Genomic DNA, 56,069 nt, shown 5'->3' on the forward strand with positions numbered 1-56,069 from the left:
TCGATGGCGAATCCCCTTCCCCCGAATTCGGGCATCGTGCAGTCGAACTCCGCGGCGAAGCGGGCGATTGCCAGTTCGACATCCAGTTCGAGCGCTCGGTCGACGAGTTGGCGACAGTCGGCCTGCAAGCCAGCTAGTTCGTCGGCGACCTCGCGTTTCTGTCGGCTCGCGCGGCGGTCGCGCATCGCGGTCAGTTCTTCGCGGAGTCGGGACAGCGCCTGTTCGTCGTGTTCGACCGGAAACGTGGGTTCCTCCTCGAAGACGCGGTTGGCGAGGGAAACAGTGTCTTCGAGGTCCAGTGCATCGACGAACTGCTCGCGGGCCTGCCTGATTGCGGCGGCGTACTCGTCTGCCAGTTCGCGCTGGAGCAGGGAGTCGACGCCTGCGCCGCGTTCGACTAAGGAGAGCAGGTCGCCACCCTCGATGGTCACGTCCCGTTCCTCGATGGCGTTGCGGAGGTGGTCGTTCGCCAGTCGTTCGGCCTCCTCGACAGCGCCGTCGAGACTGCCGAGCGCGGCGTTCAGCCGGTCGAGTTCTTCGTCGCCCTGCACAGTCCCATCGGAGTCGAGGCGGTCGAGTGCGCCGTCGAGCGTGTCGAGGTCACAGGGCGGGTCGAGAGCCGCCTCGCGGTGGACCCGGGCGGCCGCCTGCAGCTGATTGCGGTTGTGCGCAAAGAAGGAGAGTGTCCGCTCGGGAACGACCGACTCCGGTTCGGCGAGCGCGTCGGGTTCGACGCGAACATCGCCCTCCAGATCCGTCCCGGCGAAGGCCTCGTCGAGTGCGATCACCGTCGAGTAGCCGCGGGCGAGTTCCGAAAGCTGGCGAGCGTCCTCGACGAGTTCGACGCTCATCTCCGGAACGGCCTCGCGGGCGGCGGAGTAGGTCTCGGCGTCCTGTGTGGCGAGACAGCGGTCCCGGACGCGCACGTCACTGGGGCTGTCCAGCGGTTCGACGGCGTCGAGCGCGTCGATGACGGCCTCGGTCGGGTCGTGGCGCATCGCTTCGCGGGCGAACTCGCGGACCTCCTCGATGCGGGACTCGACGCCGCTGGGATACAGCGTCTCCAGTCGTTTGGCGGCGTAATCGGTGACAGTCCGGTTTTTGAGCAACTCCAGCGCGTCGCGGTGCAGTTCTCGCGCTCGGGGCGTCGCGGTGAAGCCGCCGGGGTCGTCGTGGCGGTCGCGGATCGCACCGCGGGCGATACGGGCGGCCCGTCCTTCGCTGATCCCCGGCGCGCGGGCGAGTACGGTCACGTCCCCCTCCTGTAGCGCCCGCTCCGGGTCGTCGAGGTCGCGCAGCGACTCCGCCGTCTTCTCGCCGACACCGGGAATCGACGTGAGTTCCATCACCTGACCAATTCGGTCCGGGGGAGAAAAACCTAGCGAGGAGTCAACAATCCTTAATTCGGGACTGTCCATTGATCAGCTATGAAAGTCGGCATTCTGTCGGACATTCACGCCAACAAGGTCGCACTCGATGCGGTACTCGACGATATGCCGCCGGTCGAGCGATTGCTCTGTGCCGGCGATATCGTCGGCTACAACCCCTGGCCCGCCGAGTGTGTCGAGTTCGTCCGGGAGCGATCCGTGCCGACGGTGATGGGCAATCACGACCGCGCGACCGCGGGCGGTGGCTCCTTTCGGTTCAACAGCATGGCCGGCGCTGGCGTCGAACACGCCCGCGAGCAACTCACAGACGAACAGATGGCCTTTCTCGGTGCGCTTCTGGACTCCCGGCGGGAGTGCAACGAGCGCGTCCGGATCGTCCACGGCCACCCCGCAGACCCGGATCGGTACACCTACCCCGCGCAGTTCGGGCCGGAGCTACTCGGTGAGGAAGACGTGCTAGTGATGGGCCACACCCACGTCCAGGCCCACGAAGTCTACGACGACGGAATCGTCATGAATCCCGGAAGCGTCGGCCAGCCACGGGACGGCGACCCGCGGGCCGCGTACGCGGTGCTGGATCTCGACGCGATGGAAGTCACTGAGCACCGCGTGGAGTACGATATCGAACGAGTACAGGAGGCCGTCCGGGAGGCGGGGCTCCCGGATCAGATCGCGGATCGACTCGATAAGGGTCGCTGAGTCTCAGAACACGTCTCGGAGCAGATCGAGCGCCTGCTCGCGGTCGTCCCAGTCGACGAACACCGACACCGACGTGGCGCTGGTGACCACGTCGTGGAGGTAGATGTTGTGCTCGGCAAGCGGCGTCAGGACGCGGTTGACAGCGCCGCTTTTGCCTTCGAGTTCGCCGCCGGCGATGCGGATGACCGCAATTCCGTCTTCGATGGTCACACTGGAGAGGATCTCGTCTTCGACGACCTGGCTGTGCAGCACTGTCTCTGCCTCTTCGGCGTCTTCGGCGTCGACGTAGAAGGTGACCGAATCCAGTCCGCTGGAGTTGGTCTCGACGTTGACGCCCGCGTCCGAGAGGGCGTTCGAGAGCCGCGAGAGGACACCCGGCTGGTTCCGGATCGATCGGCCGGCGATCGTGAGACAGGCCAGTTCCCGCTCCTGCAGATCGATCAGGTTCTCGAATTCGCCCTCGATGTCGGTGCCGCCGGTGAGCAGATCACCGTGCTGGTGGTGGACGACTCGGACCTCGAGCGTGTCGGTCTTGTACGTGAGCGCAGAGGGCGCGACGACCTCGGCACCGCGGAAGGAGAGATTTCGGAGTTCGTCGACGGTAATCTCGCCGACGTTTCGTGCGCCTTCGACGACGTTCGGGTCGCCGGTCATGACGCCTTCGACGTCGGTGACGATGACGACTTCGTCGGCTTCCATGTAGTTGCCCAGCATGACGGCCGTCGTGTCGCTGCCACCGCGGCCGAGCGTCGTGATCGTCCCGTCGTGGTCCTCGGCGAGGAAACCGGTGATGACCGGGACGACGCCCTCGCTCATCGCGTCTGCACAGTCCATCGCTCGATTCTTGGTCACGTCCACGTCGACCTCACCGTATTCGTCGGTGATGATCGGCCAGTTCGGCCGACCGGGTTCGAGGAACTCGGCGTCGATGCCGCGGGCTTCGAGTGCTCCTTTGAGCATTCGCACCGAGGTTCGCTCGCCCATGCTGACGATTTCGGCCCGATCCGCTTCCGTCGCGTCGAATTTCATCTCTTCGAGAAGCGTATCGGTGGTTCCGCCCATCGCGCTGACGACGACCGCGACCTCGTGGCCCGCCTCGACCGCCGCAGCGATCGAATCCGCGGCCCGGTTGATCCGGTCGCCGTTGGCCACGCTGGTCCCGCCGAACTTGGCGACTATCCGCATACAACCACCCGCCGTGTGTGTCGCTGACTCATTTCCCGCTGCTTTGTCGTCGGGGTGGATAACTGTGTTCATCTGGGTTGCCGGGACGGTCCGAGCCAGGGTGACGCATGGTTTAATTGGGTGCGGTGTTAACGAGACACGCATGGAACTGCGGGACGCCCTCGAAGCGGACGCCGGCCGACTCGCTTCCCTGACGGACACCCCACGAGACGTGATGCGCAACCTCGTCCACGACCGAACCGTTCGGATCGCCGAACGCGACGGCGATATCGTCGGGTTCGTAAGCTACGATGCTCGCGACCAGACGATCCACGTCACACAACTCGAGGGGAAGGAATCGATCTACGAACGACTGCTCGAAGAGCCACTGCGATTCGCTCGAACCGAGGAGATGGCGGTCGAACTACTCGTTCTCGAAACGGAATCGGAGGTCCAGACGGTCGCCTCGGAGATGGGGTTCGACCGCGTCGGCCCTGGACCGCGCTTCGAGGGCGAACCGACCGTGCGGTACCGCGCCGACGATCTCTGATCGGCTGTCGCCGCGTGATTCTCGACAACGAAATAACGGGTTAGTTTATAAGTGATGACGGCCGTTCGACAGCCGTCTGACGGCCGGCATATGCCATTACCGTCTGTCGATTCGGGGGTTTATATTGTCACACGCAGCTTTAAGTATACCCAGCGGCACCCACGGAATGCAGTCGCGACTGCACAGTCACACGCTATCCGCCCCCTGTCGGTCACACAGTATTTCACCGACGGGATCGAAGAGGTGTCGTATGCTCGAGTTGGACGACGTACTGGCGGCTCGCGACCGCGTTGCGGAAACCTCGCGGCACACGCCGCTGGTGTACTCACACACCTTTTCTACGATGACCGGTGCCGATGTCCACGTCAAACAGGAGATGCTTCAGCGGACCGGCGCGTTCAAGATCCGCGGGGCTACCAACCGCATTGCAACGCTGTCGGAGGAAGACAAAGCCGCCGGTGTGGTGACGGCGAGTGCGGGCAACCACGCACAGGGGGTCGCGCTGGCGGCCACGCGCATGGGCGTCGATTCGATCGTCGTGATGCCGGAGGACGCCCCAATCTCGAAGATCAAGGCCACCCGCAGTTACGGCGCCGAGGTGATCCTCCACGGTGTCGATTACGATGCCGCCGCCGAACACGCTCGCGAGATCGAACGCGAACAGGACCTCTACTACCTGCCCGCGTTCGACGACTGGGAAGTGATGGCCGGACAGGGCACGCTCGGTATCGAGATTCTCGAAGACCTCCCCAGCGTCGACACCGTTGTCGTCCCCATCGGCGGCGGCGGACTCATCTCCGGCATCGCGACTGCCCTCAAAGGAAAGAAGCCGGACGTGCGGGTGATTGGTGTGCAGGCCGAAGGTGCGTCGAGTGTCGCGCCCTCGCTGGAGAAAGGCGAGCGGATCGTCAGAGACAGCGTCGACACGATTGCGGACGGCATCGCGACCCGAACCGTCGGTGAGAAGACCTTCGATGTGATCAAAGAGCGCGTCGACGAGGTCGTGACCGTCTCCGATGCTGATATCGCGGTGGCGATGACCACGCTGCTGGAACGGTCGAAGACGCTCGTCGAGGGGGCAGGGGCGGTGCCGCTGGCGGCGCTGCTCGCCGGTGAGTTCGAGTTCGACGAGGGCGAGACGATCGTCCCGGTGCTCTGTGGCGGCAACGTCGACATGAACACGCTGACGACGGTCATCATGCGGGGACTGATCGAGACCGGGCGGTACGTGCGGATCAGGACCGTGCTGCCGGACCGGCCGGGTGCGCTGGACTCGCTCGTGCAGGTCCTCTCGGAGTACGAGGCGAACATCTACGCCCTCCGGCACGACCGAACCTCACGGGACGTGTCGATGGACGACGCCGAGATCGATATCGACCTCGAGACGCGTGGCCACGACCATATCGACGACCTGCTCGACGGACTGGCGGAGGCCGGCTACGATATCGACGTGCTGACCCGCCGGGAGGACATGGAACGGAACTAATCGAGTCTCGCTTCGAGTTCGCCGCGTTCGGCGAGGGTATCGAGCACGTCGCTGCCGCCGATGAACTCCCCGTCGACGTAGGCCTGTGGAATCGTCTCCCAGCCGCTTTGCTCGGCGAGTGCCGCACGGTATTCCTCCAGCGCGTCGAGCACGTTGACCGTCTGGACCTCCTCACGACGCTCGGTGAGCAACTGCAACGCACGGCGGGAGTACTCACACTGCGGCGACGCTTTCGACCCTTTCATGAACAGGACGACATCGTGCTCGGTGAGTACGGTTTCGACCCGTTCGGCGGCCTCGGGGGCGGTAAGATCCGATTGGGGGCGATACTGCATAACCGTCGATTAGATTGGATGATAAAATCAGTTCCGAACTATTCCAGAAATAATACCTACGTGTGTTCTATCTTCTCCGGCGGGAGACGCGTTCTTCCGCGGTTTCTTCGGTGACGAGTTCGTAGAGAGTCGCCGAACGGTCGTCGTCGGTGGGGCGGAGGATCCGACCCAGTCGCTGTGTGAATTCCCGTTCGCTGCCCGACCCCGACAGCAGGACGGCGACGTTTGCGGCGGGAACGTCGACCCCCTCGTCAAGGACGTTCGCGGTGACGATCCGTGAGTACTCGCCCTCCCGGAACTTCCCGAGGATCTCTTTGCGCTCGCTTGCGCCCGTCTCGTGAGTGATCGCGGGGAGCAAGAATCGCTCGGAGAGTCGGTAGACTAGGTCGGTGTGAGCAGTGAAGACGATGATCCGGTCTTCGCGGTGGCGGTCGAGAATCTCGGCGAGTCGGTCGACTTTCTTTTCGGCGTTCATCATCACCTCGCGGGCGCGCTGTTTGGCCAGTAGCGCCTCCCGAGCCTGCGGATCTGTGCCCGAGCGCTTGACCAACTCTTGGTAATCGCTGCCGCTTCGCAGTTCGATGTTCGACTGGGCGAGATAGTCGGTGAACGTCCCCTGATTGTCCTCGTATCGCTCACGCTCCTCCGGCGTCAGCGACACTTCGATCTGCTTGATGTCGTACGCTGCCAGATACTCGCCGGCCAACTCCTCGGGATCCAGCCGAAAGACGACATCGCCCACGAGGTCCCGGATCTGTTCGTGTGCGCCGTCGGGGCGCTCGAAGGTCGCGGTGAGGCCGAGGCGGGCGGGCGCGGCCAGCAGGCGAGCGATATCGCGGTAGCCCTCGCCACCGAGGTGATGCACCTCGTCGAAGACGACCAGCCCGAACCGGTCACCGAGTTCGTCCGCGCGGAGATACGCCGAATCGTACGTCGAAACGGTGATATCCTCGACCTGCTGGGTGCCACCGCCGAGGCGGCCGATCGGACAGTCGAACTCTGCGTCGAGTTCGTCGACCCACTGGTCGAGGAGGTCGATAGTCGGGACGACGACGAGCGCCGGCGTTGCGAGTTCCTCGATGGCGGCGATACCGATAACGGTCTTGCCGCTGCCGGTCGGCAGTTCGAGCACGCCACGGTTGTCTGCCGCTCGCCACGCCGCGAGCGCGTCGGACTGGTACTCTCGCAGTTGGTACGAGGAGGCCACCGATAGCTTCGGGAGGTCGAAGACGGTATCTTCGACGGCGTGTGGACTTGTTTCGAGCGTATCTCGGAGCGCGCTGTACTGATAGGCCGGGAGTCGGTGGCCCTTCGAGCGAGGGTCGAACGCGGTATCGTCGGGGAGGGCATCGGTAGCATCGGGGTCCAGTCCCTCGATCCGAATCGTGCCGTCCTCGAAACTGAGCCGAAGTTCGGACACACTGGGAGTCAACGGACGGCGAGAAGAAAGGTGTTCATACTGGTGGCTATACGAAACTGAAGAATCTCGCACCCTCGTGGGTGCGAATATCTTACGAATGTATCGCCACCAGTATCAGGTCACTCCGTCGTCGCGCCGGATTCATACTCCAGATCACGGAAAGCAGCGGCGAAGTCGTCGTCGTCGAACTCGGAGATTGTCTCATCGAGCGTATCTCGCATTTCGTTCATCTCGGCCTCCAGTTGCTGGAACTGCTCGTTTTCCTGCAGTTCTGACTCCGGTTTGTTGGCGATGAGTGTGGCGTGTTTCGCCGTCAGGGCGTAGTATCGTCGGAGTTTCTGTTCGTACTCCGAGCAGGCTAGCAGTCGGTTGATCGTCTCGAAGAGGTCGTCTCGCGAAACGGGTTTGATCACGTAGTCGTCGAACGGCATCTCGATGATGTCGAAATCGGGATCGACTGCGGTTACCATCGCCACGCGGATGTTGAGGTCTCGTTCGCGGATCTTTGCGAGCACTTCGTCGCCAGAGATACCGGGCATCCGCCTGTCGAGCAGCACGATATCGACGGCGTCGTCGATCTTATCGAGTGCTTGTTCCCCCCCGTAGGCTGTCGAGACGACAAACTCGCTCTCTAACTGGGCCGCATACGCGTCAGCGACGTCGGGCTCGTCGTCCACGACGAGTACCGTCGCGGGCTCGGTCCCACTCATTCTGTCCTATCTAGTGGCGACTGGATGCAAAAGGTTTCCGGGTGTTCGGGGACGGAACCGGCCTATCCGGGAGCGAATGCATTTAGACGCCGCTGGCCCTATTGCAGGTATGAGCGAACGTTCGGAAGGCGAGTGGCCGTTGCGTCGACTCATGACCGAAGTCGTCGGGTCTGGACACAAATCTGCAGACGATATGAACCGCGAGCAGGCCAGCGAGGCGATGGCTCGCATCTTCGCTCGCGATCCCGAGGCGACGACGCTCGGGGCCTTCTGGCTGGCCAACCGTTGGAAGCGAAACACTCCGACAGAACTCGCCGCATTCAGCGACGTGATGCGCGAACAGAGCGTCGAAACGGCGACCCCGGAGTGTGATCCGGTCGACTGCGGGGCGAACTACGACGGCAAACACACCACGGCCATCCTCGGCGTCGCTGCCGGCCTCGTCTCGGCCGCCGCCGGCACGCCGGTCGTGACTCACAGCGGCGACCGCGTCCCGACACAGGAGGCCGACGCCTACAAACACGTACTCGACGAACTCGGCGTCCGGACCGACCTCTCCCCGGCCGACAGCGCAGACATGACCGACGAGGTCGGCTTCGGCTTCTACTACCAGCCCAACTTCAACCCCGAACTCGACGATCTGTACGACCGGCGGGCAGAAATGGGCGTCCGGACCTATCTCAACACGATCGAAACCCTCGCGAATCCTGCCAACGCCGACGTGCATCTCGGCAGTTTCTATCACCTCTCCTTCGCCAAACGAATCGTCGATACTTTCACCGAGATGGAGGCACAGGAGCTTTCTCGGGTCATCATGTTTCAGGGACTGGAGGGCTACGACGACATCCGGCCGGGATCGACCGTCGTCGCCGAGTACGACGGCGAGTTCGAGGACTTCGAGATCGAAACCGCCGAGTACGGCATGGATTTCGAGCGCGAACAGCTCGAAGTCGAGGATGTGGCCGCCGATTCCGCGACGATCACCCGCGAGGTGCTCGACGGCGACCGCGAAGACGCCTTCGCGGATGCCATCGCGCTGAACGCGGCAGTCAGGATCTACGCCGGCGGCGATGTCGACACCCTCGACGCCGGCCTCGACCGCGCGCGAGCGGTCATCGCTGACGGAACGGCCGCCGACCGACTCGCCGCGCTGCAGGCGTTCTGATGAGCCACCCCGGAAGTGGGGATCCGCCCGGCCACCCTGACGATCCGGAATCGTGGCGTCACGAGTTCGCCCGGGTCAACGGGATCACCATCCACTACGTGACCGTCGATCCCAGCCCCGAGGCCGTCGATCACCCGACCGGAGATGCGCCGCTAGTCGTGCTGCTGCACGGCTTTCCAGAGCACTGGTACACCTGGTACCACCAGATAGCGCCGCTTTCGGCGGCCGGCTACCGCGTCGTCGTGCCGGATCTGCGCGGCTACAACCGCACCGACCAGCCCGAGGGCGTCGACAGCTATCGGCCGGCCGAACTCGTCGCGGATGTCCGTGAACTGATCGCCAGACAGGGCGCGCCGACGGCGGCAGTGGTCGGTCACGACTGGGGCGGGCTGATCGGCTGGGAACTCGCGATTCGCGAGCCAGAGATTGTCCGGCAACTGGTCGTGCTCAACGCGCCCCATCCGGATCGGTACCGCCAGCAACTCCGCCAGTCGCCCGAGCAACTGCTGCGGTCGTGGTACGTCGTCGCCGCACAACTTCCGTGGGTACCCGAACGACTGCTGTGGGCTGGCCGTGACCGACTCGTCGATTCGCTCGGCGGGGCAGTCGATCCGGGCGTGTTCTCCGAGGAGACGAGAGAGCGCTACCGCGCAGCGATCGAACGCGCCGGCTCGCTCGCCGGTCCGATCAACTACTACCGGGCGATGGCTCGCGAGACGCTCAGAACGGAAGCCCGATCGCTGTTGCCCGGCCGGTCCGGTCGGGACGGCACCGTCCGCGCGCCGACGCTGGTCTGCTGGGGACTGGACGACCCGGCACTGGACGCGGCGCTTCTGGACGGACTCGACCGCTGGGTGCCGGACTGTCGGATCCGTCGGCTGTCGGAGACGGGCCACTGGCCGCAACTGGAACGACCACAAAAAATTACGACCGAACTGCTCGACTTTCTGGACTAGGCGCTCGAACCGCTGCTGCCGTTTTCGAGAACTTCCCGCCCGTAGGTCGCTTCCGCGACGAGGCGACCGTCGCCCTGGAAGTCGATGGACACGTCGGTTCGCTCGCTCTGGAAGTCGGATTCGATCTGGCTCTGCTGGTCCTCGCTGATCTGGTCGGAACTGGCTGCGAGGACGGAGGTCGCTTCCTCGCTGTCGAGGCTGATCGACCCGACGAAACCGCCGCTGTTCTCGACGATGTCGAGTTCGCTCTCGGTCGAGTCGCCCCCTGAACTGCCACTGCCGTCGCCGAAGCCGTCGAATCCTTCGGGACCGTAGCCACCGAGTGCCATGAGTCCGTCGCCGCCGTTGTCGAGCAGCCACTGGAACTCGTCGAACTCGTCGGCCGCTCGCCCGTCGCCGCTTTTCGCGCTGATGACCGAATCGATCGCCTCGCGGCTGCTCGCCGAGAGGAGTTCGCTCCCGTTGACGGCGACGACGCTGCCCTCACTCCCGCTGGCGCTGCTTTCGACTGGCTCGTAGAAGGTGTAGCCGTCTGCCTCCTCGGTCTGTTCGTACTCGGTCGCGAAGAGATTCTCGTCCGACGAGGAGGTGAGTCGCTCGTCGATTTCGTCGGTATCCATGTCACCGATGACGACGAGGGTTTCGTTCGCGAGCAGAATCTGATTGCCCTGTGAGTCGAGATCAGACTCCTCGTCGGTCTGGATGAGTCCGCCGAGACCGAGCGAGGCGAGCTGGAAGCCGGCCGAAAAGGCGATCAGGAAGAGGCCGCCGGCCGGCGCGAGCATCGGCTCGTTGAAGCCGAAATCGTCCCCGCTGCCGCCACTGCCGCCTTCTCCGCCGCTGTTCTGTTCTCCGGTGTCGAGCTCTTCGAGCGCCTCGAAATCAGCGTAGGCGAAAAACACCTGGTTGTCCCGCACCCCGAGATACTGGGAGTACTGCTCCGACCCCGACGAGGAGTTGTCGCCGCCCCCGAGAAGATCACTACAGCCTGCCACCGCAGCCACCGTCGCCGCCCCGCCGAACTGCAACGCCGTTCGCCGATCCATAGTTTGCTCCATACCTACCGAAATATATTGATTATCGTATAAAAATATTCCGGAATTTTACATGTTTGGTTTCGGTAACTAACAATCGAGACGATCCGCGGCTTCGCGTGCCAGTACGTCGAAATCCGCCTCACTCGCGACGAAGTCGACATCGATTCCCATCTCTTTGGCCGTCTCTGCGGTTGGTGGTCCGATGACGCCGACGAGTGCGTCGTTCAAGCCGGCGAGTGCGACTGGTTCACAGTCGCGGTCGGCCGCGGCCGACAGGAAGTTCTCGACGGTGAGCGAGGAGCTAAACAGCGCAGCGTCGAGGTCGCGGTCGGCCGCTGTAACTGCTGATTCGCCGGCCTCGGGTGGCCGACGGAGTTCGTACAGCACCGTCTCGTGGATGTACGCACCCGCGGATTCGAGTCCGTCTAGCAGCACCGCCGAGCCGTGATCGCTCCGCGCAACTTCGATGCGTGCCCCGTCGACACGCTCGGCGAGCGCGTCGACAAGCCCGCCGGAGGTGTACTCTTCGGGAACGATATCGACGGTGTAGCCGGCCTCCCGCAGGACGGCCGCAGTCGACTCGCCGATGGCACAGAGCGCCCCGCCGGGGGTCCAGCCGTCGGGAAGCAGTTCGACACCGGTCTTGCTCGTCAGGATCGTATAGTCGGCGTCCTCGCGGGGCCGGGCTCCCGTCGGTTCGACCGCGAGCATCGGATCGGGTAGTGGATCCATCCCCAGCGAGTCGAGGAGGTCGGTTGCCCTGTCGAGGCGTTCGTCGTCGGGTCGGAAGACGGCGACAGTCGGGTTACTCATAGTTGGTCGCGAGGAAATCGAGGGCTGTTTCGCGGGTGCCGGCAACTTCGCCGATCACCGTGATGGCGGGCGGTTCGATCCCCGTCTCGTCGGCGGCGTCGACGATCGTTTCGAGTGTGCCGGTGACGACCTGCTGGTCGGGCCAGGTGGCCCGCTCGACCATCGCGACCGGCGTCTCCGGGTCCATGCCGGCCTCGGTCAGCGAGGTAGTGTACTCGGGCAGGCGAGTGACGCCCATGAGCACGACGATGGTGCCGCCAGTCGCGGCCAGCGCTTTCCAGTCGACAGCCGACTCCTCCTTGTTCGGGTCCTCGTGGCCGGTGACGACCGAAAAGGTCGAGGCGTGGTTGCGGTCGGTGACGGGGATGCCGGCGACCTCTGGCCCGGCGATGGCGGAGGTGATCGCCGGCACGACCTCGAAGGGGACACCGTGCTCGGCGAGATAGCGCATCTCCTCGCCGCCGCGGCCGAAGACGGTCGGATCGCCGCCCTTGAGTCGGACGACCGTCTTGCCCTCGCGGGCGAGTTCGACCATCCGCTCGTTGACGTACGATTGGGGTGTGGTGTCGCCGTGACCCCGCGTTCCCACATCTTCGAGGCGGTCGGTCTCGATCTGGTCGAGGATATTCGGTCCCGAAAGCTTGTCGTGGAGGACGATATCACCCTCTTCGAGTAGGCGTTTGGCCTTCACCGTCAGCAGTTCCGGGTCGCCGGGGCCGGCGCCGACGAGATGGACGATTCCCTCCGCGGTAGGTGGCGTCTCGGTCATGATCGTTTCGGCTCGTCGGGTTCGTCTCGGCGTGCCTGTTCGATCAGTTCTGTCGCGCCCTGGTCAGCAAGCTCACGGGCGAACTCCCGTGCGGCCTCGGCGTGTCGCTGGACCGGGATGTCACGACTCGCCCGGACCTCCTCGCTGCCGTCCTGTGCGAGCACCCGGGCCGCGGTGTTGACGTACTCCCCTTGCAGGCGGGCGTGAATCCCGACGGGGGCGACACAGCCACCGCCGAGTTCGGCCAGAATCGACCGCTCGACGGTCGTCTCGATACGCGTGTGGGGATGGTCCAGAATGCCGTGGAGCTGTTCGGCGAGGTCGCCGTCCAGCGCCGTGACGGCGATGGTCCCCTGAGCGGGAGCGGGGACGACCGTCGCCGGGTCGAGGCGTTCGTACTCGACGAACTCGAGGAGATTGCTGCGGTCGAGTCCAGCCTCGGCCAGACAGATGGCGTCGTACTCCGTCTCGATGTCGTGGCCCAGCGCCTGCCGTTCGAGTTCGGTCAGGTCGTCGAACCACTCCTCTGGCGTGCGGTCGTACTCCGCTTCGTGCTCCTCGGCCTCCTCGTCTTCGGCGTCGGCGGCGTCGATCCGGGCCTCGTGTTCGCGCTGCAGGGAAGGCGCGAGCAGTTTCTGGACGCGGGTGTCGACGTTGCCCCGCAGCGGCTGGATGTCGAGATCAGGTCGTTCGGCGAGCAGTTGGGCCTTCCGGCGGAGACTCGACGTGCCGATGGTCGCTCCGTCGGGCAGTTCGTCGAGCGTTCGGCCATCGGGCGTGACGAGCACGTCGCCGGCGGGGCCGCGTTCGGGCGTGCCCGCGACGACCAGTTCGTCGGGCTGTTCGGTCGGCATGTCTTTCATCGAGTGGACCGCGGCGTCGAGTTCGCCCGAGAGCACTTTCTCGTCGAGGCTGCGGACGAACGCACCGGTCGTTCCGAGTCGGTGGATGAGTTCGTCCTGAATCTGGTCACCGGTGGTCTCGACTTCGACGAGTTCGACCGACAACCGGCGCTGTGTGAGTTGCTCCTCGATCATCGCCGCCTGCCGACGGGCCAGTGCTGACCCGCGCGTGGCGATCCGTACGGTATCCCCGCGATTGCTCATTGCCTGTTTCTCTGCGGTCCGTGGTGAAAAACGCATCCTCTCGCGGGCCCCGCGACGAAGAAAAGACTATCCGGGACTGGTCGGACAGATACGTATGGAGAAAGTGGCCCTCGCCGAGGCGTTCGACTCCTTCGACGAGCAGTGGTCCCCGCGACTCGCGGGCGAACTCAACGGCCAGGCGGTAAAGCTCGCAAAGGCCGAGGGGGAGTTCGTCTGGCATCACCACGAGGACGCCGACGAACTCTTCCTGGTCGTTTCGGGAGAACTCACGATCGAACTGCGCGAGGACTCGGATATTGTACTACAAGAAGGTGAGTTCGTCATCGTCCCTCGCGGTGTCGAGCACCGGCCGGTCACCGACAGCGAAGCCGAGATTCTCCTCTTCGAGCCTAGCGAAACCCGAAACACCGGGAACGTAGAGAGCGAACGGACGAAGACGGACCTCGAACAGCTCGACTGATAATCTCCTAGCCCGACTGTCGACCGCTCGATGGCCGGGCGCACTCACCCACGGTCGTGGGGAATTTGTAACTGCTCGCCCCAGTGGGAGTATGGCAGATCGACGCTGGGAAACCGTCGACGAGCAGATCGCATACAGTTGTGAGGGCTTCGACATCGTCAACGAGACGGTCGCCCTCCCGGACGGCACCGAAGCCGAGTTCGACTACCTGACCGAAAGCGAGAGTGCGGTCATTCTCCCCTTCACGAGCGACGGGGAAGTCGTCGTCATCGACGAGTGGCGTCACGCCGTCAAACGAGAGAACCGCGGCCTCCCCGCGGGGAGTCTCGAACCTGGCGAGGACCGCGAGCAGGGCGCGCGCCGTGAACTCCGAGAGGAAACCGGCTACGAGGCCGGCGAGATGTCGTATCTCGGTGGCTTCGAGCCAGCAAACGGCTTCTCCGATGCGTATTTCCACTACTTCGTCGCCCACGACTGCGAGCGGGCGGGCAAGCAGTCGCTGGATACTGACGAAACGATCGAGGTATCGACGGCGGCGTTCGAGGACCTCCTCGATGCGGTCAGGACCAGCGAACTGGAGGACGGACGGACTGTGACTGCGATTCTTCACTACGCGCTGTTCGAGCGCGACGAAAACTGAGAATACAGGGGTGCAGGCCGATCAGTCGTCGGCGGTGACCGCTCGGTCCTGCGCGATCAGTTCGGCGGCCTTCTCCGCGACGGCAATCGTCGGCGCGTTGGTGTTGCCGCTGGAAATCGTCGGCATCACCGAAGCGTCGACGACGCGGAGATTTGAGACGCCGTGGACCCGCAGTTCGTCGTCGACGACGGCCATCTCGTCGTCGCCCATCTTGCAGGTCCCGACCGGATGGTAGACAGTGTGGGCCGTCTCCCGGACGTGTTCCTCGATTTCCGCGTCGGTCTGGACATCCTCGCCCGGCCAGACCTCATCGCCGCGCCACTCGTCGAGGGCGTCAGCCTGTGCGATCTCGCGGGCTTTCTTGACTCCCTCGATGAGCACGTCGAGATCCTTCTGTTCGGAGAAGTACTGCGGGTCGATGACCGGATCGTCGTGTGGGTCGTCCGAGGCGAGTTCGAGATACCCGCGGCTCTCCGGACGGACTTGCGTCGCGCCGATGGAGAAGCCCTGTCCTTCCTCGGGGTTGGCGAAGCCGTGTTCCATGTAGTACACCGGCGCGAAGTGGAACTGCAGATCCGGTGCGGGTTCGCTCTCGTCGACGTAGGTGAAGCCGCCGGCCTCGCCGATATTGGTCGTCGGCGCTGGCTCGCCGCCTTTCGTCCGCTCGTAGACGACGAAGCCGAAGAGATGGTCCTGCAGATTCTTGCCGACGCCGGGCAGATCCGCCACGACATCGATGCCGTGCTCGTCGAGGTGGTCGGCCGGACCGATCCCCGACAGCATCAGCAGTTGCGGAGAGTTGACCGCGCCAGCGGAGACGACGACCTCTGCGTCGGCGTCGGCCTCGTGAGTCTGGCCGTCCTGTTCGTAGCTGACACCGACGGCCTGCTCGCCCTCGACACGAATCTCGGTGACCTGCGCGCCTGTCTCGACAGTGAGATTGCCGCGGTCGAGAATCGGCGTGATGTAGGCTTTCGCGGCGCTACAGCGCTGGCCGTCCTCCTGGGTGACGTGATAGAGCCCCGTCCCCTCCTGCTCGGCGCCGTTGAAATCGTCGTTTCGCGGGATGCCCGTCTCGGCGGCGGCGTCGACCATCGCCTCCGAGACGGGGTGTGGATCGGCCGCCTCGGCGACGTTCAGCGGGCCGTCCTGGCCGTGATATTCCGATTCTCCCGGCTCGAAGTGTTCGGCCTGCTTGAAGTACGGCAGCATGTCGTCGTACCCCCATCCCTCGTTGCCACGTTCGGCCCACGTGTCGTAGTCGTGGGCCACGCCGCGGATGTAGATCATCGCGTTGATCGAACTCGACCCCCCCAGGGTCTTTCCTCGCGGCCAGTACAGTTCCCGGCCGTTCATCTCCGACTGGGGCGTCGTGCTGTAATCCCAGTCGACCTCGCTTTTCATCAGATGTGGGAACATCGCCGGCACGTGAATCTCCTCTTTCTCGTCCGGCTGGCCCGCCTCCAGCAGCAGCACGCTTGCCCCCTCTTCTGTCAGGCGATGTGCCATCGCACAGCCTGCTGATCCCGCCCCGATCACGATATAGTCGTGTGTTACCTTGCCACTCGGCATACCGACTCATACAAAGGAAACATACATGATAAATGTTTATGAACGAATTTCGAGTTTGCATCTGCTACTCGCACGTTGGATCCGGGTCGGCCAACGGGGACGGCGGCCATGAGTATTTCACAGATGTGCCATAAATTACCATATGCCGACGTTCGCAACAACCGACAACGTGAGCCTCTATTACGAGGACAGAGGGGAAGGGAAGCCAATCGTACTCATTCACGGCTGGACCTGTAATCGGCACTTTTTCGAGGCACAGACGGCCTCACTCAGAGACGAGTACCGCGTCATTTCGGTGGATCTCAGAGGACACGGGGATTCCGAATTCCCACAGGATGGGTTGACTATGGACCGCCTCGCGACCGATGTCGAGGAACTCCTCGACTATCTGGGCCTCGAGTCCGTCTCACTCGTCGGCTGGTCGATGGGGGTCCACGTCATCTTCGAGTACGTTCGCCAGCTCGGGTGCGAACGCCTCGACCGCGCTGCACTGATCGATATGTCCCCGAAACTGATAACTGACGAACAGTGGGATCACGGGTTATACGGCGGGTTTAGCCACGAGGAGAATCTCGACACGCTCGCGACGTTCTCCTCGGGTTGGGAGCGCGTCGCCGGTGATATCTTCCGGGAGTTGCTCGACACCCTCTCCGAAGAACAACTCGACTGGGTGATCGAAGAGAGCGCGAAGACACCGACGAACACCGCAGTCAATCTCTGGATTGCGATGGTGACGAATGATTACCGGGAGATGCTCTCCGACATCTCCGTGCCGACGCTCGTCACTTACGGGGAGGAGAGCAACCTCTACACACCGGAGACAGCCGACTACATCGCGGCACAGATCCCGGACTCGAAGCTTATTGGCTTCTCGAATGTCGGCCACGGCATCCCGCTGGGCGCGGCAGACGAGTTGACAGCGGAACTCAGGACGTTCCTGTGAGGGCAGGGCGAGACCACAGCGTTGAAACGATATCCCGCGGTAGTACCGCTAATGACGCTTCGAGTGACGAACTCCCTGTCCGGCGAGCGCGAAGCCTTCGAGCCACAGGACCCCGATTCTGTCTTGCTGTATTACTGCGGGCTGACGACTTCCGACCCGGCCCATCTCGGCCACGCCCGCGGGTGGGTCCACGTCGACGTGATGCACCGCTGGCTCGATTGGCTCGGCTACGACGTTCGTCACGTCGAGAACTTTACGGACGTAAACGAGAAAATCGTCGCCCGCGTCGGCGAAGACGGCGACAGCGAGGGAGACGTTGCGGAGTCGTACATCCGTGCGATCATCGAGGACATGCGGGGGCTCAACCTCAAGCGCGCAGAGGTCTATCCCCGCGTCTCCGAGCACGTTCCGGAGATTATCGACCTCGTACAGCGTTTGATCGACCGCGGCTACGCCTACGAATCCAACGGCTCCGTGTACTTCGACGTGACCAACTTCGAGGAGTACGGGAAGCTCTCGAACCAGGAAGTCGAGGAGATGGAAGCCCAGGGCACTCCCGACGAACAGTCGGAAAAGCGCAACCCTGCCGACTTCGCGCTCTGGAAGGCCGGCGGCGTCGACCCCAGCGCAATCGAGGATCACCAGCACGACGCAGCCGCTCCAGCCGAGGAGGCCTGCGAGACGGCCCAGACGTGGGACTCGCCGTGGGGCGAGGGTCGACCTGGCTGGCACATCGAGTGCTCGGCGATGAGTATGACCCACCTCGACGAGACCATCGACATCCACGTCGGCGGGCAGGATCTGGTCTTCCCGCATCACGAAAACGAGGTAGCCCAGAGCGAGGCCGCGACCGGCGAGACGTTCGCTCGCTACTGGCTGCACGTCCGCCTGCTGGACGCCCCCGACGACGAGAAGATGTCTTCCTCGCTGGGCAACTTCGAGACGGTCGCCGAAGCACTCGACAACTACGGCCCGAACGTCGTCCGAACCTTCCTGCTCTCGACGGCCTACCACAGTCCCGCCACCTACAGTTCGGAGACGATCAGCGAGGCCGAGGCTCGCTTCGAGCGACTACAGCGAGGGTACGAGCGAGCGCGCGAGGCCCTCGACAGCACCGACGCCCGGACGAAAGTCGAAGACGAGGATCTGCGCAATGCCATCGAGACGACCCACGATGAGTTCGAGTCGGCGATGAACGACGACTTCAACACCCGCGGTGCGCTGGCGAGTCTGCGGGAGTTGACCGCCGCGGTCAACGCCCACCTCGACGACCACGACAAGTACGATTACGTCGGCCTGCGGGAAGCCATCGAGACCTACGAGGAGTTCGGCGGCGAGGTACTCGGACTGTCTTTCGGGACGGCCGCCGACGATGGGAACGTCGACATCGCCGGCGAGTTGGTCGAACTCGTGCTCTCGATGCGCGAGCAGGAGCGAGAAGCCGGCAACTACGAGCGCGCCGACCAGTTGCGCGACGACCTCGAAGCGCTGGGTGTCGAGGTGCAGGACACCGACGACGGCCCCGAATTCCGGCTCGAATAGCTGACGACGGGTCCGCTGGTCGTCACTGCGATCCAGTTCAGTCGACAGCTATTATTACGCAGAGATGAAAGCCCTCGGCATACGATGCCCCAGTGTGATTACTGTGAGGACTCCTTCAGTGACGAGGAGTCGTATCTCGGCCATCTGGCGGCCGAACACGAGGGGGAACTGAGCCGGATCGACCAGCGCCGAATCGACGCACAAGGAGGGTCCTCCACGGACTCGGGGATGGGCTCGAACGCCAAGGTTGGCCTCGCGGGCCTGAGTGTCGTCATGCTCCTGGCAGTCGCGCTGACCGGCTATCTCGTCGTCACGGGTGGTAGCTCCGGCGACGGGCCGACCGATCAGGGTGCGGTCCACGAACACGGCACGATGGCAATCACCATCGACGGCGAACAACTCGACCTCACCGGTCCCGAATTCTCTCAGGGCGACAGCGCCTTTCATTTCCACGGCAACGAACAGCAGAAGTACGGCGATTACGTCTGGCACAAACACGCCCGCGGCTTTACCCTGCAGTACGCGCTGGAAACGCTCGGAATCGAGGTTAACGACGCGGGGACTGAACTGACCTACAACGGAACCACCTACAGCGAAGACGACTCGGGGACCAGCATCGATATCGAGGTCGACGGCGACTCGGTCGACCCCGGCAGCCACGAGGTTGCCGGTGTCCCCGACGAGGCTGCGGCCGCCAGCGGAGAGGGCCAGGACATCGTCGTCAACGTCACCACTGCGAGCTAACTGTCCACAGCGGTTTTGCGCGCTCGGCCGCTACTGGCGGTCGTGCGGGAATTCGGCTTCGAGCTATCGCTGTGTGCCCATCTCGAAAGCGAGCGCTCGGGACTCGTGAGCCGCCAGCTTGGCACCTCCTGTCACGGCAACCGTGTGATGGACATCGTCTGTGTCACGCCGGGCCCCGAGTTCGACGAGCGCCGGGCGATCACCGAGCAGACGATTCCGCCGGCAGCCATCGAGAGCCAGGCCGGACCGGGGACCGCCCGCCCGTGGCGTGAGGCCTACGACGGCCACCCCGACCGCGGCGAGGAAGTGCTGGAAGCGGCCGTCGACTGTGGGTTCTTCGAGCGCGAACGACGGCGAGGACGGGCGTACGTCCGCCAGACCGTGCGCTATCCCGACTGGTACGACCGACTGATCGGTATCGAGAACAAACCCGACCTCGGCAACCCCGGCGCGCTCGAAACCCAGCTACTCACGGATGCGAAACTGGCGCTGCTCGACGAGGTGGTGCTCGCGACGGAATCGTACGTCACCGGCGCACACGAACACCGGATTCCCGATCCGATCGGAATCTGGCGATTCGACCCCGAGACCGGGGGGCGTGAAGTGGTCCGCGAACCCCAGAAACTTCCTGTCGACCAGTCTGGTATCGAACTCGTCGAGCGCCGTACCGCCCGGACAGATATCGAGGTGGTCGACCCCGCGGACATCGAGCGCCAGCGCCGACGCGTCGCCGAGCGGGCCTACGGCAAAGGCTGGCGGACCTACGACCTCCCGCCGTGCAGTCGGATCGACCCCGACGACGCTGGTCTCCCAGTCTGCCCGTGGCACGGCAGCGTCGTCGACCCGGCCCGGACCTGTGGCGAGGACTGCGCCGGCTACGAACCGGCCGATCCACCCGGTATCGACCTCGATGGGATCCGTGCCGAGCGGTCGCTGTGGGATCCCGATCCGGAGGGGAAACAGCGGCGACAGAGCGGACTCGACCGATTCCGGTGAATCCGGAGCATTATGTGCCTGCCGGCCGATAACGCGGCCATGACACCCGACCCGGCGGTCACCACGGACCGCCACGAACGACCCGCGGAACTCTTGCAGGACCTCGTCCGCTTCGAGACGGTCAATCCGCCCGGCAACGAGCGCGACTGTATCGAGTGGATCGACGACCTGCTGACGGCCTACGGCGTCGAAACGGAAACGTACGCCAACGATCCCGAACGACCGAATCTCCTCGCGCGGATTCCAGGTGGGGACGCGGCCCCGCTCATGCTGTACGGCCACGTCGACGTGGTGCCGACGACCAATCAGGAGTGGACTCACGACCCCTTCAGTGGTGCCGAAGCGGACGGCTACATCTGGGGGCGGGGGACGCTCGATATGAAAGGCGGCGTGGCGATGTACCTCGCCGCCTTCTGTCGACTCGCGGCCGCGGACGTGACGCCCGCCGGCGATATTCTCCTCCTGATTGTCTCCGACGAGGAGGCCGGCGGTGACGAGGGACTCGGCTGGCTTGTCGACGACCACCCGGAACTGTTTGCGGACGTGGAGTACGCTATCGGCGAGTTCGGCGGCTTCGAGTTCGACGTGGCTGGCGTCGAGACGTATCCGGTCCAGACTAACGAGAAACAGGTCTGCTGGCTCGAAGCCACTTTCCGAGGCAATAGCGGTCACGCCTCCTTCCCGACGCCGGACACGGCGATGGGGAAGATGGCCTCGTTCGTCGAAGCCGTCGACGGCAATCGCCTGCCGGTGAATATCACGCCCAGCGCCGAGCAGATGATCGACTCGGTCGCCGAGGAACTCGACGGCGAGCGCGCGGCACAGTTCCGCGGCCTGCTCGACCCCGACCGGACCGACGACATCCTCGACGAGATGGGCGAGGAAGCCCGCATGTTCGACGCCATCCTGCACAACACCGCCAACGTCACCAAAGTCCACGGCGGCGACAAACAGAACGTCGTCCCCGAGGCGGTGACGGTTTCGCTGGACTGTCGGCTCGTCCCCGGCGAAGAGCCCGAGGATGTCATCGCCGAGTTGACGGAGTTGACCGGGATGGAACCGGAGTACGAGATCATTCGGTTCGACTCTGGTCCGCCGGCGGCGGATCTGAGCTACTTCGACGAACTGGCAGAGACTCTCGAATCTGCAACCGACGGCGTGGCGATTCCGCTGCTGATGGCCGGGGCGACTGACGGCCGCCACCTCGCCAGGGTCGATGTCCAGAGCTACGGCTTCACTCCGATGCAACTGGGTGATCTGCCCTTTCTCGATCTGGTCCACAGCGGCGACGAACGCATCCCCGCCGAGACGGTTGCGTGGGGGGCGGACCGGGTCTACGAGGCGGTTACCGAGTACGGTCCATAGCGGCGAACCGTGAGGAATCGACGGCTCCGGGTTAGTTATCTCTCAGCCGTTCGAGTCCCGTGAAGACTGTCGCGAAAGTGACTCCACAAGCGATTCCGAGTATTGTTCCCCAGAGCAGCGACCCACTTCCGATGAGAACAGACATACCCGCGTAGACGGCACCGGGAACGACCGCGAGAGCGAGCCACCGAAGCACAGGACGGGCTCGGAACCATCGGTCGATCTGTTCGTTTATCTCCCGAACGCTGCCGAGCACGGCGTACAGTACTGTCTTCTAATTGAAAAATATAGTTATGAGTCCATCTGAGCCATCGCGAGTGGCGGCGGTATCCAAAGACAGTTTATTCCGCAGCCCTACCCTGAAATATGGCTGTCGCAACCGAGATTCGGAATAGCGTCAAGGCCCGTCCGCTCGCCGTGACGGTGTTGCTGTCGGTGATCGGCTACGTCTTCGTCGTCGGCACCTTTGCCGGCGTGTTCGATTTCTATCCGACGCTGTCGGCCGAGCAGGTCCGACTGTCGGCCCATCTGATCGCCGTCATCAACACGCTCGCGCTGGCCGCGCTGCTCGTCGGCGTCCACTTCGTCAAGAAGGGCGAGTACCGAAAACACCAGACGGCGATGCTCACCGCCTTCACGCTGATTCTGCTCTTTCTGGTCGTCTACCTGACGAAAGTCGGCGGCGGCTTCGAGCGCGAAATCGTCGGCGCACCGACGGGCATCTACGAGGCCTACTTGGCGATGCTCGCGATTCACATCCTGCTGTCGATTGTTTCGGTCCCCGTGGTCATCTACGCCGTCGTGCTGGGGCTGACCCACAGCTTCGCCGAACTCAAGGATACGCGGAAGGCGCTTGTGGGTCGAATCGCCGGCGGTGCGTGGATTCTCAGCCTCGCACTGGGGATCATCACCTATCTCATGCTCAACCATATCTACGGCGCTCAGCCCCGCGAACCTCGGGGTGAACTGCTTCTGTTGGCGACCGGGACCGTCGGTCTTCGCCATCTTCTCTCGCAGGCCCGGGCGCGAGTTGCCGACCTGTTCTGACGCTGTCGGCCCGCGTCGCGGATTTGAGCGGGCGACGCTCCTACCCGACAGTGTTTAATATGTCCGTTTCGTACAGCCGAACTGTAATGTCGGAAGTCTGCTCGACGTGCGGGCTGCCCGAGGAGCTTTGCGTCTGTGAAGACGTGGCCAAAGACTCCCAGGAAATCAGCATCCGCATCGACGAGCGCCGTTACGGAAAAGAGGTAACGATTATTGAAGGCTTTGACCCCAACGACGTCGATATGGACAGTCTGTCGTCGGACCTGAAATCCAAGTTCGCGTGCGGGGGGACCGTCGACGACGGCCAGATCGAACTCCAGGGTAACCACCTCGGACGGGTCGAAGATTTCCTCCAGGATAAAGGGTTCAACGTTGCCTAACTAGTATTTTCCGTGGCTGTCGCCCGTTGACGCCACTGTGTTGTGCGGACCAGCGTTCTCAGACAGCGACAGCTCCGTTCAGAAGAATTTGAACAGGTCATCTCGCTCGGCCTCGTGGAGATGCTCCCGGATCGCGTCGTACAGCGGCTGAACGCTCCCGCGTTTGGCGCTGATCGGCGCAATCGTCTCGTCGTACTGCTGCCACGGCGGCAACAGGCCGAACCGATCCGCGATGTCGTCGAGTCGTTCGTCCCGATTGTCGACTTTGTCCATCTTGTTGACCGCGAGCACGGGTGGAATCCCGACATCGCGGAAGAAGTGATACAGTTCGACGGTGTGCGGGATCGAATCCGGCCCGGTGTGGCGGTCGATGATGTCGATGGCCGCTTTCCCGTCGAGAACGATGACGCCAGCCAGAATTTTCTCGGCGTACTCCTCGACGTAGCGGACGATGTCGGTCCGGATCTGTTCCTGCACGTCGTCCGGGACGCCTTTCATGAACCCGAAGCCGGGCAGGTCGGTGATGACGAAATCCTCAGAGGCCCAGTCGTAGTGATTGGGCTCGCGGGTCACCCCCGGCCGTTGGCCCGTATCGAACGTGTGGCCGGTGATCTCCCGCATCAGCGTCGATTTGCCGACGTTGGATCGGCCAGCGAGGACAATCTCGCTTTCTCGATCCGGTCGTGTCTCGAACATAGCCGTCGCTACGTCGGGCGTGGTGAAATGTCGTCCGAAAAGATGCGGCGATTCAGCAGTTTCGAGGCGGAGCCTCCGGCCTCAAGGAGTGAGCGAAGTGAACGAGTAGGCGGGAGAGGACAGCGAGGCGCTCCGCGCCTCGGGCCGTGCGAGCGGGCCTCCGGCCCGAGCGCAGAAGCCGACGACTCCGACACAGATCACGGACTGTAGCCGCTCTTTCTCCCCAATGTTTAATAAACCACCGACCACACATCTGATGTATGGAGGTGCGCCGGACTGTCCCGGTGAAACTCGATGTGGGCAGCGACGACGCCGCACTTCTCCGCGAAACCGTTGACGAGTTTTTGTGGGCCGCGAACTACGTCGTGGACCACGCGTGGCAAGGCGACTACAAGACCACGAGCAAGGCCCAATTGCAGGAAGAAACCTACGACGACGTGCGTGAACAGACGCGGTTGCACGCGAATCTCGTCCAGAACGCCCGCAACAAGGCCGCCGACGCCGTACAGAGCGCCGTCGCTCGCTGGAAACAGGGCGAGTATGCTGGCAAACCACACTTCTCGAAGCCGACTGCCGTCTACGACAAGCGGTGTGCCACGTTCCACGACGAGTACGTGTCGCTCGCGACCGTCGACGGACGCATTGAAATCAAGTACGTCCTGCCCGACGCAGACCGCGACACACCTCACAGCCGGTATCTCGACAACGACAACTACGAGGTGACAGGCGCAGAACTCCACAACACGGACGGCGAGTGGTTCCTTCATCTCCGCACAAAGGCGGAGATGGAGTCCGACACACCGGAACAGGCAACGACCGGGCACAGCACAGTCCTCGGCGTTGATCTCGGCGTGAATCAACTCGCCGTCACTTCGGCGGGCACGTTCTGGAGCGGTCACAAGTTCGACCACTGGCGACGGGAGTACGAGAAACGGCGTGCCTCGCTCCAGCAGTGTGGCTCGCGTCACGCCCACGAGAACATACAGGCTGTCGGGCGCAAAGAGACGGGTCGGTTCAAACTGATGCTCCACCGGATTGCGGACGGGCTCATAGAAGAAGCCGCCGAAAATGGTTGTACGGTCATCGCCTTCGAGAAGTTGACCGGCATCCGCGACCGCTTCTCGGGTGCCTCGTGGGGGCACAAGTGGGCCTTTGAGCGGTTGTACGAGTACGTCGAATACAAGGCCGAACTCCACGGCATCGACGTAGAGCAGGTTGACCCGGAGAATACGTCACGCCGTTGCTCACACTGTGGGTTCACGCACCCGGACAACCGCGACGGTGAGGAGTTCGCGTGCCTGAAATGTGGCTACGAGAACCACGCCGACTACAACGCGGCGAAAAACATCGGACTGCGGTATCTCCGCCGGAACCAAACTGGGGACGGCGGAGGCGCACCTGTAGGCGTGCGCTTAAATCGCGGGATGTTGAACGCGAACGGAGGATATGAGCCTCCTGCCGGGGATTCCGGCCAGAGTGAGAGTCCACGCGAAAGCCCCACCCTCAACGAAGCGAACGGCGAAGCCGTGAGCGAGTAGGGTGGGGTAGTTTACGCGTAGGTTTCTTCGAGGTACTCGACGATATCGTCGCTTTCGGGCATCCCTTCGATGCCGTTCTCTTTGTCGACCAGCACCGGCACGCCGGTCTGCCCGCTCACTTCTTCGACCTCGGTGCGCTCGCTGTGGGAGCTGGGCACCATGTGAGACTCGTATTCGAGGTCGAGTTCGTCGAGTTTGTCGATCACTTTCGCGCAGTACGGACAGCCTTCGAGTTCGTAGAGTTCGAGATTTGCCATCGCCAAAACTAGGTGCCCCAGACTCAAGAATCGGACGGTACTGTCCCTCTCACGCACGACCGCCATTGCCATGACGAATCGCTAAAGCCCCGGCTACGGAGTGTCTAAAAAATGGTGAAGAGTGTTGTGTGTCGCTGTGAGCGACGGGTTCGTTCGTATTACAGTCGAACGACGTTTGCTGCGCGAGGTCCTTTCGGGGAGGACTCAATATCGAATTCGACTTCGGTCCCCTCCGTGAGGTCCTCTCCGCCCACATCCTCCATGTGGAAGAAGACATCTTCGTCCTCGTCGAGGTCGCCGTCGTCAGTCGAAATGAAACCGTAACCGCCTGTGTCGTTGAAGAAATCAACCTTACCGTTTGCCATTACAACATAACGTTGGGCGGTGGGAGGTATAACCCTTCCGAGAGTCGCGGTACCACGACTCCTGACTTGCGAGACACCTGCAACGAGTCGTGCCGTCGTTCAGATTGCGGCAGTCGGGGCACTGTTGCAGCTAAATACTTACGGCGTGGTCACGAGTGATACAGTGCATCGCCATGAAATCGTGTCAGAACTGTCAGACGGTCATCGACGAGTATCTCCTCGATAAACAGCTCGAACCCTTGCGTGAGCTTACGGCTGACGACTTCAGTGTCTGTGCGGACTGCACGACGATCGTCGCGGATGCATGCGTGGAGTGCGGCGGTGCGGTGTACGTTCCCAGAAGCAAATCGATCACCCCGGACTACTGCCCGGCGTGTCGGGCTGATCTCATCGAGCGTACCGGTCAGGACCCCGGCTGGACGTGTGACCACGTCTCGACCTGAGATCTGCGACTCGCGCGGATCTCCGCTCCGCGGACTATTCGAGCGAGTCGCGAGCAGGTATCGGGTTCTCGACCACAGGTGGCCTTTGTCGACACTCACTTTTCTCCAGTCGACCGACCGAGATCCCGATGCTTACAAGCGGGCGGCGAGCGAATCGAGGGTATGGACAGCGCGGAACTGCTCGATATCATCGAACAAGAGGTACAGACCGAACTCTCCAGACTCGGCTCGTCGAAATCGCTGTACGCCGACACCGAGGGGGACATGGACGCCGAACCCGTGCTCCGCGCCGCTGCGGACAACGCCGCCACTGCAGCCGAGACCTTCGAGGGCTGGGACGGCGAGGTGTTCGCCGACGCCGCCGAACACGCACGGAGTCACTACGACGACATCGTCGCGGAACTCGACGACCACGAGACCGGCGATCCGCCGGCCGCCGTCACGGCCCTCGCCGAGGCTGACGGGGAAATCGCCCAACTCGGTGCGACTGTCGGCTGGACGCTCGTCGTCGAACGCAAGAGCACCCAGTCGAGTGGCTACTTCACCGGCCAGGCACAGCCAGGCACCGCGAGCACGTTCCGCTCGTTCGGCGACGACTACGACGCGATCCGCGAGGCCGCACTCGACGTGCTGGACGACGCCTGCGACTCCGAGGCAGAGTACGAACAGGCACAGGACGCGGCGACGGCCGTCATCGAAGCAGCCTACGACGAGTACTTCGAGACGCTGGAGTCGCTGGGAATGAACCCCAAGCCGGTCTGCTAAGCCGACACAGGCCACGCCGGCGCTTCCGGTGATCGACCGGTCCAAAGTCCCCGTTGCAGTCATCCAAGCCTTTTTGTAAGTACGATTGAAATAGCAGCTCGGCATCTGGATCTGGAGAAGACATCGAGAGCCTGCCGTAGCGGCATCGACCACTGCAAAACGCTGGACGCCCACAGCCACACGTTAATGACCGACACTCACACTGAGGGGGGTACCCTACTGGCCGACATCGAACCGATCGTTGATCACGACTCACTCCGCGACCGCGAGGAGATTGCGTTCCACGAGGAGACGGATGTTGTCGATGCTGCTGTCGTCGACCAGATAGACGAACTCGGCGACCTTGCGGCGGCAGGAATCACGAACTCCGACGGAAAACTGCTGTTCCGCCGGCTTACTGATACCTGCTCGTGGAAGATACCCGTCGCCACCGCTGCTCCCGACGAGGACTACGCCGCCGAACTCAGAGATCACGTCGAGGAGACGATTGGCTTCTCACTCAGGCTCGACGACATCGTCGGCACCTGGGAGTTCACCGTCCGGACCGAAGACGACGAGCAAACCGCATCGCGGGCGTTCGTGGCCTTCAGTGCAGCACCCGTCTCCGACAGCTACGACCTCGCGGCGGCGACGCCGGAAGACGACCCGGTCGAGGAGGCTGCGTGGTTCAGTTCGCCGCCCGAGGACGCGGACCTCATTCCGGGAACCGATCAGTTCCTCGACTGAGAAAGGCGACGACGCTCACTGGGCCTAAAACCGAACTTCTGCATTCTTTCCGCAGTCGCTACGAATCGGTCCCGAACCCGACCTGCTCCGCGTCCGCGAGTGCGCGCTCGCGTGCGCTGTCGATATCAAATTCTCTGACGATCTTTCCATCTCGAATCAGCGGTTCGAGCAACTGCTCGCCGCCCTCCGGCCCCTCGTGGTCGGCCAGCCCGATGTGATGGCCTCCGTCTGGCGTCCGGTAGACCTGTTTTCGGCCGTCGAGTTTACCACGTTTGGCCGCCGGTTCGCCCTCGCGTTCGACGATATCGAGTGCGAAATCCAGCGGGTCGGCGTCGGTCATGTGGCCACCGACGCCGAATCCGTCGACGATACCGCGCAGTTCGCGGATCGATTCGGGTCCCATCCCGCCGCTCGCGAACATGCCGATATCTTCGTGGCCGCGGGCGTCGAGTTTCCAGCGGAGTTCCTTCAGGATGTGCGCGAAATCACCGCGGCGGGAGCCGGTCGTATCGATACGGACGCTGTCGAGGTCCTCGATGGCCTCGATTGCCCGAAGCGTCTCTTCGACCTCGTCGGAGTAGGTGTCACAGAGCGCGATGCGGGGCACCTCCGGCCCGACAGCCTCGTCGAAGGCCTGCCACGCCTGCTCCTGATTGTTGCGACCGAACGAGATGACCAGCGCGTGCGGCATCGTCCCGCCGGCCTCCCGGCCGAGCACCTTCGCCCCGGCGACGTTCGAGACGCCGTCCAGTCCCGCGATGAGTGCGGCACGTTCGAGCATCGGCGCGAGCGTCGGGTGGATGTGTCGACTCCCGAAACTCAACACCAGCGAGTCGGGGGCGGCCACTCGCGTCTCCAGCCCCGCGGTGGCCATTCCCGTGGGATGAGAGAGAAAGCCAAGCAGTGCGGTTTCCAGTCGACAGAATTCGAGATACGGCCCCTCGATACGCATCACTGGACCGCCGTCGAACAACTGGCCTTCCCGGATGGCGTCCACATCGATGGCCCGACCTTCGAGCAGGTGGGCAGCGTCTTCGATGCCCGCGAAGAGATTCCAGTCACCGCTGGGGAACTGCGAGGCAGTCACCTCCGCGACGACGTGCGGGTTCTCTCCGGCGTACTCCAGCGCTTCGACTGTCCGGTCGAAGTAGGCGTCGGTGGCGTCTCCCGCCGCAATCGTCTCCGGCGAGAGCATATCGAACGAGGTCATGACCGACTGTTCGGCGGGTACCCGGGAAAAGATTGCGTCGTTACGTTCCGTGAATCTCGTCGAGCGCCGCCCGGTCGGGGCCGCCGACGATCCGGACCCGGTCGCCATCGACGACTACCCGGTATGCGCCCGCGAAACTACCGTCCTCGATGATGTAGTCGTTCGCTCCGCGGGCCAAGCCGCCGTTTCTGGTCAGCACCTGCTCGAACGCGTCGGCGAACTCCTCGGCTTCCTCGCCGTTCTCCCAGGCGAGTTCCCAGACGTAGCCGTACTCGGTGCCACTGTGGTAGGGAACGATCCGGTCGCCCGTCCAGCCACGCACCGCCGGGTGATTGTATCGGCGCGGATTCTCGTTGTCGGCCACGCCGTTGGCCGCGAGCATGGCGTACAGCGACGCTGCGCCGAGGCTGTCACCGGTTGGCTCTTGATCGAACCGCTCCCACTCGGTCGTCGACCGGTCGGGAATCGTGATCACCGTCGGCTCGGAGACGCCGTCGCTGTCGATGATTTCGGCAGTCGTCCGCGGCGGATTCTCGTGGCGCTCGTTGACGGCCTCCCACCCGCCCGATTCCTTGAGTTCCTGCACGTAGGTCGGACCCTGCCGGTACGGCTGGGCGATGATCAGCGAAATCTCTTCGGCCAGTCGCGGCGGATCGCTCGATTCACCGCCAGCCTCCTGTTCGGGGCGGATACAGTCCCACTGCTTGCACCACTCGTCGAGATAGAGGTGCGCGACGAGGTCGGCCTCGCCCTCGATCAGCGTATTGTACGCCGCCTGCTCGTCCCGGGTCGACTGGCCGAATTCGAGGCCGTAGCGCTGATCTTGTAGCGCGTGGGTCAGTTCGTGAACCAGTGTGTCCTTGTTCACTGTCGCCGTCTCAGAGTCACTGATGATGACGATTTCGTTCGTTCCGGCACGATAGAACCCCTGTGCCGCGTTGCCGAAGGCCTCGTCGACCTCTTCGGCGGCGTCGCGCTCCTCACCGACCAGAAACAGCGCCCGCCAGATCTGGTTCTCCCACCCCGGATCCGTCGGGCTCGTCTGACTCTCGCGTTGCTGTCGGTACTGTTCGCGGTCGATGATCTCCACGTCGACTGGTTCCTCGTATTTCAGCTTTCGGACGGCCTCGATTCTGGCCATCGTCCGGTTGACGAACTGTTCGAGTTCCGCCTCCGAGAGTCCGTCCGAGGCGTCGATATCTAGGTCGTCGTCGTAGGCGACACCGCCGACCTCGCCGTAGCCGTCGGGGACCTCGCGCTCGGCCGTCCCGCCGGGGAGGATCGTACTACAGCCTGCAAAGACCACGAGGAGGGCAACGGCGACGACTAGGACCCCAGGGCGGGAGCGGCCCGACATCTATCTGAATTTAGCACGCGACGAAAATAAGCGCCGCGTTCGCTTTTTTAGCACTCGCTCCCAACAGTTCGCGTATGAGCTTCGATCCCGACCAGACGGCAGTGGTAATCGTCGATATGCAAAACGGCTTCTGCCATCCCGACGGGAGCCTCTACGCGCCGGGCAGCGAGGCGGCAATCGAGCCCTGCAGCGACCTGGTCGCACAGGCCCGCGATGCCGGCGCGGCTGTCATCTACACGCGAGACGTGCACCCGCCCGAGCAGTTCGAGGGCGCTCACTACTACGACGAGTTCGAGCGCTGGGGCGAACACGTCGTCGAGGGCTCCTGGGAAGCAGAGATCGTCGACGGACTCGACGTTCGTGAGGAGGATCACGTCGTCGTCAAACACACCTACGACGCCTTCCACGAGACCGACCTCGAAGGCTATCTCTCGGCGCACAACATCAAGAATCTCGTCTTCGGCGGCACGCTCGCGAACGTCTGTGTCCTTCACACCGCGGGCAGCGCCGGCCTGCGGGATTACCGGCCAGTGCTCGTCGAGGATGCAATCGGCTTCATCGAGGAGGACGACCGCGAGTACGCCCTCGATCACGCTGACTGGCTGTTCGGTGAGGTGACCGATCTCGACTCGGTTACTTTCGAGTGAACTGCACTCACTCCTGGCCGCCGTCGGCGGTGAGTGAGGGTTCAGCCGGTTGGTCAGGCCCGGGCGCGGCGTGGTCGAAGGTGAGCGTCACCGTCGTCCCATCATCTGCCTCGAAGGAGAGGTCGCCGCTGGATTTGTCCATCACCCAGTAGACGAGCCACAGTCCGAGTCCGGTGCCGTGTTGTAGCTGTGTCTCCTCCTGATCGCGCAGCGTTTCGATCTCGTAGGATTCGATGCCGGGGCCGTTGTCCGTGATGTTGAGGTCGACCCGATCCCCGTTGCGCTCGATATCGATCAGGACGTGTGGGTTCTCCGCCGTATTGTACCGGGCAGCGTTGTCGATGACGTTGCGCAGCGCCCGGTCGATCTGCGGGACGGCGGCGACGTGGACGGTCGTTTCGTTGCAGAACTCGAAGGTGACCTGCTCGTACTCCTCACGGAAATCGTCGAGTAGCGTTTCTACCTCGGCCGTGAGATCCCGAACGACCCGTCGGTCAGTCTCGACGAGTTGTTCGATCGTCCGGGCTTTGGTCGTCCAGTCGAGAATCCGGTCCGTCTTCTCGACGATGGTCTCGTAGCGCTCGCGCTCCTCGGGGTCGTCCATGTCGGCCAGCAGTTCGGCGTTCGCCCGGACGACGTTCAACTCGTTGCGCAGGTTGTGCCGCAGAAACCGGCTCTGGAGATCTTTTAGCAGTTCGAGTTCTTCCTCGCGTCTGCGGAGCTCTGCCTCCTGAGTCTGTCGCTCGGTGATATCCCGACAGACCAGCACGCGCGCGAGGATATTGTCCCGGTAATCCGTGATCGGTGAACTGTTGACGTTGATCGCGCGAGACTCGCCGTCGATCACCATTTCGAGTTGCTGTTGGCCGCCCTGTGAGAGAATCGTCTCGATCTCGTCGGTCCCGAACAACTCCCCGGCGGACTTGCCGACCGGGGACCCTTCAACGTCGAAGGTCTCCCGCGTGGCGCTGTTGGTCGTGATGACCTCGTTGTCTTCGTCCAGCACGACGACCATATCTTCCATCTCTTCGAGGACAGTCTGTCGTGCCACGGGAATCGCATCGAGCAGCCGCAACCGGAACGTTGCGAACATCAACACTGCTGCTGTTCCGACGAAACTCACCGGGGTGAGATCGAACGGTGAGAGACCGAAATGGAAGGCGATGTTGACCGCTGCCGGGAGCAAAATTGCGACGAACACCGCCGCGAGCTGTCGCCGGTAACCCGTATTCGCCCGTAGCATCATCGATCCGAGCAGCCCCAGACTGGCGACCACGAATAGATACGAATACACCGTGTGCCCGATGAACGCCGGCGTTGCAATCAGATCGTATCCCCAGGGAACGGCCTCGTTGGCCCGAGCGCCGAACAGCACTCCTCGCGACGGCGACAGCGCGAGTCCGACCTCCAGCAGCGGAATGAACGAAAACACCCCGACAAGCCGCCAGTCGATGTATCGTTCACGGCCGGTATACTCCAGTCCCAGAAACAACATGCCGATCACCGTGATTTCGAGCCCGAGAATCCGAATCGCCATGCCGAACCCGGCGTAGGAAAGTGCTCGAAACTGAATCTGGACGAGTTCAGAACTGATCCAGATGACGATGCCGACGAACATCACGACAAGCGATGTCACGCCGCGTTTCTGCCGGTACTGCAGACAGTAATAGAGGAACCCAGCCGACACGCCAAGTCCTGCGAGTAACAGGGCCTGCAAGAGCAGAAACTCGGTCGTGAATACCCCCATCTCTTGATTGCTACTTGCTAATCTTATAAATTGATGTTGGCCGGAAAAATACGTTGACACTTCTGCTCTCCGGCCGCTCGGCGACGGTCCGGAACTTCAAGTCAGCCCACGCCGTACCGTCGGACATGTCGCGTTCGAGTGGAGAGATCGAGTACCGGCAGGCGACCGAGGCCGACTACGACGCCGTCGTCGAGTTTACCGAGGAGACGTGGTCAGATCTCGATGTCGAAGTGTCGGATTATTTGCCGAACGTCTACCACGAGTGGATCGACGGCGAGAACCGGCGGACTATCGTCGCAGACGCGGGCGATGCTATCGCCGGCATCGCACAGGTCGTCATGCTCTCCGACTGGGAAGGCTGGGCCCAGGGCATGCGGGTCAATCCGGCCTTCCGGGGCGAGGGTATCGGCCGGGATATCAACGATCGACTCTTCGCGTGGGCACGCGAGCGCGGCGCGACAGTCGTCAGAAATATGGTGTTCTCCTGGAACCAGGCCGGACTCGGGCAGTCCCGCGCGCTCGGATACGACCCGGTGACGGAGTTTCGCTGGCTCCAGCCCGATTCCGATGGGGGCGCGGTTTCGGACATCGACGCCTACCGTGGTTCGCCCGAGGCCGCCTGGACGTACTGGACGACCGCCGCGGCACGGGACCATCTCCGCGGACTCGCGCTCGACCCAGCGGAATCGTGGGCGGTGCGGGATCTCACTCGATCGATGCTCGCCGAGGCTGCCGACGAGAATCGGCTGTTGACCGTCTCCGGTGAGGATGGGACCCGCGGGTTCTCCTATCTCACCCGAATCGACGAGCGCGAGAGCGACCAGCGATTGGCCGAGTACGGCGTTGCAGCGTGGGACGACCTCGATGCGGGACGCGAACTGCTGGACGCGCTCGCGGCCGATGCGGCCGCCCGCGATGCCGAGACTGTTCGAGTGCTGATCCCGGAGACGCCGCGGTACGTCTCCGATGGCGCTCGGCTCCGTGCCGAGATCGGACAGACGCCGGATTTCGTTCTCGCGGCCGATCTCAGCGGGCCTGTTCACTGATCTGTCGCTGGTATGCGTAATTCTGCCACAATATTCATGTTCCTCCTTGGCAAACAGTGACGGAAGCCCTCTATGTCAGAGCGGACTACCCGCCCAGGTCCCGTCGTCGAGGTTGAATTCACCGTCCAAGACGCGACGTACCCGCTCTGTCGCGGCTCCGAAGAGGCGTGTTGCACCTTCGACCTCGCACAGATGGTTCCCCGTTCCGGTTCGGCGTACTCTGAATTCTTCCACATCTACGGAACCGAACCGGCCGCGATCCTAGATCTTGTTGACGACCGCGAGACGGCCGAAGCAACGCTTCTCGACAAATACGAACACGGCGGCCTGTTCGAGTTCGTTGTTTCGGGCCACTGTCCGGCCCATCGACTCGCCGAACTCGGTGCCCTCCCACAGACGGTCCGGGCCAGCGACGGCCGGGGGCGGATCGTCGCCGATATCCCGCCGCGGCACGACCCACAGTGCATTATCGAGTCGTTTCTCGCGGAGACATCCGGAACGGAGTTCGTGATGAAACAGAAGAAACCCTCCGTCGGACCGCTTGCTTCCATGCCCGATCTTCGACAGTTGGTCAGAGACTATCTCACTGACCGGCAGTTCGAGGTAGTGCGGGCGGCTTACGAGGCGGGCTACTACGAGTGGCCACGCGAGGCGACCGGAGAAGAAGTCGCCGCTGAACTCGGCATTTCCTCGGCGACGTTCTCCGAACACATCCACGCCGCCGAACGGAATCTGCTGACCGCTCTGCTCGACCGGCCGCATCCGTAATCCGCTATCCGCGTATCGCTCGTGAGACGATTGTCCGTCCGTCTCCGTAGACGACGACTTTGCAGCTGCTGAACTGGAACGAGACGCGCGGAGACGACCCTTCATCACCCAGGTCGGGATCGCATAACGTGTTCAGCGCGTCCGGGTCGACCACATCGTACAGCGGATCCATCGCCTCCGGGTCCGCCCCCGTTAGTTTGCTTACTGCCCTGACGACGCTCTCGGCGGCTGTTTCGCTTTCTCCCCGAATGTACACCTGCTTCTCTCCGACTCCGTCGTTGCTCGGTGCTGTTCGGTTTGGTCCATCCACTGAGACTATTCTCCAGTTATTGTCCTTTTGATCGGGAGAAGGTTATGTTGCGTCCCTATACTTCAAGGCCCACCATCTTTTTCTGTCGTTCGAGAGAGCTTCGCTCTCTCGTGATGACGAAAGAGCGCTCCGCGCTCTTTCGAACCACGTCGGGTGTGCTTCGCACACCACTCGTCGCAAAAACATGGTCTTCACGAACGAAGTGAGTGAAGGCTCGGGAGAGCTTGCTCTCCCGGTGGTGAAAAAAGCCGCGAGCGTGCAGAGGCGCGCTCGCGGTGAGGTCAGACTAGTCCGAACCGCACCATCAACCCGCGCTCTCACGGCTTCGCCGTTCGAGTGAACCGAGACCTCCCTGCGGTCGGTCTCGCACTAATCCCACTGGACGCCAGGGTTCGTCACCGCGCCGTTGGCCGCAGAGCCGAAGTCCCGAACGTACTTCGCCAGCACGCCGTTGTCGTAGGCTGGCTCGACCTCGTACTCGTCGAGTCGCTGTTCGATTTCTTCGTCGGAGAGATCCACCGACAGTTCCAGTTCGTCGATGTCGATGGTCACCGTATCGCCGTCTTCGAGCGCGGCGATCGGACCGCCGACGTAGGCTTCCGGCGCGACGTGACCGATCGAAAAGCCACGTGTCGCGCCCGAGAACCGCCCGTCAGTGAACAGCGCCACGTCTTCTGCGTGACCCTGCCCGGCGACGGCGGAGGTGACACCGAGCATCTCCCGCATGCCGGGGCCGCCCTGTGGCCCCTCGTTTCGGATCGCAATCACGTCCCCGGACTCGACGTTGCCGTCCTGGACGTACTCCATCGCGTCTTCTTCGCGCTCGAAGACCTGCACCGGCCCCTCGTGGCGAAGGTGGTCCTCGCCGGTGATCTTGATGACTGCACCGTCGGGTGCGAGATTGCCGGTGAGGATGCGGATCGCACCGCGCTCGTGGATCGGATCGTCGACCGGGTGGAGATAGTCCACGCCGAGATCTTCGATCGCCGGCGGGTCGATCGCTTCCAGTTCCTCGGCGATGGTGTTCCCTGTCACCGTCAGCGCGTCGCCGTGGAGCAGGCCCGCGTCATTCAGCGCCTTCAGGACGACCGGCACGCCGCCGACCTCGTGGAGGTCGTTCATCACGCGCGTGCCGCCGGGCTGAAGGTTCGCAATCTTGGGCGTGCGCGCGCTGATTTCGTTGAACGTCTCGATGTCCAGATCGATCCCCGCCTCAGCGGCGAGTGCGAGGAGATGGAGGACGGCGTTAGTCGACCCGCCGATAGCGACCTGCAGGGCGATGGCGTTCTCGAAGGACTCTCGTGAGAGGAAATCAGAGGGTTTGCGCTGGGCCTCGATTGCCTCGATTGCGAGTTCGCCCGCGCGTCGCGCCTCCGCGTAGCGGGCCTCGTCCTCTGCAGGGGGTGAGGCACTGCCCAGCGGCGAGAAACCGAGCGCCTCCGAGATGGAGGCCATCGTGTTCGCGGTGAACATCCCGCCACAGGAGCCAGCGCCGGGACAGGCGTTGCGCTCCATCTCGTCGAGTTCTTCCGGTTCCATATCGCCGTCGGCGACGGCACCGACGCCCTCGAAGACGTTCTGGATCGTGATCTCGCGGCCGCCGTGCTCGCCGGGCATGATCGACCCACCGTAGAGGAAGACACTCGGCAGATCAGCGCGGATCGAGGCCATCATCATCCCCGGCATGTTCTTGTCACAGCCACCGATGGTGACCAGCCCGTCCATCCGCTCGCCGAAGGCCACGAGTTCGACCGAGTCGGCGATGATCTCCCGGGAAATGAGTGAAGCGCGCATCCCCTCGGTTCCCATAGAAATCGCGTCGGAGATGGTGATCGTCCCGAACTCGATTGGCATGCCGCCGGCGTCGTCGACACCCTCGTAGGCCGCGTCGGCCACGTCGTCGAGGTGGACATTACAAGGGGTGATGTCCGCGGCCGGGTTGGCGATGCCGATCATCGGCGCGGAGAGATCCTCGTCGTCGTAGCCCATCGCCCGGAACATCGCGCGGTGCGGGGCCTTATCGACGCCCTGTGTCACCTCGTTGCTCGGGAGATCTGGATCCTTCTCGTATCGTAACTCTTCGGATGGCTCCTCGTCGCTGCTCATACCCCTGTACTCGTCCCCGGCGAACTTAAACAGTGCTTTCGACGGGCGGCGACGGTTCAACACCCGTGATACGGCGGGCTGACCGCGCCTCGACTCTCCTCTGATGACCCACCCGAGAGTCCCCTCCGTGCAGTCATGTTACACGATGTCATGCTTTTCTCACACTTGCTGGAGTATTACATCTACCACAGGGCCGGAAAATGCTGCATTTGCCCACTGCGGGGCGCGGAGCGCGTCGAGCAGACGGTACGTGAACAACCCTCTATCGACCCGTGTCAACGCCCGACAGGAACGGTACGAAGACTCAAATAATGAGTATAAGGGACATTTATCATGATCTTTCATAACGTTTTTTTACACGCACCGATTCCGGACAAACGCCAAGCGAGTCGCGCCTGAAACGCGACACTACATACCAACTATGACACAAGACAACGACGGAGTTGACGAAGTTGCGTCCCGAGTCCAGAGCACGGATCCGTACATCCGTGATGTCGACAACGACGCAGCACGAGAACTGCGAGACAAACTGAACAACCAGGATTTCGTCTTCGCGCCTGGTACCTACCACGCGCTCGACGCCCGACTGGCCGAGATGGCCGGTCTCGACGCTGTCTACATGTCCGGTTACTCGACGGTCCTTGGCCAGTTCGGCTTCCCGGACCTCGAGATGGTCGACATGCGAGAGATGGTCGAGAACGCGAAACGGCAGGTTGAAGCGACGAATCTGCCGATCATCGCGGACTGTGACACTGGCTACGGTGGCATCCACAACGTCCGCCGAGCAGTCCGAGAGTACGAGAAAGCAGGCGTTGCTGCGGTCCACATCGAGGACCAGACGACGCCGAAACGCTGTGGTCACATCGCCGGCAAGCAGATCATCTCGCGAGAGGACGCCGAAGCGCGATTCTCCGCTGCTGTCGACGCCAAACAGGACGACGACACCATCATCATCGCCCGAACCGACGCCTACGGCTCGGCCAACGGTGACTGGGAAGAGCACCTCGAGCGAGGCCGAATCTACGCCGACGCCGGCGTCGACCTCGTCTGGCCCGAGATGCCCGACCCGTCCCGCGAGGACGCTGTCGAGTACGCCGAAACGCTTCACGAGACCCACCCTGACCTGAAACTGGCCTTCAATTACTCCAGTTCCTTCGCCTGGAGTGAAGAGGAGGACCCACTCACGTTCAAAGAGCTGGGCGACCTCGGTTACAAATACCAGTTCATCACCCTGTACGCCCTGCACAGTGGCGCACACGCAGTCTACGAGGACATGGTCAACATCGCCGAGAACGACGAAGAGGCCCAGTGGGACCTCGAAGACCGCTACCTCGGTCACCCGACCGAAAGCCACCACGAGCTTTCGTTCGTCCCGCGCTTCCAGGAGATCGAAGCCGACTTCGATCCGGACGCGAAGCAGCGACAGGAAGACTCTGCTGGCTTCAGCGACGAGGAAGAAGAAGCAGTCATCACCAGCGACAACGACGACTGACGACGGATATTGACGACTCTTTGACGGACAGCACTTTTCGCTGTCTTTTTTCGCTCGCGTAGCCACCGCTGTCTCCAACTCGACTCCGGCACGTCTGAGCGCCCATCTGTGGCCGAGCGCCGGCGAAACAGCATTGGTTTATTGGTGGCGGCGTGAAGCATCCGTATGAGCGAGGAGTCACATCAGGAACTCGGGATCACCGAGTCGAAAGAACACAGTACGGGCGACTGGTACGCGGAGGTCGTCCAGAAGGCGGGGTTGGCCGATTACGCGCCGATGGGCGGCTTCATCGTCACCAAGCCCCGCGGGTACGCAATCTGGGAGCGAATGCAGGACTATCTCGACGGCTGGTTCAAAGACACCGGCGTCCAGAACGCCTACTTCCCACTGTTCATCCCCGAGAGTTATTTGGAAAAGGAGAAAGATGTCGTCGAGGGCTTCGACCCCGAAGTCGCGTGGGTGACCCACGGCGGCTACGACGAACTCGAAGAGCGACTCGCCGTCCGACCGACCAGCGAGTCGATCATCGCACCGTTCATGGCACAGTGGATCCGCTCGCACCGCGACCTGCCGATGCGACTCAACCAGTGGTGTTCGGTCGTCCGCTGGGAGGCCACCGAGACCAAACCGTTCTTCCGCACCAAGGAGTTCCTCTGGCAGGAGGGCCACACCGCCCACAAGGAGATGGACGGCGCGTGGGACGAGACGATGACCCGACTGGAGCAGTACGAGCGACTCTACAAGGACATCCTCGCCATCCCGCCGCTGGTCGGTCGCAAGCCCGAACACGACAAGTTCCCCGGCGCACATACCACCACGACCACCGAGGCACTGATGCCCGACGGTAAGAGTGTCCAGGGCGCGACCTCTCACTACTTGGGCACCTCCTTCGCCGAGGCCTTCGATATCACCTACGCCGACGGCAGCGAGGAAGATCAGACCGCACATACCACCTCGTGGGGACTCTCGTGGCGGGCGATGGGTGCGCTGATCATGACTCACAGCGACGACCAGGGACTCGTCCTCCCGCCGACGCTCGCGCCTGAACAGGTCGTCATCGTGCCGATCTGGCAGGAAGACAACAAGGAAGAGGTCGTCGACTACGCCGCCGACATCGAGGAGGCGCTTTCCGATGCGGGCGTGCGCGTCCACCTCGACGACCGCGAGAACCGCAACCCCGGCTTCAAGTACAACGAGTGGGAGCTACAGGGGGTCCCCCTGCGGATCGAGGTCGGTCCCAACGAAGTCGACGAGGAGACCGCAACGCTGGTCCACCGACCGGACGGCGAGAGCGAGACGGTCGACCGCGCTGGACTCGACGAGACGGTCGACGACCATCTGGAGACCATCTTCGCGAAACTGTACGCGAATGCGGAGGAGACCCTCGACGGCGCGACGCGAGAAGCGGAAAGCCGCGAGGAGATCCTCGGCACTATCGGCCAGCACGGCGGCTACGTGAAGTGCGGCTGGTGTGGGGACGAGGACTGTGAGGAACCGATCAAAGAGGCGATTGCGGCGGAAATCGTGATGGTCCCGCTGGATCGCGACGAGGAACCGATTCACGACGACTGCGCGATCTGTGGAGAGGACGCCGAGGAGACGGCCTACTTCGCACGGACGTACTGACAATTAGGCTGCGGGTTCGTCGACGACGCGTGCGAAGGCGACGTTCTGTTTTACCTGTTCGATTTCGACGGTCGGCTGATCGCCCGGTTCTGCGCCCGGAACGATCACGACGTAGCCGCGTTCGACCTTGGCGATGCCGTCGCCCTGATCGCCGACAGATTCGATCTCGACGGATCGCACTTCTCCCTCGTCGACCGGCGGTTCGGGTCGCGGGCTGGTCTCCGCCTGATTCTCGTCGGTCGTCGACTGCTCCGGTTCGGGCTGTCGGTCGGTCTCGGCGTCGTGTGGCAGGACAGCGATCCGGTAGGTTTCGCCGGGTGCGGCCGCCTCGTGCTCGATCTCGGATTCTGGAATCTCGATATAATATCTATTCTCGCGTTCTTCGACAGTGGCAGTGAACAAACTCTGCAGAGAGTCGGGAATCTCAACCATACAGTAATTTCCTGTTCGGGCGGTACTCTCATTAATTTTTGCAGGCCAGGGTTAGCTATCTGACACGTACTCGGCATGTTCTCGCTCCGAGCAGGGACGAATATGTTCGGGGCAATCGCTGTCGGAATCGAGTACATTCGTTCGGATATGAACGGTATCCGCTCGCTCATCGGTGACGGGGAGACTGACTTCGGCGACGAGACGACCTTCGAGCCCGAGTACATCCCGGAACCCGGCTCGTTCCTGCTGGGCCACGACGTGCTCGACGGGAAGCGCCACGTCCAGTTTCACCAGATCACGGCCGAGATCTTCGAGGAACGCGGCGTCTACGACATGACCTTCGGTTACAATCTCGCGAAACTGAACCGCGACACCCGCCACACTGAGGCGGGGTATCGCTACGCCGTCGACGCTGAGGACCCCTCCGTTCTTCGGGCGGAGTTTTCCCCGACGACGGAGTTCTGTCCGCAAAGCGATACGCTCACCAAAGGCTCCTTCCGGGCGTGGAACGCACTCTCGGACCGCCACGAGTACGATCTCGTCCGGGTGCGTGTCGCCGAAACCCACCAGCAAAGCGAGGCTGTCAACGAGACGCTGGCCGAGATGGAACGACAGTACGAGGAGACGGGTGAGATCGAAGCCGTCGAAACGGACGAGGAGATTCCGGAACCGACCATTGAGCAAGAGACCGACCCCGAAGCTCCCTTCTAATTGTCTGACTGACAGCCCGCCCCGACGTTTATATTCTGACCGCGGGTCGGTGTGTGCATGAACGATCCGATTGGCGCAACCGCGACAGAGATCGCAGATGCGATCAGAGCCGGAGACATCTCCGCCGAGGCGGTGCTGGACGCTCATCTCGACCGCATCGCCGACCACGACGACCTGAACGCCTTCGTGACGCTGATCGAAGAGTCGGCTCGTGAGCAGGCCCGCAGCGCCGACGAGGCCGCCGACGCGGGCGAGGATCTCGGCCCGCTGCACGGCGTCCCTGTCGCGATCAAAGATCTCATGCAACGCAAGGCCGGCGTGCGCAACACGCTCGGCCTCGCGCCGCTTTCCGATCACGTTGCCGAGACTGACTCCGTCACGGTCGAACGGCTGGAGGCGGCCGGCGCGGTCATCCTCGGCACGACTAACACGCCCGCGCTGGGGCACACGATCAAGACGGACAACAGACTGCAGGGCTCGACACCGACGCCCTTCGATTACGAGCACTCCGCGGGCGGCTCCTCCGGTGGCTCCGCAGCGGCGCTGGCGGCCGGCCTCACGACGATTGCTACCGGATCGGATATCGGCGGCTCGTTACGCATCCCGGCCTCCTGCTGTCACGTCGCCAGCATCAAACCCACCTTCGGCCGCGTGCCCTCCGAGAGCGAGGGGCTGGACCGCTTCAACGATCACTCGCCGTTCATGGTCCTCGGCCCGCTCGCTCGCACGGTCGAAGACGTGGCGCTTGCGTACGATCTGCTGGCCGGCCCCGACGACCGCGACCCCTTCAGCGTGCCCGACACACCACCTGTCCGCGATCAGATCGACCGTCCGGCCGAGGAGTTTTCGGCGGCGTACAGCCCGAATCTCGATTTGCAGCCAGTCGATCCAGACGTTCGAGCGATTGTCGGCGATGCGGTCGACGACCTCGCCAGTGCCGGAGTCGCCGTCGACGAACGCGACCCGGATCTCCCCTCCTACGCCGATCTCAGTCAGGCCTACATGGCACAGGTCGGACTCTCCTTCGCCGCCATCGCCACCCAGATCGAAGAGCAGTTCGACATCGACTTCGATACCGCCGATGTCGTCGATACCGTTCCCTCGACGATTGCGCTCGGGAAAGACGCCGACGCGCTCGAAACCCAGCTGAAAAACGTTCCCAGAACTGCCGCATACGACGCTATCGAGGCAGTACTCGACGATTACGACGTACTCGTCACGCCGACGCTGACGGTCCCGCCGTACAGCCGGGATCTCGCAAACGGCTACCCGACCGAAATCGACGGCGAGGACGTGATGGGTGTGCCGACCGACCAGATTCTCACGTGGGTATTCAACGTGACCGGCCACCCGGTCGCATCCGTTCCCGCCGGTCGGACCGACGACGGGCTCCCTGTCGGACTACAGATCGTCGGGAGTCGTTACGCCGAGGCCGACGTGCTGGCCGTCGCCAACCATCTCGAAGCGGTCCGGCCGTGGGCAGGGGAATATCCGTTCACCACCGAGTAACAGGCCGTCTCGAACTCACGCCGATTCCGGCGGCTCGTCCTGAAATTCGACGACAGCTTCGCGGAATTCGTCCGGGATTCGCGTCGGCGTTCCCGTCTCGTCGACGGCGACGTGCGTGACCGACCCCTCTGCGAGTACCTCGTCGTCCGCTTTGCGTCGGCACTGGTACTCGAAGGTGAGACTGGATTCGCTGATGGCGCTGATCTGGACGGCGTTGACGAGTCTGTCCCGGAACTCCGCCGACCCGCGGTAGTCGAGTTCGACGTTGACCACGTGAACGTCCCAGTTTCGCTCTTCGAAGCTCTCGTAGCCGAAGCCGATGGCGTCGAGATACTCGGTGAAGGCTTCGTCCTGATATGTCACGTAGTTGCCGTAGAAGACGATTCCCTGCGCGTCAGTCTCCTCGAAGCGAACGTCGTTCTCGTACACGTCGTGCATATCTGAGCGTCGCGCTCCCGGCGTAAAAATACCTCCCACACCACAGCGGCCGGAAATACAAACGCAGTCGTAGCCAACAACTCGTTCACGCTTTCAGAAAACACTATTTGGTAGTGCGCCCAGTTGTATACTGTGACTGGACATCAACAGACACTGACACCGTTCTTGTGGCGTGCGGAAAACGTCTTCCCAGAGAAGGAGATTGTCGCTCGTACCCACGAAGGAATGAAGCGGTATACGTACGACGAGTACGGTGACCGTGTCCGGAAACTCGCCAACGCCCTCGACGAGGCGGGCGTCGAGGAGGGTGATCGGGTGGGGACGATCTGCTGGAATACGGATCGGCACTTCGAGACGTACTTCTCGGTCCCGAACATCGGGGCCCAACTGCATACGATCAATCCGCTGCTTCCCGACGGACACATCCAGCATATCGTCGACGATGCCCAGAACAAGGTCATCTTCGTCGATCCGTCGCTGGCGGAGAAACTCGACTCCGCGTACGAGGAGGAGTCCTTTTCGAGCGTCGAGCAGTTCGTCGTCATGGGTTCGGAGGTGCCGGACATCTCGATCGGACCCGTCACGGACTACGAGTCGTTCATCGGCGACGAATCCGCAGAGTACGACTTCCCGGAACTGAGCGAAGACCAGTCCGCTGGGATGTGTTACACCTCCGGTACCACGGGGATGCCGAAAGGTGTCGAGTACACCCAGCAGATGCTGTGGTCACACACCATGGCGACGATGGTCCCGCAGGCGCTGGGTATCGACGACTCCGACGTACTGATGCCGGTCGTGCCGATGTTCCACGTCAACGCGTGGGGGATGCCCTTCTCGGCGACTGCCGCCGGCGCGAAGCAGGTCTTCCCGGGTCCGTCGCCCGAACCCGAGGATCTCGCCCGACTCATCGAAGAAGAAGGCGTCACTCTCACTGCCGGCGTCCCGACGGTCTGGCTCGGTCTGCTCGAGTACATGGAGGACAACGAGGTCGATCTCTCCTCGCTCGAACGGGTCATCATCGGCGGCTCTGCGGCCCCGAAGGCCCTGATCGAGCAGTTCGACGAACTCGGTGTCGAGGTCGTCCACGCGTGGGGGATGACCGAGATGTCGCCGATCGGCAGCGTGGCGAACCTGAAATCCGATCTCGAAGATGCGCCGCGTGAGCGCCAGTTCGACGTGAAGGCCAAACAGGGCCTGATTGTCCCCGGCCTCGAATTCAAAGTCGTCGACGACGACGGCGAGGAAATCGCCTGGGACGGCGAGGACTTCGGCGAACTGTACGTCCGCGGTCCGTGGGTCACCCAATCCTATTTCGAGCGACCTGAGGCCAACGAGGAAGACTTCGAGGGCTCGTGGCTCAAGACCGGTGATATCGTCACCGTCGACGAGGACGGCTATCTCGAAATCGTCGACCGCGCGGGCGACGTGATCAAATCCGGCGGCGAGTGGATCTCCTCACAGGAACTCGAAAACGCCATCATGGCCCACGACGACGTGAGCGAGGCCGCGGTCATCGGCGTCCCGCACGAACGCTGGTCCGAGCGCCCGGTCGCGATGGTCGTCACGCCGGACCACGTCGACAACGATGCGCTGACGGACGAACTCCAAGAGATGCTCCTCGACGAGTATCCGAAGTGGTGGCTCCCGGACGGCTTCAAGTTCATCGACGAGATTCCGAAAACCGCGACGGGCAAGTTCTCGAAAAAAGACCTCCGCGAGATGTACGAAGGTCGCGAAGACGAACTGCTGGAGGAGGAAGTCTCCGAGGACGCTGCACCCGAAGAAGCAGACGACTAAACGTTCCCGGTGCGGTCTTTTTGTGTGATCGCCGCGTTCTACTGTTCTCTCAGTCTTCGATACAGCGCTGCCTCCCGCTGTCCGACTGCACCCGCTTGCTCACTCGCCTCCCACAGCAGCGACTGGCGGTCAGCCTCGCTTTCGGTTTCACTCGCCTCTCGGAGCACGCCGGCGAGTTCGGTCCAGTCGTCGGCAATCCCCGTCATCTCCTCGGCCGCGTCTTCCGGCAGTGAGACTACCTCACTGGCGGTCTCCAGAAAGTCCGCAAACAGTCGCCGGAAGGCACCGCCGCCAGTCCCGCGACGCTCGATATTCTGGTAGGCGAACCGAATCGTCCACGACGGATCGGGGAGCTCGCTCCACTCGGGCAGATCCGCAGCGAAGGCCTCGATTTCACCGACTCCCTGCCCGCTGAAGTACTTCGACTCTCGGTAGCTCTCCGCGGGATCCAGCATGTACGTCGCCGTCTCCCGGATCGCTTTCTTCGCCGCCTCCTCGAAGCCGACTGTCACCGTCGGGTCGTCGACCGTGAGATACCGACACTGCAAAGGAACGACGTGCGTCGAAGTCAGTGCCTCCCGCAGACGGTCGGTCGGCAGTCGCTGGATCTCTGCGAACTCGCTGTCGGCTAGATGTACGTACTCCCCGTCCTCGCCGTCGTCGTAGCCGACGACCAGCAGCGAATGCGGTGCGAAGTGGGTGTCCGTCCCGTAGTAATCCAGATAGTACAGATCGGCAAAGATCATCACCGGGTCGCCGTCGTCGATCCGTTCTTTGATCGCCGCCCACGCCTCCTCGAAAGCCTCGCCCTCGTGAATCGTATGTTCGATTCCGCAGTTCTCGAAGAAGGCCCGTTCGAGCCAGCCGGTTCGGCCGAAAATCGCTCGATGTGGGCTCGTCGGCAGTTCGAGGTACGAGAAGCCCAGCCCCTCGCCGAGTCCGAAACAGGTCGGCTCGTCGAACCCCCAGTCGTAGTACGTCGATAGATCCCGGAGAGAGGTTGATCCGCAGTGAGCGCCGGTCTCGTGGTCGAAGTCGAGTCGAGGCATGTCCCCCGGTTGTGGCGGCGACGAGGTAACTATTCCCCCGACTGCTGTTTCGCTCCCGACACGCTGCTTGGGGTTTTTTACCCGCCCTGAGAGAACACCAAACGATGATTACCCCCGTCGACGTGCTGTTCGGGACCGCCATTGTCGCCGGTGTCGTGCTGGTCGGACTGGGATATCTGCTGTCCAGACGATCCGAGCCCCTCGGTGTCTCGCCACTCGCTGGCTTTGCAGTCGTTCTCGGCCTCGGTGCCGTCGTCAGCGGCCTGCTGGGACTCGTCGGTGCCGACCCAGATCCGACGACCATGCCGTTGTGGGCCCAGATCGGACTGTTCTTCTGGGCTGTGGCCACGGTCCCGTGGTTTCTGTTTGCACTGGTGTACACTGGTCGGTACACGACGATCCGCCGGCGGACCATCGGACTGCTCTATCTCCCCTTTGTCGGCTTGCTCGGAAATTTCGTCTGGAACATCGTCGGAGACGGTGTCTCTGGCGTCGCCAATGCGGTGTCGTCGATGGTGCTCATCTACACGCTGGGGCTCGCCTTCTTCGGCGCACTGCTGGTGGTTCAGGCCGCGCGCTCGTACGTCCACCTCTCGACGGCGGATGGACTCGGACTCGCCGCCGCGCCGATCCTGATCGTTCTCGCGTTGAACTCGGTCGGGAATCTCCAGCAGACTGCGACCGTGCTCGCACCCGCGGTCTACGTCCTCGCACTCCTCGTCAGTACGGCGAGTTTCGGGGCCGTCGTCGCCCGGAGTTCGGTTCTCGACCAGACTCCCGCCGTCGAGACGATCGGGACTCGCGCGATCGCCGAGGAGACGGACGACCTCGTCTTCGTCGTCGATACGGACGATGTCGTCGTCAAGTGCAATCCCAGAGTGACCGAGACGCTGGCGATCGACCGCACATCGGTGCTCGGCGCTCCGCTGGCCGAGGTCGTCGCCTACGATTCCGACGACCTTCGCGACCGAGAGACGGTTCCACTCGAAACCGCCGCCGGCAAACGGCAGTACGACCCACAGGTCTCTGCGATCACCGACAGTGACGGGGCTGCTCTCGGCGCGGTCCTCAGCCTCCGTGACGTGACCGACCGACAACTCCGCGAACAGCGACTGACCGTCCTCAACCGCGTTCTGCGGCACAATCTCCGAAACAAGATCGACGTCATCAAGAGCCACGCTGAGGTGCTCCGTGAGGACCGACCCAACCAGCACGTCGGTCCGATCATCGACACCGCCGACGAGATCCGAGATCTCGGCTACGAAGCCCGAACTATCGACCGATTTCTGTCCGAGTCGACGACCCAGCGGGTCGACATCGTCGAGGTGCTCGAAGAAACACGCGATACCCTCGCCGCCGACGAGAGCGACTGTCACGTCACCGTCGATGCTCCGGACTCGGCGACAGTCGTGACCAACCGACAGGCACTGGAGGCGGCGGTTTCCAGCGCCGTCGACAACGCGCTCACGTATGCGGCTTCGACCGTCGAGATTCGAATCGACGCCGACGGTGACGGCTACGCAGTCGTCGTTGCCGACGACGGCAGTGGGATCCCCGAGCAGGAACTCCGGTCGATCGATACCGGCACGGAGACACCACTCCAACACGGGACAGGACTGGGACTGTGGCAACTCAAGTGGGCGGTCACGACGATGGGTGGCGATCTCTCCTTCGAGACGAGCGACGGAACGACTGTCAGATTTACAGTCCCTGACGTGAACTGATTTTGGTGGCTATAATCGTTGATTTATTATTCACGGGGTCGTACTCGTGAGTATGGATTTCACTCGTTCGACCGAACACCAACAGATCAAGGAGATGGTCTCGGAGTTTACCGACGAAGAGATCAAACCCCGCGCCGCGGAGATCGACAAGAACGACGAGTTCCCGTGGGAACTGGTCGACGAGATGGCCAGCCTCGGCCTGATGGGGATGCCGATCCCCGAAAAATACGGCGGTGCCGGGCTGGACTACCACTCGTATGCGACGGCACTCGAAGAGATCTCGCGAGGCAGCGGGGGCGTCGGGACCATCGTTGCAGCGCACATCTCGCTCGCCTGCAACATGATCTACGACTTCGGTAGTGAGGAACAGAAAGAGGAGTACCTCACGCCGCTCGCCGAGGGTCAGGAGATCGGTGCGTTCGGCCTCTCGGAGGCCGGCGCGGGCAGTGACGCTCCGGCGATGGAGACCACCGCCGAGAAAGACACCGCCGAGCAAAGCTCAGCGAGCACTGCGTCGGCCGAGGCGACGCAGGACGGCGACGAATACGTAATCAACGGCGGCAAACTCTGGATCTCGAACGGCTCAGTTGCAGATACGGTGGTCGTCTTCGCCAAAACCGACGAAGACGCCGGTGCGAAGGGTATCTCCTCCTTTATCCTCCGCCCCGAGGAAGACGACGGATTCATCGTCGAAGGCACGGAGGAGAAACTCGGCGACAAGGGCTGTCCGACCGCCGAACTCCGCTTCGACGATCTGCGGATTCCCGAGTCTCGCCGCATCGGCGACGAGGGCGAAGGGATGATCCAGGCGCTGAAGACGCTCAACGGCGGTCGAATCACCATCGCCGCCCGCTCGGTCGGCATCGCACAGGCCGCACTCGACGAGGCGCTGGCTTACTCGCAAGACCGCGAGCAGTTCGATCAGCAGATCAGCGACTTCCAGGCGATCCAGCACAAACTCGCCGACATGGACACGAAGATCAGCGCCGCCCGGATGCTCATGCACCGGGCCGCCGACCTGAAGATGAACGGTGACTCCTACCGCAAGGAGGCCGCCCAGGCGAAACTGTACGCCTCGGAGGTCTCACGTGAGGTCGCCAACGAAGGTATCCAGATCCACGGCGGCTACGGCTACGTCAAAGACTTCCCCGCCGAGCGGTTCCTCCGCGACGCGAAGATCAACGAGATCTACGAGGGGACCAGTGAAGTCCTGCGGAACACGATTGCCGACCAGCTACTCGACTGACCTGCCCCGACGCGGAACTTACTTCCACCGCGCGGCGGGACTAGCGAGCAATGCCGGGACTCGCCGGATCCGTCGTGCTCGCGGCCATCGCGGTGGTCGTCATCTGGAAGGGCAGCGAGTACTTCGAGGGTGCTGCGCGATTGCTCAGCAAACACTACGGGTTACCGCTTGCTATCCACGGGGCCGTCGTCGTCGCTGTCGGCTCCAGTTTTCCCGAGATCAGTTCGATCGTCATCAGCACCGTCGTTCACGGCGAGTTCTCTCTCGGCGTCGGCGCCATCGTCGGCAGCGCAATCTTCAATCTCCTGGTGATTCCGGCGCTGTCCGCGCTGTTCAGCGAGGAACTGGAGTCGACACGCAGCCTCGTCCACAAGGACGCGCAGTTCTACGTGATCAGCGTCCTCGTGCTCTTTACGATGTTCGCGCTCGGCGCGACCTACGTGCCGGGCGGGACGAACTCCGCGGCCATCTTGACACCGGCGCTGACGATTCTGCCGCTGGTAACCTACGGCATCTACCTCTTTCTCCACCAGCAGGATGCGAGCGAGCAGACCCTCGAACGTCCGCCCGGAATCCGTGCGGGCAAGCAGTGGGCGATCCTTCTGGTGGCGCTGGTCGTCATCGCAGTCGGAGTCGAGGGGCTGGTTCGTGCCGCCCTCTCGCTCGGAGAGTTGTTCGATACCCCGAGTATCCTGTGGGGGCTGACTGTCATCGCGGCCGGCACTAGCCTTCCCGACGCCTTCGTCAGCGTCAAGGCCGCCCGCGAGGACGACAGCGTCACCAGCCTCACGAACGTCCTCGGCAGCAACACGTTCAACCTGCTGGTCGCCATCCCGCTGGGCGTGCTGCTGGCGGGGTCGGCGACGATCAACTTCCTGGTCGCGGTGCCGACGATGGGCTTTCTGATGGTCGCGACGCTCGTGTTCATCGTCTTCACCCGGACAGATCTCGAACTCACCGATCTCGAAGCGTACGGCTTTCTCGCGCTCTACGGCCTGTTCTTGCTGTGGATGTTCCTCGAATCGACAGGCGCTATCGAGACCGTCCAAGGAATCTAGTAAAAAACTGCCTCGTCGATCAGTCGAGGTCGAAGCGATCCAGCGTCATCACTTTGTGCCACGTCTCGACGAAGTCCTCGACGAACTGTTCTTCGTCGCTGGCGTAGACCTCCGACAGCGCACGCAGTCGGTCGTGTGAGCCGAAGATGAGATCGAAGCGGGTCCCCTCCCACTCGAGGTCACCCGTCTCGCGGTCGTAGCCCTCGTAGACGTGCTCGGACTCGTCGGACTGCTCCCATCTGGTGTCCATGCCGAGCAGATTCGTGAAGAAGTCGTTGTCCAGCGTGTCGGTGTCGTCCGTGAGGACACCGAGGTCGCTGTCCTGGTAGGTCGCGCCGAGAGTGCGCATGCCGCCGACCAGCACGGTCATCTCTTCGGGCGTGAGATCGAGCAGGTCGGACTTGTCGACGAGTAGTTCTTCGAGTTTCCGGTCGAAGTCACCCTCGCCGACGTAGTTGCGGAAGCCGTCGACTTTCGGCTTGAGTGCCTCGAAGGACTCCTCGTCGGTCCACTCTTCTTCGGCGTCGACTCGACCCGACTCGAAAGGCACGTCGATGTCGTAGCCGGCCTCGGCTGCGGCCGCCTCGATGGCCGCGTTGCCGCCCAGCACGATCAGATCAGCGAGTGAGACGCGGGTGCCGTCCTCGCGGGAGTCGTTGAACTCCGCCTGAATCGCTTCGTAGGTTTCGAGGGCTTCCTCCAGCTCGGCTGGCTCGTTGACTTCCCAGCTCCGCTGTGGCTCGAATCGGATCCGAGCGCCGTTCGCACCGCCGCGTTTGTCGCTGTCGCGGTAGGTGAAGGCGGCGGCCCAGGCGGTTTTGACCAGCTGTGACCGGGAGAGATCGGAATCGAGCAGTTCCTCTTTGAGCAGTTCGGCCGCGTCGTCGCCGACTGGCTGGAAGTCCCGGTCCGGCAGCGGATCCTGCCAGATCATCGTCTCCTCGGGCACTTCGGGGCCGAGGAACCGCTCCGGCGGGCCCATGTCGCGGTGGATCAGCTTGTACCAGGCCTTCGAGAAGGAGTCGAGGAACTCCATCGGGTCGTTCTGGAACTCCTCGATGACCTCGCGGTAGTCGGGATCTTTCTTCAGCGCTACGTCCGTCGTCAGCATCATCGGCGTCTGCTCGCCGTCGCCGTGCGCTTCCGGCGCGTTTTCGACGCCATCGTCGACCGGTGTCCACTGCCAGGCACCGCCGGGGCCTTTCTCTGGCTCCCACTCGTAGTTGAGGAGGTTGTCGAGGTAGGAGGTGTCCCACATCGTCGGCGTGGAGTTCCACGGCCCTTCGATCCCGCTGGTGATGGTGTCGTCACCCTTGCCGGAGCCGTAGTCGCTCTCCCAGCCCAGCCCCATGTTCTCGATGGGGGCGGCTGCGGGCTCGGGACCGACGTGTTCGTCGGGGTCGTCGGCACCGTGGACCTTGCCGAAGGTGTGACCGCCAGCGATCAGCGCTGCGGTCTCCTTGTCGTTCATCGCCATCCGGTCGAACGACTGGCGGATGCGCTGGGCCGACCACTCGGGGTCGGGTTCGCCTTCCGGCCCCTCGGGATTGACGTAGATGAGGCCCATGACGGTCGCGCCGAGGTGGTCTTCGAGTTCGTCGTCTTCGTCGAAGCGGTCCCAGCTTTCCATCTCGTTTTCGGGCCCCCAGTCGACGGACTCGTCGGGCTCGAACTCGTCCTCGCGGCCGCCCGCGAAGCCGAAGGTATCGAAGCCCATCGACTCCATTGCGACATTCCCAGCGAGAACGATCAGATCTGCCCACGAGAGTTTCTTGCCGTACTTCTGTTTGACCGGCCACAGCAGGCGGCGGGCCTTGTCGAGGTTGGCGTTGTCCGGCCAGCTGCCAAGCGGCGCGAACCGCTGTGTGCCACCGGAGGCACCCCCGCGGCCGTCGGTGGTCCGGTAGGTGCCGGCGCTGTGCCAGGCCATCCGGATGAAAAGCGGTCCGTAGTGGCCGTAATCGGCCGGCCACCACTCCTGAGACTCGGTCATGAGCTCTTCGAGGTCCTCTTTCACCTGCTCGTAATCCAGCGACTGAAACTCCTCAGCGTAGTCGAACCCCTCGCCGAGCGGTCCAGCATCACGGGTGTTCTGGTCGAGAGCGGCCAGATCTAATCGGTTCGGCCACCAGTCTTGGTTGCTCTTGCTCATCACCAGAGCATTGTTGCTTTGGCGTGTTAATGTTGTCGTATGGGAGAGGAAATCTTCGCTGTGACCTAAGTTATCTATCGAATGTGTGAATATTCTTCGGGCATACGTGCGGTGCTCGTTCGTTGGTGGTACTGTTTCGGCACCGTGACTCTCGACGATTCCTGTCTGTGTCACCATCGCCATCTCGAAGGATTCGACCAGCACGATTTCGACGACTGGACCAGATTATCTTTGCGTTTGGCTGTCCTTGCTGAGTGTATGAGCCGCTGGCACCGATCAACTGGACCACTCTCGCGACGACGGTATCTCAGATGGGCCACAGCAGGCGGTGTCGTGGCAGTTGCAGGCTGTCTGGGTGGATCTGAGGACGCCGAGGTTCCAGCGCCGGTTTCCATCGAGAGGGGGCAGGCGTGTGATAACTGTCAGATGGTCGTCGCCGACCATCCCGGGCCGGCGGGACAGGCGTACTATCTCGACGACCAGCCGACGGACCTCCCGGACGACCGCGAAGACGGACGTGCGTACTTCTGTAGCTCCTGGTGTACGTACAAGTACGTCCGCGAACACGAACAGGACGGCCCCGAACCGGCGGGCCTGTACACGACCGATTACTCCACTGTCGACTACACCGTCGTCGAAGACGCCGGTACGGCCGTCATCAGTGCCCATCTCGATGCAGACGCCTTCGCTCGCGGCGTCGAGTTACAGTACGTCGTCGACAGCGATGTCGAGGGCGCGATGGGGGCATCGCTCATCGGCTTTTCGGACGGATCCGACGCAGACTCCTTCGCCGACGAGTACGGCGGAACGATCCTCGATCACGAGGATATCACGCTCCAGAATATCAACACCCTCTAGCGTGGAGAATCCCGGCCGCCTGTTTCGGCCCGCGCACCAGACTAGTTATGACTGCGGCCGGGCGAAGGTCCAGATATGTGGCAGAATCGATTCCGGACCGACAGGCGAACCGTCCTCAGCGGAATCGGGGCTGGTGCAGTCCTCGCAGCGGCGGGCTGTATCGGGACCGACGACGAGGCTGCGCCGGAAGACGACGGCGACGCTGAGCCAGACTCGACCGACAGCGACTCGACGGCGCTGACCGAACCGACAGCGGTTCCGGACGAGGAAGGCTGTGCCGTCTGCAACATGGTCGCCGCGGAGCATCCGGCGTGGAACGCACAACTGGTCCACGAAGACGAGACACGCGTCTACTTCTGCTCGTCTGGCTGTCTGGCCGCGTACTACGTCACCCCCGAGACGTTCGACGGCCCCGAGGCGGCTATCGAACGTGCGTGGGTCACGGGGTACGAAATCGGCGAGTTGTTCGCTGTCGAGGAGGCGTCGTTCGTCAGAGTCACCGACAGCGACCACGTCGACGATATCATGATGATGAACCCGACGCCGTTCGCAGACCGAGCGGACGCGGAGCAGTTCGTCGCGGAGTTCGACGCCTACAGTGACGAGGATATCATCGGTATCGACGCGTTCGACATGGAACTGGCAACACTGTACCGCGGTCGATTCCTCGAAGCAGACGACTCCGCGAGTCAGTGATGGCACCTACTCGATGTGAATCGCTGGCTTGCCCGGCTTGGCTTTCCCGGCGAACTCGTCGCCCTCTTCGGCCTGTCTGACCGTAACACTCGTCTCGAACTCGTCGCGCAGCAGCCACGACGCCCGGTCGAGCAACCCGAGTTCTGCCTCGGGGCCGAGCACCGGCCGGAGTTCCTGCTGGCGGTCCTGTAACTGTGCCGCGTACTCCTGGGCCGGCCCGCCGACCGCCTGCATCGACTCCCGCTCCATGATCTTGCCCACGAGCGCATCAGTTTCGTCCGCCTCCCGAGCGATGTCGTAGGCGGTGTATTTCCACTCCGGTGCGACGACGACTTCGATTTCTCCGGGGTCGTCGATGGAGGCAACCTCGACGATGTCCCGCACGTCGTCTCGGAGTTGTTCGACGATACGGCGCTCGACGTCACCCTGTGTAATTTCTGTTTCGGGCTCCGGCCACTCGGCCTGGGCGACCAGTCCGCCGCCGCGGAGCATGTTCCACATCTCTTCACCGAGATACGGTGCGATTGGGGCGATGAGCCGTGCGAGCACGCGCAGGCCGCGCCGATAGACCTCCGCTTGGGGGGTCTCGAACTCCCGGTACTGTCCCAGCAGCGCCGCCAGTGTTCTGATTTCGTTGACTGCCCGGTGGAATTTGAACTGGTCGTAGTGTTCGGACACCGCCGCGACGGTCCGGTCGATTTCGCGAGCGACGTACTCGTCGTGGGGCCGGCGTTCGTCTCGGACTGCGGCCCGCTCGGTGAACTCCGCGACCATCCCGTACAGTTGCTGCTGGAGGTCGTAGGAACTGCTCACGTCCCGGGCGGTCCACTCGAAGTCCTGCTCGGGATGGGCCGCCGAGAGCACGAACAGTCGGGTCGTCTCTGCGCCGTACTCGTGCGGACTGACGACGTTGTCTTTCGTCTTCGACATCTTCTCGCCGCTGTGCAGCACCGTCCCCTGGTTGATGAGTTGCTCGACCGGTTCGCGGGCGTCGAGCAAGCCGACATCCGCGAGTGCGCGTGTAAAGAACCGAATGTACAGCAGGTGGAGGACGGCGTGTTCCTCTCCGCCGACGTATACGTCGACCGGTAGCGTCTCGTCGGCTACCTCGGCGTCGAACGGTGCATCGTCCAAATCCGGCGAGAGATACCGCAGGAAGTACCACGAGGAGTCGACGAAGGTATCCATCGTGTCGGTCTCTCGCTCTGCCTGCTCACCGCAGTCCGGACAGGTCGTCTCGACGAATTCCTCGGATTCTTCGAGCGGGTTGCCGCGACTCTGGACGAACTCCGGTAGTTCGACCGGCAGTTCCTCCTCGGGCACCAGCACGGGCCCGCAGTCGTCGCAGTGGACGACCGGAATCGGCGTGCCCCAGTAGCGCTGTCGGGAGATCAGCCAGTCTCGCAGGCGGTAGGTCACGTCTTCTTCGGCGGCGTCGGTGTCGTCGAGCATCTGCTCGCGGGCCGCCGCGCTCGCGAGGCCGTCGTACTCGCCGCTGTCGGCGAGCATCCCCCGGCCGGTGAATGGGTTCGTTTCGAGGTCGACGTGCTGGTCGTCGACGGGTTCGATCACCTGCCGGACCGCCAGGTCGTGTTCGCCCGCGAAGGCGTGATCCCGTTCGTTGTGTGCCGGCACGCCCATCACCGCGCCGGTCCCCACGTCGTCGAGGACGTACGCGCCGACGTAGACCGGCACCTCCTCGCCGCTGACGGGATTGATTGCCGTCGCGCCTGTTTCGACTCCGGACAACTCGGCCACGTCGTCCGTGCGCGCATTTTCGATATAGTCGGCAATCTCGTCGTCGTCCTCGGCGAGTTCGCGGGCGAGTTCGTGTCCCGGTGAGACGGCCAGATAGGTCGCGCCACAGATCGTGTCGAGTCGCGTCGTGAACACGTCGACGGCGTCGGTGTCGTGCTCGCCGGCGATATCGAAGGTGACCGTGACGCCCTCCTGTCTGCCGATCCAGTTGCGCTGGATCTCGCGGACGCTGTCGGGCCAGCCGTCCAGGTCGTC

General features: G+C 63.0%; 54 protein-coding genes (2 of these 54 running past the window's edge). 31 read left to right on the forward strand and 23 right to left on the reverse strand.

The annotated features are described in order from the left end of the window. On the reverse strand, positions 1-1,346 hold the 5' portion of the coding sequence (locus tag V8P86_RS07530) for a helix-hairpin-helix domain-containing protein (protein ID WP_336326637.1). 637 nt of this gene lie to the left of the window's left edge; 1,346 of the gene's 1,983 nt are visible here — the first part of the coding sequence; the start codon lies at positions 1,344-1,346; the stop codon falls past the left edge of the window. Between the two features lie 81 nt (positions 1,347-1,427). On the opposite strand from V8P86_RS07530, the gene V8P86_RS07535 reads away from it, so the two are divergent. After that, entirely contained in the window at positions 1,428-2,087 is a 660-nt protein-coding gene (locus tag V8P86_RS07535; RefSeq protein WP_336326638.1) for a metallophosphoesterase family protein, read from the forward strand. Between the two features lie 3 nt (positions 2,088-2,090). Here V8P86_RS07535 and V8P86_RS07540 read toward each other — a convergent pair whose 3' ends face one another. Continuing rightward, complete coding sequence (locus V8P86_RS07540) at positions 2,091-3,272, reverse strand: aspartate kinase (protein WP_336326639.1); 1,182 nt, start codon at positions 3,270-3,272, stop codon at positions 2,091-2,093. Positions 3,273-3,414: 142 nt separating this feature from the next. On the opposite strand from V8P86_RS07540, the gene V8P86_RS07545 reads away from it, so the two are divergent. Both V8P86_RS07545 and ilvA read left to right on the forward strand, forming a co-directional pair. After that, complete coding sequence (locus V8P86_RS07545; protein ID WP_336326640.1) at positions 3,415-3,801, forward strand: hypothetical protein; 387 nt, start codon at positions 3,415-3,417, stop codon at positions 3,799-3,801. A 250-nt stretch (positions 3,802-4,051) separates the two neighbouring features. Beyond that, positions 4,052-5,287 (forward strand): threonine ammonia-lyase, encoded by a 1,236-nt coding sequence (gene ilvA / locus V8P86_RS07550; protein WP_336326641.1) that lies wholly within the window; start codon positions 4,052-4,054, stop codon positions 5,285-5,287. On the opposite strand, the gene V8P86_RS07555 is transcribed toward ilvA, so the two are convergent. The 3 genes from V8P86_RS07555 to V8P86_RS07565 form a co-directional block, all read right to left on the reverse strand. Continuing rightward, positions 5,284-5,622 carry a glutaredoxin family protein gene (locus V8P86_RS07555; RefSeq protein ID WP_336326642.1) on the reverse strand — a complete coding sequence of 113 codons (339 nt, stop codon included), beginning with the start codon at positions 5,620-5,622 and terminating at the stop codon, positions 5,284-5,286. The genes ilvA and V8P86_RS07555 overlap by 4 nt on opposite strands. 67 nt (positions 5,623-5,689) lie before the next feature. Continuing rightward, complete coding sequence (locus V8P86_RS07560) at positions 5,690-7,042, reverse strand: DEAD/DEAH box helicase family protein (protein ID WP_336326643.1); 1,353 nt, start codon at positions 7,040-7,042, stop codon at positions 5,690-5,692. Between the two features lie 119 nt (positions 7,043-7,161). Beyond that, a complete protein-coding gene (locus V8P86_RS07565) occupies positions 7,162-7,752 on the reverse strand; it encodes a HalX domain-containing protein (RefSeq protein ID WP_336326644.1) in 591 nt (196 codons plus the stop codon). 109 nt (positions 7,753-7,861) lie between these two features. Between V8P86_RS07565 and V8P86_RS07570 the strand changes: the two genes are divergently transcribed. Continuing rightward, complete coding sequence (locus V8P86_RS07570) at positions 7,862-8,917, forward strand: anthranilate phosphoribosyltransferase (protein WP_336326645.1); 1,056 nt, start codon at positions 7,862-7,864, stop codon at positions 8,915-8,917. Next, positions 8,917-9,873: an alpha/beta fold hydrolase gene (locus V8P86_RS07575; RefSeq protein ID WP_336326646.1), complete on the forward strand. Its 957-nt coding sequence runs from the start codon at positions 8,917-8,919 to the stop codon at positions 9,871-9,873. Before V8P86_RS07570 ends, V8P86_RS07575 begins: the two co-directional genes overlap by 1 nt. Here the strand turns inward: V8P86_RS07575 and V8P86_RS07580 are convergent. The 4 genes from V8P86_RS07580 to hemC form a co-directional block, all read right to left on the reverse strand. Next, on the reverse strand, positions 9,870-10,931 hold the full coding sequence (locus V8P86_RS07580) for a hypothetical protein (RefSeq protein WP_336326647.1): 1,062 nt from the start codon (positions 10,929-10,931) through the stop codon (positions 9,870-9,872). The genes V8P86_RS07575 and V8P86_RS07580 overlap by 4 nt on opposite strands. Before the next feature lie 66 nt (positions 10,932-10,997). Beyond that, on the reverse strand, positions 10,998-11,723 hold the full coding sequence (locus tag V8P86_RS07585; protein WP_336326648.1) for a uroporphyrinogen-III synthase: 726 nt from the start codon (positions 11,721-11,723) through the stop codon (positions 10,998-11,000). Then, entirely contained in the window at positions 11,716-12,492 is a 777-nt protein-coding gene (gene cobA / locus V8P86_RS07590) for a uroporphyrinogen-III C-methyltransferase (RefSeq protein WP_336326649.1), read from the reverse strand. The genes V8P86_RS07585 and cobA overlap by 8 nt, the downstream gene beginning before the upstream one ends. Next, entirely contained in the window at positions 12,489-13,598 is a 1,110-nt protein-coding gene (gene hemC, locus V8P86_RS07595) for a hydroxymethylbilane synthase (protein ID WP_336326650.1), read from the reverse strand. The genes cobA and hemC overlap by 4 nt, the downstream gene beginning before the upstream one ends. A 94-nt stretch (positions 13,599-13,692) precedes the next feature. Between hemC and V8P86_RS07600 the strand changes: the two genes are divergently transcribed. Both V8P86_RS07600 and V8P86_RS07605 read left to right on the forward strand, forming a co-directional pair. After that, complete coding sequence (locus V8P86_RS07600) at positions 13,693-14,058, forward strand: cupin domain-containing protein (RefSeq protein ID WP_336326651.1); 366 nt, start codon at positions 13,693-13,695, stop codon at positions 14,056-14,058. Positions 14,059-14,149: 91 nt separating this feature from the next. Next, complete coding sequence (locus V8P86_RS07605; protein ID WP_336326652.1) at positions 14,150-14,698, forward strand: NUDIX hydrolase; 549 nt, start codon at positions 14,150-14,152, stop codon at positions 14,696-14,698. Between the two features lie 21 nt (positions 14,699-14,719). On the opposite strand, the gene V8P86_RS07610 is transcribed toward V8P86_RS07605, so the two are convergent. Then, complete coding sequence (locus V8P86_RS07610; RefSeq protein ID WP_336326653.1) at positions 14,720-16,270, reverse strand: GMC family oxidoreductase; 1,551 nt, start codon at positions 16,268-16,270, stop codon at positions 14,720-14,722. A gap of 142 nt (positions 16,271-16,412) precedes the next feature. Here V8P86_RS07610 and V8P86_RS07615 point away from each other — a divergent pair, with 142 nt between their 5' ends. The 7 genes from V8P86_RS07615 (at position 16,413) to yciH (ending at position 23,287) form a co-directional block, all read left to right on the forward strand. Continuing rightward, a complete protein-coding gene (locus V8P86_RS07615) occupies positions 16,413-17,213 on the forward strand; it encodes an alpha/beta fold hydrolase (RefSeq protein ID WP_336326654.1) in 801 nt (266 codons plus the stop codon). Between the two features lie 51 nt (positions 17,214-17,264). Continuing rightward, positions 17,265-18,755, forward strand: a complete 1,491-nt coding sequence (gene cysS / locus V8P86_RS07620; RefSeq protein ID WP_336326655.1) for a cysteine--tRNA ligase — start codon at positions 17,265-17,267, stop codon at positions 18,753-18,755. A gap of 84 nt (positions 18,756-18,839) precedes the next feature. Next, positions 18,840-19,499: a hypothetical protein gene (locus V8P86_RS07625; RefSeq protein ID WP_336326656.1), complete on the forward strand. Its 660-nt coding sequence runs from the start codon at positions 18,840-18,842 to the stop codon at positions 19,497-19,499. A 42-nt stretch (positions 19,500-19,541) separates the two neighbouring features. Continuing rightward, on the forward strand, positions 19,542-20,495 hold the full coding sequence (locus V8P86_RS07630) for a DUF5787 family protein (RefSeq protein WP_336326657.1): 954 nt from the start codon (positions 19,542-19,544) through the stop codon (positions 20,493-20,495). Positions 20,496-20,534: 39 nt separating this feature from the next. Further along, positions 20,535-21,860, forward strand: coding sequence for a M20/M25/M40 family metallo-hydrolase (locus V8P86_RS07635; RefSeq protein WP_336326658.1), 1,326 nt, complete (start codon positions 20,535-20,537; stop codon positions 21,858-21,860). Between the two features lie 366 nt (positions 21,861-22,226). Then, positions 22,227-22,907 carry a DUF420 domain-containing protein gene (locus V8P86_RS07640; RefSeq protein ID WP_336326659.1) on the forward strand — a complete coding sequence of 227 codons (681 nt, stop codon included), beginning with the start codon at positions 22,227-22,229 and terminating at the stop codon, positions 22,905-22,907. Positions 22,908-22,993: 86 nt separating this feature from the next. Further along, positions 22,994-23,287 carry a stress response translation initiation inhibitor YciH gene (gene yciH, locus V8P86_RS07645; protein ID WP_336326660.1) on the forward strand — a complete coding sequence of 98 codons (294 nt, stop codon included), beginning with the start codon at positions 22,994-22,996 and terminating at the stop codon, positions 23,285-23,287. A 78-nt stretch (positions 23,288-23,365) separates the two neighbouring features. On the opposite strand, the gene engB is transcribed toward yciH, so the two are convergent. After that, complete coding sequence (engB, locus tag V8P86_RS07650; protein ID WP_336326661.1) at positions 23,366-23,983, reverse strand: GTP-binding protein EngB; 618 nt, start codon at positions 23,981-23,983, stop codon at positions 23,366-23,368. A gap of 260 nt (positions 23,984-24,243) precedes the next feature. On the opposite strand from engB, the gene V8P86_RS07655 reads away from it, so the two are divergent. Next, complete coding sequence (locus tag V8P86_RS07655) at positions 24,244-25,521, forward strand: RNA-guided endonuclease InsQ/TnpB family protein (protein ID WP_336326662.1); 1,278 nt, start codon at positions 24,244-24,246, stop codon at positions 25,519-25,521. An 11-nt stretch (positions 25,522-25,532) separates the two neighbouring features. Here V8P86_RS07655 and V8P86_RS07660 read toward each other — a convergent pair whose 3' ends face one another. Beyond that, positions 25,533-25,778, reverse strand: coding sequence for a glutathione S-transferase N-terminal domain-containing protein (locus tag V8P86_RS07660; RefSeq protein WP_336326663.1), 246 nt, complete (start codon positions 25,776-25,778; stop codon positions 25,533-25,535). 158 nt (positions 25,779-25,936) lie between these two features. After that, positions 25,937-26,143 carry a cold-shock protein gene (locus tag V8P86_RS07665; RefSeq protein WP_336326664.1) on the reverse strand — a complete coding sequence of 69 codons (207 nt, stop codon included), beginning with the start codon at positions 26,141-26,143 and terminating at the stop codon, positions 25,937-25,939. A 173-nt stretch (positions 26,144-26,316) separates the two neighbouring features. On the opposite strand from V8P86_RS07665, the gene V8P86_RS07670 reads away from it, so the two are divergent. The 3 genes from V8P86_RS07670 (at position 26,317) to V8P86_RS07680 (ending at position 28,077) form a co-directional block, all read left to right on the forward strand. After that, entirely contained in the window at positions 26,317-26,586 is a 270-nt protein-coding gene (locus V8P86_RS07670; protein ID WP_336326665.1) for a DUF7571 family protein, read from the forward strand. Between the two features lie 162 nt (positions 26,587-26,748). Continuing rightward, positions 26,749-27,351, forward strand: coding sequence for a rubrerythrin family protein (locus V8P86_RS07675; protein ID WP_336326666.1), 603 nt, complete (start codon positions 26,749-26,751; stop codon positions 27,349-27,351). Between the two features lie 186 nt (positions 27,352-27,537). After that, positions 27,538-28,077 carry an NUDIX hydrolase gene (locus tag V8P86_RS07680; RefSeq protein WP_336326667.1) on the forward strand — a complete coding sequence of 180 codons (540 nt, stop codon included), beginning with the start codon at positions 27,538-27,540 and terminating at the stop codon, positions 28,075-28,077. 58 nt (positions 28,078-28,135) lie between these two features. Here the strand turns inward: V8P86_RS07680 and V8P86_RS07685 are convergent, their stop codons facing one another. Next, positions 28,136-29,287 carry a nicotinate phosphoribosyltransferase gene (locus V8P86_RS07685; RefSeq protein ID WP_336326668.1) on the reverse strand — a complete coding sequence of 384 codons (1,152 nt, stop codon included), beginning with the start codon at positions 29,285-29,287 and terminating at the stop codon, positions 28,136-28,138. A 40-nt stretch (positions 29,288-29,327) separates the two neighbouring features. Beyond that, on the reverse strand, positions 29,328-30,644 hold the full coding sequence (locus V8P86_RS07690; RefSeq protein WP_336326669.1) for an Hvo_1808 family surface protein: 1,317 nt from the start codon (positions 30,642-30,644) through the stop codon (positions 29,328-29,330). 74 nt (positions 30,645-30,718) lie between these two features. Between V8P86_RS07690 and V8P86_RS07695 the strand changes: the two genes are divergently transcribed. Then, positions 30,719-31,291 carry a cysteine hydrolase family protein gene (locus V8P86_RS07695; RefSeq protein ID WP_336326670.1) on the forward strand — a complete coding sequence of 191 codons (573 nt, stop codon included), beginning with the start codon at positions 30,719-30,721 and terminating at the stop codon, positions 31,289-31,291. Positions 31,292-31,298: 7 nt separating this feature from the next. Here V8P86_RS07695 and V8P86_RS07700 read toward each other — a convergent pair whose 3' ends face one another. After that, positions 31,299-33,038, reverse strand: coding sequence for a sensor histidine kinase (locus tag V8P86_RS07700; RefSeq protein WP_336326671.1), 1,740 nt, complete (start codon positions 33,036-33,038; stop codon positions 31,299-31,301). Between the two features lie 125 nt (positions 33,039-33,163). Here V8P86_RS07700 and V8P86_RS07705 point away from each other — a divergent pair, with 125 nt between their 5' ends. Next, positions 33,164-34,084 carry a GNAT family N-acetyltransferase gene (locus tag V8P86_RS07705; RefSeq protein ID WP_336326672.1) on the forward strand — a complete coding sequence of 307 codons (921 nt, stop codon included), beginning with the start codon at positions 33,164-33,166 and terminating at the stop codon, positions 34,082-34,084. Positions 34,085-34,156: 72 nt separating this feature from the next. Then, positions 34,157-34,852, forward strand: a complete 696-nt coding sequence (locus V8P86_RS07710) for a helix-turn-helix domain-containing protein (RefSeq protein WP_336326673.1) — start codon at positions 34,157-34,159, stop codon at positions 34,850-34,852. Between the two features lie 4 nt (positions 34,853-34,856). On the opposite strand, the gene V8P86_RS07715 is transcribed toward V8P86_RS07710, so the two are convergent. Further along, complete coding sequence (locus tag V8P86_RS07715) at positions 34,857-35,162, reverse strand: HalOD1 output domain-containing protein (RefSeq protein ID WP_336326674.1); 306 nt, start codon at positions 35,160-35,162, stop codon at positions 34,857-34,859. 369 nt (positions 35,163-35,531) lie between these two features. Beyond that, the gene (ilvD, locus tag V8P86_RS07720) at positions 35,532-37,268 is read right to left on the reverse strand and encodes a dihydroxy-acid dehydratase (protein ID WP_336326675.1); all 1,737 of its coding nucleotides are present in this window, start codon (positions 37,266-37,268) and stop codon (positions 35,532-35,534) included. 421 nt (positions 37,269-37,689) lie between these two features. Here ilvD and V8P86_RS07725 point away from each other — a divergent pair, with 421 nt between their 5' ends. Together V8P86_RS07725 and proS are read left to right on the forward strand one after the other, a co-directional pair. After that, on the forward strand, positions 37,690-38,760 hold the full coding sequence (locus tag V8P86_RS07725) for an isocitrate lyase/PEP mutase family protein (RefSeq protein ID WP_336326676.1): 1,071 nt from the start codon (positions 37,690-37,692) through the stop codon (positions 38,758-38,760). Between the two features lie 165 nt (positions 38,761-38,925). Then, complete coding sequence (proS, locus tag V8P86_RS07730) at positions 38,926-40,386, forward strand: proline--tRNA ligase (protein ID WP_336326677.1); 1,461 nt, start codon at positions 38,926-38,928, stop codon at positions 40,384-40,386. A 3-nt stretch (positions 40,387-40,389) separates the two neighbouring features. Here the strand turns inward: proS and V8P86_RS07735 are convergent, their stop codons facing one another. Then, positions 40,390-40,818: a TRAM domain-containing protein gene (locus tag V8P86_RS07735; protein ID WP_336326678.1), complete on the reverse strand. Its 429-nt coding sequence runs from the start codon at positions 40,816-40,818 to the stop codon at positions 40,390-40,392. Between the two features lie 147 nt (positions 40,819-40,965). Here V8P86_RS07735 and V8P86_RS07740 point away from each other — a divergent pair, with 147 nt between their 5' ends. Both V8P86_RS07740 and V8P86_RS07745 read left to right on the forward strand, forming a co-directional pair. Then, positions 40,966-41,529: a DUF7998 family protein gene (locus tag V8P86_RS07740; protein WP_336326864.1), complete on the forward strand. Its 564-nt coding sequence runs from the start codon at positions 40,966-40,968 to the stop codon at positions 41,527-41,529. Positions 41,530-41,586: 57 nt separating this feature from the next. Next, entirely contained in the window at positions 41,587-43,038 is a 1,452-nt protein-coding gene (locus V8P86_RS07745) for an amidase (protein ID WP_336326679.1), read from the forward strand. A gap of 15 nt (positions 43,039-43,053) precedes the next feature. On the opposite strand, the gene V8P86_RS07750 is transcribed toward V8P86_RS07745, so the two are convergent. Then, positions 43,054-43,476, reverse strand: a complete 423-nt coding sequence (locus V8P86_RS07750) for an acyl-CoA thioesterase (protein WP_336326680.1) — start codon at positions 43,474-43,476, stop codon at positions 43,054-43,056. A gap of 132 nt (positions 43,477-43,608) precedes the next feature. Here V8P86_RS07750 and V8P86_RS07755 point away from each other — a divergent pair, with 132 nt between their 5' ends. Then, the gene (locus V8P86_RS07755) at positions 43,609-45,273 is read left to right on the forward strand and encodes a long-chain fatty acid--CoA ligase (RefSeq protein WP_336326681.1); all 1,665 of its coding nucleotides are present in this window, start codon (positions 43,609-43,611) and stop codon (positions 45,271-45,273) included. Between the two features lie 38 nt (positions 45,274-45,311). On the opposite strand, the gene V8P86_RS07760 is transcribed toward V8P86_RS07755, so the two are convergent. Continuing rightward, positions 45,312-46,322, reverse strand: coding sequence for a BtrH N-terminal domain-containing protein (locus V8P86_RS07760; RefSeq protein ID WP_336326682.1), 1,011 nt, complete (start codon positions 46,320-46,322; stop codon positions 45,312-45,314). 104 nt (positions 46,323-46,426) lie between these two features. Between V8P86_RS07760 and V8P86_RS07765 the strand changes: the two genes are divergently transcribed. Genes V8P86_RS07765 through V8P86_RS07775 form a run of 3 tightly spaced genes read left to right on the forward strand, consistent with a single transcriptional unit; the run spans position 46,427 to position 50,350 of the window. After that, on the forward strand, positions 46,427-48,046 hold the full coding sequence (locus tag V8P86_RS07765; protein WP_336326683.1) for an ATP-binding protein: 1,620 nt from the start codon (positions 46,427-46,429) through the stop codon (positions 48,044-48,046). 52 nt (positions 48,047-48,098) lie between these two features. Next, positions 48,099-49,292 carry an acyl-CoA dehydrogenase gene (locus tag V8P86_RS07770; RefSeq protein WP_336326684.1) on the forward strand — a complete coding sequence of 398 codons (1,194 nt, stop codon included), beginning with the start codon at positions 48,099-48,101 and terminating at the stop codon, positions 49,290-49,292. A 50-nt stretch (positions 49,293-49,342) separates the two neighbouring features. Continuing rightward, positions 49,343-50,350 carry a sodium:calcium antiporter gene (locus V8P86_RS07775; protein ID WP_336326685.1) on the forward strand — a complete coding sequence of 336 codons (1,008 nt, stop codon included), beginning with the start codon at positions 49,343-49,345 and terminating at the stop codon, positions 50,348-50,350. Positions 50,351-50,369: 19 nt separating this feature from the next. Here the strand turns inward: V8P86_RS07775 and katG are convergent, their stop codons facing one another. After that, positions 50,370-52,502 (reverse strand): catalase/peroxidase HPI, encoded by a 2,133-nt coding sequence (katG, locus tag V8P86_RS07780; protein ID WP_336326686.1) that lies wholly within the window; start codon positions 52,500-52,502, stop codon positions 50,370-50,372. Positions 52,503-52,760: 258 nt separating this feature from the next. Between katG and V8P86_RS07785 the strand changes: the two genes are divergently transcribed. Both V8P86_RS07785 and V8P86_RS07790 read left to right on the forward strand, forming a co-directional pair. Continuing rightward, positions 52,761-53,360 (forward strand): nitrous oxide reductase accessory protein NosL, encoded by a 600-nt coding sequence (locus V8P86_RS07785; RefSeq protein ID WP_336326687.1) that lies wholly within the window; start codon positions 52,761-52,763, stop codon positions 53,358-53,360. A gap of 75 nt (positions 53,361-53,435) precedes the next feature. After that, positions 53,436-54,056, forward strand: a complete 621-nt coding sequence (locus V8P86_RS07790; protein WP_336326688.1) for a nitrous oxide reductase accessory protein NosL — start codon at positions 53,436-53,438, stop codon at positions 54,054-54,056. Between the two features lie 6 nt (positions 54,057-54,062). Here V8P86_RS07790 and leuS read toward each other — a convergent pair whose 3' ends face one another. After that, positions 54,063-56,069, reverse strand: the 3' portion of a protein-coding gene (gene leuS, locus V8P86_RS07795; protein WP_336326689.1) for a leucine--tRNA ligase. 627 nt of this gene lie beyond the right edge of the window; only the last 2,007 of its 2,634 coding nucleotides appear in the window; its start codon lies beyond the right edge, outside the window — the gene reads right to left on this strand; it ends in the stop codon at positions 54,063-54,065.

Origin of the sequence: Halovenus anhuiensis, from assembly GCF_037080055.1 — an archaeon.
In the GTDB taxonomy this organism is placed as follows: domain Archaea; phylum Halobacteriota; class Halobacteria; order Halobacteriales; family Haloarculaceae; genus Halovenus.

Bases quoted from the DNA above. Each gene is read 5' to 3' on its own strand.
- V8P86_RS07535 (WP_336326638.1), top strand. From the start codon at position 1,428: ATGAAAGTCGGCATTCTGTCGGACATTCACGCCAACAAGGTCGCACTC.
- V8P86_RS07540 (WP_336326639.1), bottom strand. From the start codon at position 3,272: ATGCGGATAGTCGCCAAGTTCGGCGGGACCAGCGTGGCCAACGGCGAC.
- V8P86_RS07545 (WP_336326640.1), top strand. From the start codon at position 3,415: ATGGAACTGCGGGACGCCCTCGAAGCGGACGCCGGCCGACTCGCTTCC.
- ilvA (WP_336326641.1), top strand. From the start codon at position 4,052: ATGCTCGAGTTGGACGACGTACTGGCGGCTCGCGACCGCGTTGCGGAA.
- V8P86_RS07555 (WP_336326642.1), bottom strand. From the start codon at position 5,622: ATGCAGTATCGCCCCCAATCGGATCTTACCGCCCCCGAGGCCGCCGAA.
- V8P86_RS07565 (WP_336326644.1), bottom strand. From the start codon at position 7,752: ATGAGTGGGACCGAGCCCGCGACGGTACTCGTCGTGGACGACGAGCCC.
- V8P86_RS07570 (WP_336326645.1), top strand. From the start codon at position 7,862: ATGAGCGAACGTTCGGAAGGCGAGTGGCCGTTGCGTCGACTCATGACC.
- V8P86_RS07575 (WP_336326646.1), top strand. From the start codon at position 8,917: ATGAGCCACCCCGGAAGTGGGGATCCGCCCGGCCACCCTGACGATCCG.
- V8P86_RS07580 (WP_336326647.1), bottom strand. From the start codon at position 10,931: ATGGAGCAAACTATGGATCGGCGAACGGCGTTGCAGTTCGGCGGGGCG.
- V8P86_RS07585 (WP_336326648.1), bottom strand. From the start codon at position 11,723: ATGAGTAACCCGACTGTCGCCGTCTTCCGACCCGACGACGAACGCCTC.
- cobA (WP_336326649.1), bottom strand. From the start codon at position 12,492: ATGACCGAGACGCCACCTACCGCGGAGGGAATCGTCCATCTCGTCGGC.
- hemC (WP_336326650.1), bottom strand. From the start codon at position 13,598: ATGAGCAATCGCGGGGATACCGTACGGATCGCCACGCGCGGGTCAGCA.
- V8P86_RS07600 (WP_336326651.1), top strand. From the start codon at position 13,693: ATGGAGAAAGTGGCCCTCGCCGAGGCGTTCGACTCCTTCGACGAGCAG.
- V8P86_RS07605 (WP_336326652.1), top strand. From the start codon at position 14,150: ATGGCAGATCGACGCTGGGAAACCGTCGACGAGCAGATCGCATACAGT.
- V8P86_RS07610 (WP_336326653.1), bottom strand. From the start codon at position 16,270: ATGCCGAGTGGCAAGGTAACACACGACTATATCGTGATCGGGGCGGGA.
- V8P86_RS07615 (WP_336326654.1), top strand. From the start codon at position 16,413: ATGCCGACGTTCGCAACAACCGACAACGTGAGCCTCTATTACGAGGAC.
- cysS (WP_336326655.1), top strand. From the start codon at position 17,265: ATGACGCTTCGAGTGACGAACTCCCTGTCCGGCGAGCGCGAAGCCTTC.
- V8P86_RS07625 (WP_336326656.1), top strand. From the start codon at position 18,840: ATGCCCCAGTGTGATTACTGTGAGGACTCCTTCAGTGACGAGGAGTCG.
- V8P86_RS07635 (WP_336326658.1), top strand. From the start codon at position 20,535: ATGACACCCGACCCGGCGGTCACCACGGACCGCCACGAACGACCCGCG.
- V8P86_RS07640 (WP_336326659.1), top strand. From the start codon at position 22,227: ATGGCTGTCGCAACCGAGATTCGGAATAGCGTCAAGGCCCGTCCGCTC.
- yciH (WP_336326660.1), top strand. From the start codon at position 22,994: ATGTCGGAAGTCTGCTCGACGTGCGGGCTGCCCGAGGAGCTTTGCGTC.
- engB (WP_336326661.1), bottom strand. From the start codon at position 23,983: ATGTTCGAGACACGACCGGATCGAGAAAGCGAGATTGTCCTCGCTGGC.
- V8P86_RS07655 (WP_336326662.1), top strand. From the start codon at position 24,244: ATGGAGGTGCGCCGGACTGTCCCGGTGAAACTCGATGTGGGCAGCGAC.
- V8P86_RS07660 (WP_336326663.1), bottom strand. From the start codon at position 25,778: ATGGCAAATCTCGAACTCTACGAACTCGAAGGCTGTCCGTACTGCGCG.
- V8P86_RS07665 (WP_336326664.1), bottom strand. From the start codon at position 26,143: ATGGCAAACGGTAAGGTTGATTTCTTCAACGACACAGGCGGTTACGGT.
- V8P86_RS07670 (WP_336326665.1), top strand. From the start codon at position 26,317: ATGAAATCGTGTCAGAACTGTCAGACGGTCATCGACGAGTATCTCCTC.
- V8P86_RS07675 (WP_336326666.1), top strand. From the start codon at position 26,749: ATGGACAGCGCGGAACTGCTCGATATCATCGAACAAGAGGTACAGACC.
- V8P86_RS07680 (WP_336326667.1), top strand. From the start codon at position 27,538: ATGACCGACACTCACACTGAGGGGGGTACCCTACTGGCCGACATCGAA.
- V8P86_RS07685 (WP_336326668.1), bottom strand. From the start codon at position 29,287: ATGACCTCGTTCGATATGCTCTCGCCGGAGACGATTGCGGCGGGAGAC.
- V8P86_RS07690 (WP_336326669.1), bottom strand. From the start codon at position 30,644: ATGTCGGGCCGCTCCCGCCCTGGGGTCCTAGTCGTCGCCGTTGCCCTC.
- V8P86_RS07695 (WP_336326670.1), top strand. From the start codon at position 30,719: ATGAGCTTCGATCCCGACCAGACGGCAGTGGTAATCGTCGATATGCAA.
- V8P86_RS07700 (WP_336326671.1), bottom strand. From the start codon at position 33,038: ATGGGGGTATTCACGACCGAGTTTCTGCTCTTGCAGGCCCTGTTACTC.
- V8P86_RS07705 (WP_336326672.1), top strand. From the start codon at position 33,164: ATGTCGCGTTCGAGTGGAGAGATCGAGTACCGGCAGGCGACCGAGGCC.
- V8P86_RS07710 (WP_336326673.1), top strand. From the start codon at position 34,157: ATGTCAGAGCGGACTACCCGCCCAGGTCCCGTCGTCGAGGTTGAATTC.
- ilvD (WP_336326675.1), bottom strand. From the start codon at position 37,268: ATGAGCAGCGACGAGGAGCCATCCGAAGAGTTACGATACGAGAAGGAT.
- V8P86_RS07725 (WP_336326676.1), top strand. From the start codon at position 37,690: ATGACACAAGACAACGACGGAGTTGACGAAGTTGCGTCCCGAGTCCAG.
- proS (WP_336326677.1), top strand. From the start codon at position 38,926: ATGAGCGAGGAGTCACATCAGGAACTCGGGATCACCGAGTCGAAAGAA.
- V8P86_RS07735 (WP_336326678.1), bottom strand. From the start codon at position 40,818: ATGGTTGAGATTCCCGACTCTCTGCAGAGTTTGTTCACTGCCACTGTC.
- V8P86_RS07740 (WP_336326864.1), top strand. From the start codon at position 40,966: ATGAACGGTATCCGCTCGCTCATCGGTGACGGGGAGACTGACTTCGGC.
- V8P86_RS07745 (WP_336326679.1), top strand. From the start codon at position 41,587: ATGAACGATCCGATTGGCGCAACCGCGACAGAGATCGCAGATGCGATC.
- V8P86_RS07750 (WP_336326680.1), bottom strand. From the start codon at position 43,476: ATGCACGACGTGTACGAGAACGACGTTCGCTTCGAGGAGACTGACGCG.
- V8P86_RS07760 (WP_336326682.1), bottom strand. From the start codon at position 46,322: ATGCCTCGACTCGACTTCGACCACGAGACCGGCGCTCACTGCGGATCA.
- V8P86_RS07765 (WP_336326683.1), top strand. From the start codon at position 46,427: ATGATTACCCCCGTCGACGTGCTGTTCGGGACCGCCATTGTCGCCGGT.
- V8P86_RS07770 (WP_336326684.1), top strand. From the start codon at position 48,099: ATGGATTTCACTCGTTCGACCGAACACCAACAGATCAAGGAGATGGTC.
- V8P86_RS07775 (WP_336326685.1), top strand. From the start codon at position 49,343: ATGCCGGGACTCGCCGGATCCGTCGTGCTCGCGGCCATCGCGGTGGTC.
- katG (WP_336326686.1), bottom strand. From the start codon at position 52,502: ATGAGCAAGAGCAACCAAGACTGGTGGCCGAACCGATTAGATCTGGCC.
- V8P86_RS07785 (WP_336326687.1), top strand. From the start codon at position 52,761: ATGAGCCGCTGGCACCGATCAACTGGACCACTCTCGCGACGACGGTAT.
- V8P86_RS07790 (WP_336326688.1), top strand. From the start codon at position 53,436: ATGTGGCAGAATCGATTCCGGACCGACAGGCGAACCGTCCTCAGCGGA.